The organism is Devosia sp. MC532 (assembly GCF_016461625.1).
Classification (GTDB): domain Bacteria; phylum Pseudomonadota; class Alphaproteobacteria; order Rhizobiales; family Devosiaceae; genus Devosia.
The window spans coordinates 1-57,671 of the sequence record NZ_JAEMNZ010000012.1 but is presented as its reverse complement, the minus strand read 5'-3'; the positions used below and the strand labels follow the sequence as shown (position 1 = coordinate 57,671).

The window sequence follows — 57,671 nt, the reverse complement described above, 5'->3', positions numbered from 1 at the left end:
TGCGCGCGCTCGTCGGCCCCGCAACGGCTGCTATTCTTATTGAGCCAGTACAGGGCGAAGGCGGCGTAACGGCCATGACTTCGGAGTTCCTGCAGGGGCTGCGTAAAATCTGTGACGAAAACGGCTTGATGCTGATCTTTGACGAGGTCCAGTGTGGCTTTGGCCGTACAGGTCGCTTCTTTGCACATGAATGGGCTGGCATTTCGCCAGACATCGTTGCGGTCGCTAAGGCAATCGGTGGTGGTTTCCCACTGGGCGCATGTTTGGCAACCGAGAAGGCTGCGGCCTCGATGGTGCCGGGCACTCACGGTTCGACCTATGGTGGCAATCCTTTGGCTTGTGCCATCGGTAACGCCGTTTTGGACCGTGTGACGGCTCCGGGCTTTATGGAAAATGTTGCGCAGATGGGCCAGCGCCTCGCTTGGCACTTGCAGCAGTTGGCTCAGAAATACCCAGAATATGTTCTGGAACTGCGCGGCAAGGGCCTACTTGCTGGTATCAAAATTACCCCGCCAGTCCGTGACTTCGTGGCGCGTCTGCGTGACGACCATCAGATGCTGACCATTGGTGCGGGTGATAATGTTTTGCGCTTGTTGCCACCATTGATCCTCACCGAAGAGGATATTGTGGAAGCTATCGGCAAGCTGAGCGCGGCATTTGATGCCATTGAAGCAGAGAATGCTGCCAACGTAGCATCCGGGTCATGAATTATCTGACTTTCTATCATTTTGGGCGACGGCGAGGACGCTGACAAGCATCTGTTAGCTGCCATGACTTATCATGGCAGCGCTTCGCTCACGTACGCCTATAAGTGATATAAAGGACTCCGGCCTCATGACGACCGGCACCCAGAACCATTTTCTCTCGATCGATGATTTCGAATACTCCGAGCTGCGCAGCATGCTCGATCAGGCGCATGCTCTTAAGGCGCGCATGAAAGACGGCGATCGCCCGCAATTGCTCAAGGACAAAGTCCTGGCAATGATCTTTGAACGCCAGTCGACCCGCACGCGCGTCAGCTTTGACGTTGGCATGCGCCAGCTTGGCGGCGAGACGCTCATGCTGTCTGGCCAGGAAATGCAGCTTTCGCGGGAAGAAACCTTGGCCGACACGGCACGCGTGATGAGCCGCTATGTCGACGCGATCATGATCCGCATCCTCTCCCATGCTGATCTGCTCGAACTTGCCGAAAATGCTACCGTTCCGGTGATCAACGGTCTGACGCGTCGCGCGCATCCATGCCAGATCATGGCTGATTTGATGACCTTTGAAGAACATCGCGGTGACATCAGTGGCGCGAAAGTGGCTTGGGTTGGTGACAGCAACAACGTGCTTCACTCGTGGGTGAACGCGGCTGAAGTGTTCGGGTGCGAGTTGACCATTGCCGTTCCGGATGAATACAGCCCGGAAAAGGACCTGATGCACGACATTAAGCGTGCCGGGAGCAAGGTGCGCTTGATTGAAGATCCGCGCGAAGCTGTTGAAGGCGCTGACCTGATCATCACCGACACATGGGTGTCGATGGGCGATACCGATGCTGCCGAGCGTCGCCGGGTCTTGAAACCTTACCAAGTGAACACCAATCTAATGTCACTGGCGAATAAAGACGCCTTGTTCATGCACTGTCTTCCGGCTCACCGCGGCGATGAAGTTACCGATGAGGTAATCGATGGCCCGCAGTCGGTGGTGTTTGATGAGGCCGAAAACCGTCTCCATGCTCAGAAGGCAGTGCTCTGCTGGGCATTCGGTGTGACGACCAACTAATCTGACGCAAGTCTGAAAAGCCAATTATTGTCCCCCGCGCGGTGCGGGCTTATCGCGATGTTTCGCGAGGGCTCAGCAGTGTGCGGGGCGATTGTTTCAAGGGCCGTCGGGACGAAAATCCTAAAAGTCCTAGCCTTAGGAAAGACCAAGATCATGACGAACGACCCCAAGCAGAACGAGAACCTTCTGGCCGCCATGGGCCTGGATCGCCCTGAAACTGGCGATGATGCTGTTGTGCCGTTCACACTGGAAAATCTGGATACGCGCGGCCGCGCCGTGCGTCTGGGCGAGGCGATCGATATGATCTTGTCGCGCCATAACTATCCGCTGCCAGTGGCGCGCCTTCTCGGCGAAGCGGTGGTTTTGTCTGCCCTCATCGGCTCGTCTTTGAAGTTTGAGGGGCGCTTTATTTTGCAGACCCAAACCGATGGTCCAGTCAATCTGATCGTCGTCGACTTTGATGCGCCTGATGGCATGCGTGGCTATGCGCGCTTTGACCAAGAGATGCTGGTCAAGGCGGCTGAAGAAGGCAGGACCAGCGCCGCTGAGCTGTTGGGCAAGGGTCATTTGGCGATGACTATTGATCAGGGCCAGCACACCGAGCGCTATCAGGGCATTGTTGCCCTCGACGGCAGCTCGCTCGAAGAGGTGGCGCACACCTATTTCATGCAGTCCGAACAGATCCCGACGCGCGTTCGTTTGGCGGTTTCCCAGATCACCACCAAAGGCGATGTGCGCACGCGTTGGCGCGCTGGTGGCATGCTGATCCAGCACCTTCCCGAGCATGGCCTTGGCGTCAAGGATCTGCCCGGCGACGGCGCATTCGACGAAGTTGAAATCGAACGCGAAGCCGGTGACGGCTGGAATGAAGCGCAGGTTATGCTCAAGAGCGTCAGCGATCTGGAGCTGACCGATCCTGACGTGTCGCCAGAACGTCTGCTGTTCCGTCTCTATCACGAGACCGGCGTGCGTGTATTTCCGGCGATGCCACTGGTTGAACGCTGCTCATGCTCGGTGGAACGGATCGAGGACATGTTGACGACTTCGTTTACCAACGAAGATCGTGAGGAAATGGCCGTCGATGGCGAGATCGAAGTTGTTTGCGAGTTCTGCTCGACGGCCTATCGATTTAATCCTCACCAATTTCAGAACTAAATAAATTTGCGGCGTACACAATATTACATCTGTCGTGTACGCCGTGATACTCTTGCAAAGCGGTAAAAATACTGAATAAGTGGGCGTGTGTTCAACGGCGGGGGCTGCCGTAGATGACTAAACACGTCTTGGTATCTATAGACGATCTAAAGCAGAAAGAGACGCTTGAAGAGCTTTCTCTTTCTGTTTCTCAGGCAATAGAACGATTTGAACTGACGAGCTTCATGTTTGCAGGAGTGCCTGCACCCGGACATGATTTTCAGCCGTATGTTCTGATCAGCAACTGGCCCGAGACATGGCTGAGCCGATATGTGTCGGAACGCTATGTTCATATCGATCCTGTGGTCCAACACTGTTTTTCGACAAACCTGCCGTTTGATTGGCGCGAGGCCCCGTTAGACCGTTCGCCTGAGAGCGGACAGGTTCTCTATGATTTCAAGGTGCATGGCATCGCCTACGGCTATTGTGTTCCTATCCAATTGGCCAATGGTGTGCAGGGCTTTGCCAGCTTTGGCGGGCCGAAGGATAGCGTCGATAGCGCCGGGCAAATCCAGCTGCATCTTCTAGCGCTTCATGTTTACGCGCAAATCCGCAAGCTAAATGTGTCACGTCACCAACTGCCCAAGCGTCGGGCTATCACCCAGCGCGAAGCCGAAGTGCTCAAATGGGCGGCCTTAGGGAAAACAGCGGCGGAAATTGCTGATATTACTGCGCTTTCGGTGCGCACGGTGAACCAGCATTGCGAGAATGCGCAGCGGCGCTTGGGGACGCATAACCGCATTCACACTGTGGTCGAGGCGATACGCCACAAGCTCATTACACTTTAGTCTACTATTTTTGTTGCATTTTGGGAGTTCTCCCAATACCCCAACGGACGCAACGTGATTTACTGAGACCTTCGCGGAGACGGGGGCGTTTTCAGTGGATAGTCACGTTCTAGCCCGAACCACACGCGGCACCTGTCGGACCTCAAGTGCGCAGCACTGCCTTGAAGTTTGGCACCAGAATAACGACTACGGACTAGAGGCGCGCTCACTCGGCGCCGACCAAATAGAAATTACAGCGTGGGGCAGTGATGCCCATGCGCATAACGCGAATTCCGTTGGGATCGCTGAGGGCAGCTTTTTGAGCCCGGGCGAGACCAGCACACAGAACTTGCTGCAGACTGGTTTTTACGGTCTGGCTTTGGGAGCAATCCTGATGCGAACCTCGCTTGGGGCCGATTGGGCGCGATTTATCGTGTTTCTGAATCGATGCGAGGGGCTGTATCGCCTGACCGAGTCTGCAGTCCTTTTATTCTTCCCCTTTTGGCGCCGCCGTATAGGACGTGCGCGAAGGGAGACGCATGGCGAGAGTGGGCTGAGGCAGCGCGTGCGGTGCTTTTTGTCTGCATCGCCTCTCGGGCGCAGATCGAGGCTTTCTCGTCGCCGGTGCTCCTCTCTCTACATAGCTAGAGTGTGAACGAGCGCAATGAGTGTAGCACTTGAGCTCATGGCTGCGCTGATCGGAACCAAGCAAACGCATTACACGCCCAAAGCGGCACTCGAGGCGGCTCTGATGACAGAGGTCGACCCGATGCATTGGTGCGCGGTTCACCTCGATATCGCCCCAGCGGAAATCATGAGCCGCGCTGCGCACTGGGTTGGCTTAGCCTTCTTTGATGTTGTGCCGCGTGTCGCCCATGTCGTTCACGACCAGCCGCGCGTTGAGATGTTCGCGAGCCTGCGCATGGTGCGGTTCAAAATGCTCGATAGGGAGTTTGGCGTTGCAGCCCCGGACTTTTTCGCCTTTCTTCATCTGGCCCGGGTGGTGGAGGCTGACCCGGGCATAAAGGGGCAACTGCTTATCGTCCCCAGTGCAGCCCTAAGGGATGCGCTGGTGGGGATGCATGAAGAGCACTTGCTTGATGACGCGCGGCAAAGGCTGACGCGGAAGTGGCCATACGCGGCAGCGCAGCTCGATCTCACCCGCAAAATCCGCGAAGGCGTTGTGATCACGGTCACAATTCTGGTGTTGGCACTGACTATTGCGCCCTGGACAGGGATCGTTTGGGCCCTGCCGGTCTGGCTGTGGTTGATCATCCTGCCCAGTTGCATTCGGCTCGCAGCGATTTTTACGCCTATCCCTCATGGCGTTACGGCTGAGCCCATATTGGGGCCGGATGACTTGCCCATCTATACGGTGATGGTGCCGCTGCGCGACGAGGCGGGCATGGTGGATCAGCTGTGCGCAAATCTGCTGCGGCTCGATTACCCGCGCGAGAAACTGCAGATCATGTTTCTCGTTGAAAGCCGCTCTCCTGAGACGGTGGATGCGGTGCGCAAATATCTCGGTGATGCGCGGTTTTCGCTGATTGTCGTGCCCGACGCAGCACCGCGCACAAAGCCTAAGGCCTTGGATTTCGGATTGCCGTTTTGCACGGGTGAATATGTGGTGGTTTATGACGCCGAGGATCGTCCCGATCCTGATCAATTGCGGCGCGTCGTGGCCCAGTTTCGGCGGCAAACGGACGTTGTGTGCATTCAGGCCCGGCTGGTCATCAGCAATGGCAATGGACGGTTTTTGCCGAGCCTGTTTGCGGGGGATTATGCCGGTCTATTTGCGGTGCTTCTGCCCGCATTTGCCAAGTGGAATATGGTGATGCCCTTAGGGGGCACATCGAACCACTTCCGCATGAATGTGCTGCGCGAGATTGGCGGGTGGGACCCCTATAATGTCACCGAGGACGCCGATTTGGGCGTGCGGTTGGCACGGCGAGGCCTGCTCACAGCAACCAGCAATAGCCGGACATTTGAGGATGCGCCAACCAGTTTTAGGCCGTGGCTAGGACAGCGTACGCGTTGGCTCAAAGGCTGGATTCAGACCTTTGTTGTGCACAATCGACGACCCAACTTGCTCCTGCGCGACTTGGGGCTGGTGCGCATGCTGATCTTTGAAGCCGTGCTGCTCGGCATGTTGATTTCGCCCCTGCTGCATCTCACCTTCGTGATGGCGGTCTTCGCGCTGTTGATTTCAGGACAGGGTGCTGCGCCGCTGGGGGAGGGGTGGTTTTTCGCGTGTGTTGTCGTCTTGGTGCTGGGGCAGGCCGTGGCCGTCGGCACCAATATTTTGGGGCTCTGGCGGACTGGCCAAATGCAGCTCATGCTGCCGCAACTGCTTTTACCGTTCTATTGGCTGTTGGTTGGGCTCGCGACGATCTTCGCTTTTCTGGAGTTCGCTCAAAAACCATTTCACTGGTTTAAAACCCCGCATTTGGCGAGCAAGCGCAGAACGAAGCGCTCGCGTTAGGAGGAGGGGCCAGTATAGGTCCGGCCCCTCACGCCTATCTCTTAGTTCAAAGCGACCTGACGGGTTTCGCTGTCGATCAGAGAGCCGGCGAGAGCGGCCAGCAACAGCAGCGCGGCGAACAGTCCAATGGCAACGCCAAAGCCTTGTGCAATGACAAGTGCGACCGCCGAGGGTGCCAAGAGCCCACCGAGGCGGGCCATCGCGCCAGCTGCACCCATGCCGGTCGCGCGCGAGGCTGTCGGGTAAAGCTCGGGGGTGAAGGCGTAAAGCGCACCCCATGTTCCCAAGAGGGCAAAGCTCATGAGCAAAATGGACGCGCCAATAAGCCAAGCTTCTCCGGCAACGACAAACATCAGGCAGCCAAAAGCGGAGAGCAGCAGGAAGCTGATCAGCGTTGGTTTGCGGCCATGCGCTTCAACGCCCCATGCGGCCAGTGCGTAGCCAGGAATTTGCGCCAAGGCGACGAGAACAAGGAAGCCATAGCCGCGCACATAGCCAAAGCCTTCTTCAGCAAGGCGCGCTGGCATCCACGTAAAGACGCCGTAATAGGAAACTGAGACCAAGAACCAGCAGACGAGGATCATGACGGTGCGGCGGCGGAACTCGGGAGAGAAAAGCCCCGGTGCCTTGGTCTTGGGCGGAAGATGAAGCTGCTCCTCGGCAGCCATGACCGGTTTCCCATTGGCGGTAAGGACTTGGTTCAAAACTGTTTTCGCGCTCTCACGATCGCCGCTGTTGAGCAGATACATTGGCGAATCCGGAAGCCAGAACCGCAAGCCCAGCCCAACAAGGGCGGGAAGTGCGGTGACGGCGAAAATCCAGCGCCAAGCGTCTTGTGGGAAATAGATGCTGGTGATCCAAGCGGCGAGGGCGACGACGACAGTGCCGACCGCCCAAAAGCCTTCAAGCATGACAAGCCAACGCCCGCGATTTTTAGCCGGCAGGAACTCGGCCATCATTGCGTAGTCGACCGGTAGCGTGCCGCCGACGGCGATGCCGGTGAGAAAGCGCAGGCCCAGCAAGATCGCAAAGTTCGGTGCGAAAACCGACAAGAGCCCGAAGATCGCGTCGCAGGCGACGGTGATGATGAGGATGCGGCGGCGGCCATAGCGGTCCGCAAGCTTACCAAAGACGGCTGCACCAATCAGCATGCCGAGGAAGAACAGCGTGCCGGTTTGCAGGGCTTCTGGAACGGATAGTCCGAAGGTGGCTGCGATGGAGGCAGCGGTGAAGCCCACGGCCATCACTTGCATGGCATCTGCGGCCCAGACGAGCCCGAAAATGCCCAAAAGCTTACGTTGGAAAGGCCCGGTACCAGCCCGGCTCAAAATGTCTTCGACAGTGCGTTCCATGGTGGTCCCTCCAAGCGTGCAGATGCGGCCTATTGAACAGCTACTGATCGATAGACAAGCGTGGAAACACAAAATCCGTCCAGTTCTGTCGCCGGTCGGCTGAGGCACGTTCAGCCGAGAGGAAATAGAATTCCAATCGTCCGATCCTTGCAACAAATCAGAAAAGCATTCCGAGAGTTTTTTATTATTTTCGTGACGCTCGGAGCGCTTTTGGGGCGCAGAGTGTTGGTGCCCGTCGTTCCTTCTTGAGTCTAACCAATGATCAATTGTTGCAACGGCAGATGGTTATGCCGATTGATCTGCACGTTTGGAAAATCTTTCGAATGCTTGAGCGCTAGAGGCGGGAGTAGAGATTGATGCCGCGGTCGGTCGCACTGGGCGTCACTCTGTGATCTGCCGGTGGGTGGGCGCGCTGACCGCAATCCATACGCGGACAAATTCTGCAGCCGGTGCCGACGGGGACCGCCTTGCTCTCATCATGCAGATCCATGCCGTCGGCATAAACCATTTCCTTGGCGTGATGGATTGAGCAGCCAAGGCCAATGGAGAGATAGCTGCGCGGCGCATTATAGCGGAACCCGCCTTTGGCGACGGAGCGTGCAATGCAGAAATAGCGCGCTCCGTCGGGCATTTGGCTGATCTGAACATTGATCCGGTCAGGCGCTAGGAAGGCCGCGTAAATGTTCCAGCGGGGGCAGGCGCCAGAGTGGCGTGGAATGTGGATGCCCGAAAGCGAGAAGCGCTTCGAGATATTGCCAGCAATGTCGGTGCGGACAAGGTGAAGCGGAATGCCGCTAGCGCCACGGCGTTGCAGGCTGGTCATGCGCTGACACACCTGCTCGAAGCTGGCGGAAAACCGGCGGGCGATCCGGTCCACGTCGTAGCGATACATTTTGCAGGCGGCTAGAAAAGCTTCGTACGGCATAATGAGCGCGGCAGCGAAATAGGCCGCGAGGACGTTCCGCGCCAGAGTGGGGGCGTCGCCTTCCGGTAAGTTCGCGCGGGCGATAATGCTTTCGATTTCCGGCGCACCAACGTCTTCGCCCAAGTGATGGGCCGTCAGAAACAGCGACGTTTCAGCGGGAAGGAGGTCGGATAGGAACAGTGTCCGTCCGTCAAAACGGCGTGCCACCCCCGCAGGAAGCGAGGAGAGGCGCGTCTCCCGGCCCATAACGTTAAAGAGATAGGCCTTCAATCCGGCGGCGAAATCGTCGTCCATCGCATCAATATCAGCGCGAACGCGTTCAGCAGCATCCTCCAAATCTGGGAAGTGATTGGCGGCCTCTTGGAGGAAATCTGAGATTGCCTCCGTTGCGGCGTGGAAGGGTATGCCCTCCGCTTGCGGCATGGGGGAGGGATGCTGCCTGAGATCGCGGAAACGGTCGTAGAGCTGCAGCATGGCTCGCGCGGCTGCGGGGTTGGATTGGGCGAAGTCGCGGATTTCGAGATTGGTGACATCGCTATCGGCGAAAAACTCGTCGCCAAAGGCCTCCATCAGGTCGCCGACCAAGCGGCCCTCGTCATTGTCGACCAGCTCACCAGGTTCAACGCCAAGATGCCCGGCAATCGAGAACAGCAGCGGGACGGTAATTTTGCGGCGATTGTGCTCGATGAGGTTGAGATAGCTTGAGGAAATGCCCAGCGTGTCGGCCAGATCGCTCTGGCTAATTTTCTTGCTGCGCCGGAGGCGTTTTATCCGAGCGCCGACTTGTTGGCCTATATCCATATTCTGCTCCTCGATTTACAGAATTTACAAAACAGACGCCCGGATTTGACAAGGTTTTACAGCTTAACAGCGCTGAATTGCTATATTTCTTGCATACTGATCGATGTTGTCAAATATTTACATCAACACGAGGAGAGATAAATGCAGCCGCAGCAAAATGACCGCGATGAGTATGTCACCATCTTCGCTAACAGCGCCGCAGATGCCATGGCCCAATATTGGGCGCGGGGGATGGACCGGCAGGGATTTCTCATCGCCGGACGGATAGGCCCCCACGAGATCCGCTCGTCGGATGGGTGTGAAATGTTCTCAACCCAGGGCCTGGTCGCCGCCACTTTTAGCCGGCGCGTCGCCAGCTAACGCCTGCCAAACCCAACATTTGAAATCGGCCACACCGTTGCTTGCGCAACGCTCGCCCCGTCACGTCTTGAGGAGGACAAACCATGCTCGATAAGCCCCATAAGCCTGAACAATTCCCGGCCCCAGATTACGCGCCAAACCGGTGGGATAATATTGCGCGCAGCTACACTCGTTCCGATGTTGCCCGATTGTCTGGCTCGCTGCCGATCCGGCATACGCTGGCAGAAAATGGGGCCAAGCGCCTTTGGGAACTGCTGCAGAAGGAAGACTATGTGCCAACCCTGGGCACGTTTACCGGTAATCAGGCGGTGCAGCAGGTGAAGGCGGGGATCAAGGCGATCTACCTGTCGGGCTGGCAGGTCGCGGCTGACGCCAATTCGTCGGGCCATATGTATCCGGACCAGAGCCTTTATCCCGTCGATAGTGTTCCGAGTGTCGTGCGCCGTATCAACAAGGCTTTGCAGCGCGCCGATCAGATCCAGACCATGGAGCAATCTGACGGCATCTCGACCACCGATTTGGATTTCTTCGTGCCGATCATTGCGGACGCAGAAGCCGGGTTTGGCGGCCCACTCAATGTTTTCGAACTGATGAAGGCGATGATCGAGGCGGGTGCTGCGGCGGTTCATTTTGAGGACCAACTGGCCTCCGAAAAGAAGTGCGGGCACTTGGGTGGCAAAGTTTTGGTGCCGACCAGCCAATTCATTCGCACGCTCAACGCGGCGCGCCTCGCGGCTGACGTGATGGATGTGCCCACGCTCATCATGGCTCGCACGGACGCGGAAGCGGCGCGCCTGATCACATCCAATATCGATGAATATGACGCGCCATTCGTGAGTGATGAGCGGACCGCAGAAGGCTTCTATGTGCTGAAGGGGGGCATTGACGCGGCGATTGCACGGGGTATCGCTTATGCGCCCTTTGCGGATCTGATCTGGTGCGAAACCTCAACGCCGAGCCTTGATGAGGCCCGCAAGTTTGCTGAGTCTGTGCGCAAGGTGCATCCCAACCAGATGCTGGCCTATAATTGTTCGCCGAGCTTTAACTGGGCCAAGCACATGGGTGAGAGTGCTATGGCGAGCTTCCAGCGGGAGATCGCGGCCATGGGGTATAAGTATCAATTCATCACGCTGGCCGGTTTCCACAACCTCAGCCTGACGACGTTCAATCTCACACGGGACTATTTGGCCGACGGCATGGCGGGATACTCGCGCTTGCAGCAGGCCGAATTTGCCGCCGAGAAGCATGGGTTTTCCGCCGTGCGGCATCAGCGCGAAGTGGGCACGGGGTATTTTGATGCCGTTTCGATGGCGGTGAGCGGCGGCAAGAGCGCAACCACGGCGATGGCGGCATCAACAGAGACTGCGCAGTTCCATTAAGCTGCGGAATTCAGAGCACATTTCCAAACGCACGGCGGCGACGCTGTGCGTTTTTGTTTGGTCATGTTGCTGGGGAGTTTGGAGCGGGTGAAGGGAATCGAACCCTCGTATTCAGCTTGGGAAGCTGCTGCTCTACCATTGAGCTACACCCGCATAACGGCACTAAATGCGGGAAAACGTGGGCCCCGTCAAGGCACGGATACAGACGATTAACTGAGTTCGTTGCTATTGCTCCCAAATGCCTGTGGCATGAAGTATCCCGCACTTGCTCATGCGTTTTTAAGAGTGCAAGAACCCTAACACTGCTTCATGTCCGGCAGACTGCCGCGCAGAAAACCTGCGTGGTATCAGTCTCTTGTGTGTTTCTCGCACAAAGATTTCAGTTTGCTTTGAATAAAGCTTCGATTTGTAATGGCGTATGCCTCGCTGCACTGTCTGCGAAGCGTCTGCCACTAGCCAAGGCCGGTCATATGGCAATTGTGGACTTCTTTTTCCATCAGCATGAGCCCGGACTGATCGTCCTTGCGGCCGTGGTGTGCTTGATTTCGGCCTATACCTGTATGGGCCTGCTCCGGCATGCCAAGCGTGCGGCCGACAAAAAGCGTCCGATTTGGATCGCTATCGCTGCGCTCACAGTGGGGTTTGGCATTTGGACCACCCATTTCGTCGCGATGGTCGCGTTCAAGCCGGGCTTTGAGATCGTCTATGACATTGCGCTGACGCTGATCTCGCTACTGATTGCGATCGTTGTGTGCGGGGCGGGAATCTACGTCACGACGCGCGGCAATACGCGTTGGGATCACGCTCTCGGCGGTGCTGTCGTGGGCTTGGCCATATCCGTCATGCACTACACCGGCATCAGTGCTTCCTTGATGGAAGGAAGCCTGCTCTGGGATCACCAACTGGTCGGATTGTCGATATTGGCGGGCCTCGTGCTGAGCGCGGTGGCGTTTGTGGTGGCAAGCTCCGGGGGCAGTTTATCGGTTCCGCTTGGGGCTATTGTGCTGACGCTGGCCATTTGCGCCGTGCATTTCACGGGCATGGCTGCGGCTGACTTTTCGCTCTGCGGGCCGGTCGAAGGCGCCGGCGAGCTTGATGGCTTTATGCTCTCGCTCATCATTGCCTTGATCTCGGCAGTGTTGGTCGGCGTGGCGGTGGCGAGCATGTTTTTGGAAGACGCCCATTTTCGACGCGTAGCACGCGAGGCCGAGAGGGAGCGCAGGGACGCCGACCGGATCGGGGAGGTTTCTAAGACGCTGCATTTGGCCATGACGAATATGGCGCAAGGTCTTGGGTTTTTTGACGCGAATGGCGCCTTGCAGCTCTACAATGAGCGGCTCAAGGAAATGCTGATGATCGACCCGCGCTACGATTTGACCGGGGCCGATCTGCGTGAGCTGTGCCGCCTGTCCTTGGTGAGCAATAACGAGCCTGAAGAAAATATTGAGGCCCGGGTCCAGACGTTCCACGCTGAGCATAGCAGATTGGTCAAAGAAGGTGGCCAGATCGAACACCAGCTTGGGGCGGGCCGTGTGCTGCGGGTTTCTCATAGCCCGGTTGGAGATGGATCTTGGGTCAGCACCATTGACGACGTGACCGAGCGCTATAATTCCGAGCGGGCGATAGCACATATGGCTCGCCATGACGTGTTAACGGGCTTGCCCAATCGAAGCCGTTTCGACGAGCAGTTCGAAACCATGATGGCGACGGCCGACGAGAAGAAAACCAAGCTTGCCGTCGTCGCCATCGATCTCGACCGCTTCAAGGAGGTCAACGATATTCATGGCCATGCCGCGGGCGATATGGTGCTCAAGCAACTGGCCAAGCGGCTGAACGACGTGCTCCGCGACGGAGAAGTGGTCGCCAGAATTGGTGGCGATGAATTCTCGGCCCTCAAACTCTTTAGCACGATGGAAGGGTTGCGCGAGTTCCTTGGGCGTCTGGACGGGGCATTGCACACGCGTATTGAGGCGGATGATCTCAACCTGAGCACAGGCGCGAGTATTGGCGTCGCCATCTACCCCGTCGACGGTGAAGATCGCTCAAAACTGCTGAGCAATGCGGACCTTGCCATGTATCGTGCCAAGGGCGAGTTCGATCACCGCATTTGCTATTATGAGCGCGAGATGGATGAGCTGGCGCGCGAGCGCCGCGAGATGGGGCGCGACATCTGGACGGCGCTGGAATCCAACGCCTTCTACCTCGCCTATCAGGTGCAAAAGTCGGTGCTGACGGGCGAAATAACCGGCTATGAAGTTCTGCTGCGTTGGGTTCGTCCCGGCCATGGGCAGGTGGCTCCGGCCGATTTCATTCCCGTTGCCGAGGAATGTGGGGCGATCAATGGGATCGGGGCCTGGGTGCTGCGCGCTGCCTGCGCCGATGCTGCCGCTTGGCCGCAGCCGCACAAAATTGCCGTCAATATTTCAGCTATTCAGTTGGGCAGTTTTGATCTCATCGATACGGTCAAGCAAGCCTTGGACGACACCGGCCTCGACCCCAAGCGGTTGGAGTTGGAGGTGACCGAAACGGCAATTATCGCCGACAAGTCTCGCGCCCTCCATATCCTGACCGCGATCCGCGCTATGGGCGTTTCGATTGCAATCGATGATTTTGGGACCGGCTATTCGTCCTTGGATACGCTGCGCTCGTTCCCGTTCGATAAGATCAAACTCGATCGGTCATTTATGAATGAGGTCGAGCAGAACGAGCAGTCCAAGGCCATCGTGCGAGCCATTCTCGCCCTCGGTCGCAGCCTTTCCGTGCCTGTTTTGGCAGAAGGCGTGGAGACCCCGGCGCAGCTCGAGGTGCTGCGCCTGGAAGGCTGCAATGAAGCTCAAGGCTTCTTCCTTGGCCGCCCCGGTTTTATCGCCTGGGAAGACGAAGTCGGAGCGGCAGCTCAATAATCAGACTTCCGGATAGGGCCGGAAATGCTTTGAAAGCTTGAGGGTCTGGGCTTGGTAATTCGAGCCCAGATCGCGGCCATATAGGCGCTCCGGCTTTTCGGCCAGTTCCTCATAAATCAACCGGCCAATGATTTGGCCGTGGTTGAGAAGGAATGGCACTTCGCGGCTACGGACTTCCAGAACAGCGCGGCTGCCTGTGCCACCCGCAATGGAATTGCCAAAGCCGGGATCAAAAAAGCCTGCGTAGTGGACGCGGAATTCGCCAACGAGCGGGTCAAATGGCACCATTTCGGCCGCGTGCGTGGGCGGCACATGCACCGCCTCGTGACTGACGAGGATGTAGAACTCTTCAGGATCGAGAATGAGCTCGTCGCGCTGGCGCGAATACAGCGGCTCCCAGAAATCGAGCACGTCGAGCGCGCCCTTTTTATCCACGTCGATCACTGCCGTGTGACGCTTGGAGCGGAAGCCGATAAGCCCGTTTCGGCCTTCGCCCAGGAGGTCAATGGACAGCGCCACACCGTCGCCAACTGGCAATTGCTCGTCGATCACCAAAGTGTGCTCGGCGTGGAGTTTGCGGTGCTGCTCTACGTTGAGGCGGCTGTCGCCACAGCGGAACCGCATTTGGCTCAGGCGCGAGCCACTGCGGACCAATACCGGGAAGGTGCGCGGACTGATTTCGAGATAAAGCGGGCCGGTATAGCCAGCGGGCACTTGATCAAAGCCTTGCGCATAATTGGCGATGACGCGCGTGAAGATATCGAGCCGACCGGTCGAGCTTTTCGGATTGGCCGAGGCGCTGACGGTGTCAGGCAAATCAAGCGTTTCATCGAGAGGCACGAGATAGACGCAGCCGCGCTCCAGCACAGCGCCATCGCTCAAGTCGATCTGGTGAAGTTTTAGCGCTTCGATGCGCTCGGCCACAGTGTGCAGCGGACCCGGCAAGAAGCTTGATCGCACGCGATAGGCTGTTTTGCCTAAGCGCAGATCGAGACTGGCGGGCTGAACCTGATCGGCGTCAAATGGGCTCGAAACACTAATCGCACCTTCGGCGTGCAGCTTTTCGATCAGTCGGGCCGGAAAGACCCCGGTGGGCCAAGGTTCGCTCATTCGCACGCTCATTTTGTTTTCTGTGTTCTCCTAGCAAACCCGAGGAATTGACGCCACAGCGCTGATGCCGTTTAATCTCGGCGGTGGTGATTTGGCCGGTCGCTTGCAGCCACATGAAACAAATCGCTAAGGACCGTTTGGGATCCGGCCGCCCTATGCGAGCCGGTTTTTCTGTTTAAAGGCGCTGAAATGTCTAGAGACCACAATCCCCTCCTCGATCCAAGCAAGCAGTCGGCAGCGACGCGGCTGGTCCATGGTGGCGGTAAGCGCACAGATTTCAACGAAACCAGTGAAGCGCTGTTTCTGAACTCCGGCTATTCCTACCCCAACTCCCAGCACGCCGAAGATTTGTTCCTCAACAAATTCCCGGGCCATAATTACTCGCGTTTCGCTAACCCGACCGTCGACATGTTCCAAGAGCGCATGGCGCTGTTGGAAGGCGCGGAAGCGGGTCGTGCTTTTGCGTCAGGCATGGCCGCTGTGACCAATGCGGTGATGAGTCAGGTGCGCGCTGGCGATCATATCGTTGCCGCGCAAGCGCTTTTTGGCGGCTGCCGTTTCGTTGTTGAAGATTACGCCCCACGTTTTGGCGTGGAATCGACGCTGGTCGATGGTCGCGATCCGGAAAACTTTGCGCGTGCAATGCGCCCGAACACCAAGGTGGTGTTTATCGAGACGCCAACCAATCCAACTTTGGAACTGGTTGATATCAAGGCTGTCGCTGAAATCGCGCACGCGCATGGCGCTAAGCTGATTGTGGACAATGTTTTTGCGACGGCGCTTTACCAGAACCCGCTGACCCTTGGCGCAGATCTCGTCACCTATTCGGCGACCAAGCACATCGATGGGCAGGGCCGCGTTCTGGGTGGCATCGTGTTGGGCAGCAAGGAAATCATTGAAGGTGACGTGCACACCTTCTTGCGCCAGACAGGCGCAACGCTGAGCGCGTTCAACGCTTGGGTTATGCTCAAAGGTCTTGAAACTTATGCGCTGCGCGTCGAACGCATGACCGACAGTGCGGAAAAGATTGCGGCAGCGCTTGCAGACCATCCTAAGGTCAATCGCGTGATCTATCCGCATCACCCAAGCCACCCGCAATATGAGCTGGGCAAGAGCCAGATGAAGCGCGGGTCTTCGCTGCTTGCGATCGACGTCAAGAACGGTCAGGACGGCGCATTTGCCTTCTGCGACAGTCTCGCTGTGGCGCTGATTTCCAACAATCTGGGCGACGCCAAATCGCTCATTACCCACCCGCGCACGACCACCCATGCGCGACTGACCGAAGAGGTTCGCCTCTCGACTGGTGTGACGCCGGGTCTGGTGCGGTTGTCGGTTGGCCTTGAGGATCCTGATGATCTGATTGCCGACCTTATGTATGGCCTAGACCAGGTTTAAGTGATCATGCCGAGGCGGGGGATGCGCAGCAGAGTAGGGCAATGGGTTGGGTGTTTCGCGCTCGGCCTGTTCGCCGCTTTTTTGGTAAGCCCCGCCTCGGCGCAATTATTGCCCAATCACGCCGATGCCGATGCGCGTGAAATCTTGCCCGATTTGCAGCCGGTTCCGGCTATACGGTTTCTAACAACGACAGATTTTCCCCCCTTCAACTTCCGCGACAGCGCGGGGGAGGTCGTTGGGTACAATATTGATCTGGCGCGACGGATCTGTACCGAGATCGACATCGCCTGCACCATACAGGCTTGGCCTTGGGATCAGGTGGTGTCGGCCTTGGAGGACAATCAGGGTGATGCCGTTATCGCTGGTGTTGCGATGACGCCAGAGACCGCGAACGCGATTGATTTTTCAGCGATCTATCTGGCTTTGCCGGGACGGTTCGTCACGCGTGCCGAAGACGTCGACGGCTTTGACCCAGATGCTTTGGCAACGCTCAAAGTTGGTGTGCGTGACGGTAGCGCCCATGACGCGTTTTTGCAGCACTATTTTCCAACAGCCGCACGCGTCGCTTTTGCCTCGGAAGGGGAGGCGCTTGCAGCTCTTGAGGCAAGCGAGGTCAAAGCCTATTTCGGCGACGCCATGCGCGCGGCCTTCTGGCTCAACGATAACCCCGCGTGCTGTAATTTCGCCAGCGAGCCGTATTTCCGTCCCAACCAGTTTGGCGAAGGGCTCGCCGTGGGCGTGCGCGCCGGACAGGACAAAATCCGACATGCCATTGATTGGGCGCTGGTGCGCCTCAAGGACAATGGCACGCTTGATGAGCTCTATCTGCGCTGGTTCCCCGTTGGATTCTATTAATCAGGCAGTCTGCGGTGCCGGGCGCGGGCGGCCACTTCGATGGCAGCGGTGGTGAGGCGATCCAGCGTCAGGCGATCGCGCAGCATTTCCAAGAACCGCAGCTCTTCCTGTTCCAACTGAAGATCGACAGCGGTTACCTCAACGGCGAGGGCGTAAGCTGTGTCCTGCAGTTTTGTAGGGATCGCCAAGAGCGCCTTGTCGAGCGCGAGGTCTAGTCCATCGTCGCTGTTCAGCACATCTGCGCAGTCATTGGCGACGTCGGTGAGGCGGGTGCGATCAAAACCAGCAAATACCGGCAAGCGACCGACAAGGGCTTCGATCCGGTTCAATTCCCGCTCAGTGATTGTGGCATCCGAGGATGCAGCAATGATCATAATGTGAATAAGCGCATCCTGAATGGGCGACGGCATAAATGGCCTCCTGAGATCGTTGCGCACAAAACTAGGTGCGGTTCGGTCGATCTGCAACCACCTGCGTCATTGACGCGGCGCAGATAGAGTGCAACACACCAAACCTTATCGTTTCCTGTGTTTCGAAAGGCCACAATCCCTGTGTCGCCCGCCGCTTTACCTCCACTTGACCCCGATTTCTTCGAGCCCGCACAGACGGCTCGCGCTTGGCCCTTTGAAGAGGCCCGTAAACTGGTCAAACGGTTGGAAAAATCGGGCAAAGGGGAAGCCCTTTTTGAGACCGGTTATGGCCCCTCGGGCCTGCCGCATATCGGCACATTTGGCGAAGTCGCGCGTACCACCATGGTGCGTACTGCGTTCCGCCTGCTGACCCGTGACCAAATCCCAACCCGTCTGCTGTGCTTCTCCGACGACATGGACGGCATGCGCAAGATTCCGGACACCGTGCCTTCCAAGGAAGCCATGGAGCCGCATCTGCAAAAGCCGCTCACGGCGGTGCCTGATCCGTGGACCAACGAATACAACAGCTTTGGCGAGCACAATAACGCCATGCTGCGTCGTTTCCTCGATACCTTCGGGTTCGACTACGAGTTCGCCAGCGCCACCGATTATTATAAGTCCGGCAAGTTCGACGAGGTGTTGCTGCGCGCCGCTGAACGCTATGATGATATCATGGGCGTTATGCTGCCGAGCCTAGGCGCTGAACGTCAGGCAACCTATTCGCCATTCCTGCCGATCTCGCCAATTTCGGGCCGCGTGCTTTATGTGCCGATGAAGGAAGTCGATGCCAAGAATGGCACCGTGACCTTCACCGACGAAGATGGCCGCGACACCACCGTTTCGGTGACCGGCGGCAATGTGAAGCTCCAGTGGAAGCCGGACTTCGGAATGCGCTGGGCCGCCTTGGGCGTCGACTTTGAAATGTTCGGCAAGGACCACCAGACCAATCAGCATATCTACGACAAGATTTGCGCGATCCTCGGTGGCACGCCTCCAGAACACTATGTGTACGAGCTGTTCCTGGATTCCGAAGGCCAGAAAATCTCGAAGTCAAAGGGCAATGGCCTGAGCATCGACGAATGGCTGACCTATGCGCCGACCGAGAGCCTCGGGCTCTACATGTTCCAGAAGCCGCGCGTCGCTAAGCGTCTGCACTTTGATGTCATCCCGCGCGCCGTGGATGAATATGCGCAATTCGTTGCTGCCTTTGAAAAGCAAGATGCGGCCGCACGCGTTGAAAATCCGGCGTTCCATGTCCACTACGGCAATGTGCCGAAGATCGACATGCCGATCACTTTCGCGCTGCTGCTCAATCTGGCAACGGCTTCCAATCCAGAAACGCCAGAAGTTATGTGGGGCTATATCTCGGCCTATGCACCGGGCGTTTCGGCAGCAACCCATCCGCATCTCGATGCGCTGGTTGGCTACGCCATGGCCTACTTCCGCGACTTCGTGAAGAAGAACTATCGCGCGCCAGACGATGTCGAACGCGCAGCGCTCGAAGCTGTTTCGGCAGCTTTCGCCGAGCTTCCTGCGGACTCTTCCAACGAAGACATCCAGAACGCAGCTCTCGACGTTGCTCGCAACATTGAGCGTTATCAGGATCATACGAAGAAGGGGCCAACTGGCGGTCCCGGCGTATCGGGCGACTTCTTCCAGATGCTCTATCAGGTGCTGATCGGCCAGGAACGCGGTCCGCGCTTCGGCTCGTTCGCAGCGCTCTATGGCATTGAGAACACCCGCAAGCTGATCGGCCGCGCTCTCGCAGGCGAACTGCAGAGCTAGGCCCTCGACTTGCAACACCAATCAACGCGCTCGGGTCAAACGATCCGGGCGCGTTTTTTATTGGCTGGCCCAGATGATGCGGGCGATCCAGTCGATGTCTTTGAGTTCAAACACGCGGGGCGGATAGTTTGGATTGGCTGAATGCAGCTCCAACTGTTTGGCGGACTGCCGGTGGAGGATTTTTGCCATGACCTCTCCATCATGGGTGCGCACGACGACGCGGTCCCCACGACGCACTTGCTCGGTCGGCGAGACCACAACCCGGTCTCCCTCACGATAGACGGGCTCCATGCTATCGCCATGAATTTCAAGGGCATAGATGCCGCGCTCGGTGGAGACAGGAAGCTCGACTTCGTCCCAGTTTCGGCCCGCAGGGAAACCAGCGCTATCGAAGAAACCGCCTGTTCCCGCTTGCGCTAGGCCGAGCAGGGGGATGACGGCTGGGGGCGGTTCGGCAAAACCGGCATGCTGGCTGTACGAGCCGGAGCCGTTCTCAAAACTGTCGAGCGTTTCGCCAGTCGCCTCAAGGATTTTGGCAATGCTTTCAGTGGATGGCCAGCGTTCGCGACCGTCTTTGCTGACCCGTTTCGAGACGTTGAAAGCGGTCGCATCAAGTCCGGCCATTTTCGCAAGGGCAGACACGGAAAGACCATGACGCCGCGCCAGCGAGTCGATCCCATCCCAGATAGTGCGATGTGTGACCATCAGCGTGCCCTCACAGGACATTGGTCTTATGCCAAGAATTGTGTCCTAGGCTAATCCTGCTCTGAGGCCTTGTAAAGTGGGCGTTTCCCCGCTACCCCGGCACCAACTCCCCCGCGTAAGAGCCCCCAAATGTCCCAAGTCAGTCCGAACCCCGAGTTCATTTATAAAGTCGCGACGGAGCAATCTTATGCTCCTTCCAGAGCGACGGGTTCCTATGCCGGGATGCCGATTGATGCGAGCGATGGCTATATGCATTTTTCGACAATTGATCAGCTCAAAGAAACGCTTAGCCGCCATTTTCGAGGGCAATCAGGTTTGGTGCTTTTGGCCATTCGGACTGCCGATCTCGCCGGGCCGGACCTTGTCTGGGAGCCTTCTCGTGGCGGTGCTCTATTCCCCCATCTCTACAATCGCCCGCTGCCGCTCAGTGCCGTCGCTTGGGAAGCGACCATCAGCGTTGATAGCGAAGGCAATACCGAACTGCCGGAGGCTGCACAGTGATCCTTTCTGCTTTTTCTCCCTTGTTGCGCAGTAAGTTACTCTCGAATTTGACGCTCGATGCGCTGATGAAGATGGATCCGGAAACGGCCCATGGCGCGACGATCACCGCGCTGCGCATGGGACTTTCGCCCCAGCAGCAGGGGCCCGACGCGCCAGAGTTGGCGACGGAATTGTGTGGCCTCAAGCTCACGAACCCGATCGGCATGGCCGCTGGTTTTGACAAGAATGCCGAGGTGCCACGGCAGTTGGCGCTGTTGGGTTTTGGCATGACGGAGATCGGTACGGTGACGCCGCGTCCACAGGCGGGCAACCCAAAGCCACGCCTTTTCCGCGTGACCGAAGCGCAGGGCGTGATCAACCGTATGGGCTTTAATAACGAGGGGCACGATGTAGCCTTTGAGAGGCTCAGGAGTGTCCAAGTGCCGGCATCTTTGGGCGTCAACATTGGCGCGAACAAGGATAGCGAGGACTTCGTTGCCGATTATGTGCTCGGGGTGAACCGCTTCGCCGAACTGGCTGACTATCTCACCGTCAACATCTCCTCGCCCAACACACCGGGTCTGAGAAACTTGCAAACGGACGAAGCGCTGACCCGTCTTTTGGGTGAAGTGCTCGATGCGCGCGCTAAGGCTAAAAAGCGCGTGCCGGTCTTGCTCAAAATTGCCCCCGATCTGGATGAGGCGGCGATGGACGCGATTGCCCGGGTTATTCTGGCGACCGATCTCGATGGCGTTATTGTCTCCAATACAACCATCGGTCGTGATCCAGTGGCGGGCATGAGCAATGCCACAGAGATGGGTGGGCTTTCGGGCAAGCCGCTCTTCCCACTGGCAACGCAGCGCCTGGCGCAGATGCGTCAGCGCGTTGGCGATCTGCCTCTCGTGGGTGTTGGCGGGATCCATGACGCGCAGACCGCGCTGGCCAAGTTTGAAGCCGGTGCCAATGCGATCCAGCTCTATTCGGCGTTGGTCTTTGGCGGGCTTGATCTGCTCGACCGGATCAAGGCGGGCTTGGTGAGCGAAGTCCGGAAAGCTGGAAAGAAGAACATTTCCGAGTTCGTCGGCACTAAGACGAGTGATTGGGCGGCTGGTCGCCTTTAAGCGACCAGCTCCAGATTTGCGATTTTACGAGGCGGGGCTGAAAAGCTCCGCCTTTCGCTTTTCGATGGCGAAGAAATAGATGAGGCCACGGGCAACGAACCAGAGGTGCAAAGCGCCCCACAGGCCCCAGTTGCCGATGAGCGGCTGCAAGATCACTGCGGCAGCGCCAAAGACCACCAGAGAGGCCAGCATGCCGTTGCGCATGACGACGTTCTGGGTCGTGCCCACCAGAATGCCGTCATAAACGAAGGCGGGCATAAAGGTGATGGTGCAAGCAGCGGCTATCGGCAGATAGTGCAGCGCATAGGCCTGAACATCGGGGTTGGTGGTCATAAAGCCGATGACCCATGGCCCCGATAGGTACCACGCCAGGCCCAGCACCAGAGAAATGCTAAAACCCCAGAGCATGGAGAGCTTGTAGGCGCTGTCAAAAGCTGGACGCCAATTGGCCCCCACGGCTTTGCCTGCAAGCTGTTCGGCCGACTGGGCAATGCCATCGAGGAAATAGGCGATGACCATGAGCAGGTTGAGAAGGACCGCATTGGCCGCGAGGGGGATTTCGCCCATGCGAGTGCCTTGGGCCGCAAACCACCCATAAGCACTCATCAAGGCAACGGAGCGGATGGTGATGTCGCGGCTGAGGCCAAACATGCGTTTGACCGCAACGCCATCGCTCAACTCGCCCGGCGCAATGCGGCTAATGAGGGCGCCGATCCCGCCATAATATTTGACCAGAATGGAGAGACCAACCGTGGCGGCAATCGCCTGACCGATAACCGTGCCAAAGGCCGCACCGGGCACGCCCCAGCCGAAGCCGTGAACGAAGAGGACGGAAAGCGTGATGTCGATCAGATGCAGCAGCAGTTGCAGCATCATGCCGGTCTTGGCTGAGGCGCGGCCATAGAACCAACCAAGAAGCGCGTAGTTGATCAGCGAAAAGGGTGCAGACCAGATGCGCCAGTAGAAATAGTCAGACAGCGCTGCAGCGACCGGGGCCTCAGGCGCCAGGCTGGTCATCCCGACCCACAAAATGGCCGGTGATACCACGATCATGAAAAGGCCTATGCCGACGCCCAAAATCAGCGAACGCGACACATGTAAAAGTCCGTCTCGCGGGTCTTTGGCGCCGATGGACTGAGCGACCAGGCCCGCTGTGCCGATGCGCAGGAAATAGGCCAGGGAAAACAGGAAGTCGAAGAGCAGTGCGCCCAACACGAGACCGCCCAGCATGGCCGCATCGCCCAAGCGACCGATTACGGCAATGTCGACGAGACCTACGAGTGGTTCGGTGATGAAGGCAATACAGGCGGGCAGGGCAATCGCCCACACGTCGCGGTGGCGAACGGTGAACGGATGTTGGGGGCGGGCAGACATTGTAGAACTCAATAGTTGAGCGTCTGCCCTATCAGGCCGAAGTGGGCCCTGTCACCCTACTGCGACACGTTGAGCTCGATTACGAGATCCGCGCGGTCACGCGTTTTATCGACGAGGTCAAAGTTTGGCAGATCATTGCGCTCAATGTGGGCGCGATTGCGCTCTTCGGTGAAGAGCCCTTCTTCGCCGTGGCGTCTGAGGAGGCGCGCTTTAACCAGCTCGCGATCGACGTGGATGAAGACCGCATAATCGAGAAGATCGCGCACTGCCGACCACGGCGCATCGCCGAGCAGCAAATAATTGCCCTCGATGATGAGGGTGTGAACCTCCGGTGGCACTGTGAATGCCTTGTCCACCGTGTCTTCAATCTTGCGACTATAGCCGGGGACGTCGACACATTCCGTTGCCGTTTTGAGATCGGACAGGAATGAGACGAAGGCTGCGCCTTCGAATGTATGGGGCGCGCCTTTGCGGTCTTCTAGTCCCAGCGAAACGATCTTGGCGTGTTTCATATGGAAGCCATCCATAGGAACAAGCGCTGACGTGCCCGGTTGGGTCGCATTGAGCGCGGCTACGACTTGAGCCGCGATCGTTGATTTGCCTGCGCCGGGACCGCCAACAAAGCCGACGGCGATCCGCTTGCCCTGGGCCTCACCCTGCATATTATGGATATGCTGAACCAACCGCTCTATTGTTAGCTGCGGCGTGAGGTGGAGCGTATCGACCATATTTAGCGCGCTTTCGTGAGCCTGATGATGAGCCAGATCGGGACGACGACCGCCGCACCGGTGATAATGTAGGCGACAACCTGTCGCACTAACCCGCCACTATCGCGCAGCGCATCTTCAATCAAGCCCACAATGCTGTTGAACAGATCGGCAGCGTTAAAACCGAACATGGTCATGAAGAAGCCAGCCAGCGCGGACAGGAGCACAAGCTTGATCGCAACAGATAGCGGCCGACCACCAAGCAAGCGCTCCAGACCGGAACGCGCGTAGGGGGAAGAGTCTTCTGTCATAATGCCACTCCGTTTGGCTTGGATGTCGGCATCATATAGGGTTTTCTTTGCTTTGCAGTAGGTGCTCTTTGCCAAGTTTTGCGACATTTGCCATGCAGTGGTCACAGTTCTGGGAATTCACCGGAACCCGTTTCGGGGGCGGAGAGGCTGATAGTGACTAAAACGCAGCTCCCCTCGATCATTGAAAATTGGTTCACCACACGAGGTTGGTCCCCGCGCCAGCACCAAATGGATGTGTTGGAAAGCTATCAATCCGGCGCGTCGCAATTGCTTATTGCGCCTACCGGTGCCGGTAAAACTTTAGCGGGTTTTTTGCCGAGCCTCGTCGAATTGGTCGATGGGCGGTTTGACGGGCTGCATACGCTCTACATTTCGCCCCTCAAAGCGCTGGCTGTGGACGTGCAGCGCAACCTCTCGACGCCCATTGCCGAGATGGGGCTGCCCATCACAGTGGAAGCGCGCACCGGCGATACATCGGCCGCCAAACGCGCGCGGCAGAGGGCGAAACCGCCCCACATCATGCTCACCACCCCCGAGCAATTGGCGCTGCTGATTTCTCATCCGCATGCGGACTTGATGTTCGGGTCCCTCAAGCGCGTGGTGCTCGATGAATTGCATGCTCTGGTGACGAGCAAGCGCGGGGAGCTTTTATCCCTCGGCCTATCGCGGCTGGCCAAGCTCTCGCCCGATCTGCGCATCACCGCACTCAGCGCGACGGTGGCGCGCCCTGATTTGCTGCGTGATTGGATTGCGCAACCAACGCAGGGGCGGCGGACGGACCTTTTGCATATGAAAGGCGGAGCCGCACCCGAGCTTAGAATTTTGGAGACCGAAGAGCGCCTGCCGTGGGCGGGACACTCGGCGGCCTATGCGCGAGGTGAGCTTTACGAGATCATCAAGCGACACAAGACGACGCTTCTCTTCGTCAATACGCGCTCGCAAGCCGAAATGCTGTTTCAAGGCATGTGGGACATTAACGAGGAGATGTTGCCCATTGCCCTGCACCACGGGTCGCTGTCTGTGGAGCAGCGCCGCAAGGTGGAAGCGGCCATGGCCGAAGGCAAGCTCAAGGCGGTGGTGTGTACCTCAACGCTCGATCTGGGCATCGACTGGGGCGATGTCGATCTGGTGGTGCAAGTCGGTGCGCCCAAGGGGTCTTCGCGTATGCTCCAGCGGATTGGCCGCGCCAATCATAGGCTCGATGATCCGTCCAAAGCCTTGCTGGTGCCGTCCAACCGTTTTGAAGTGTTGGAATGCGAGGCGGCGGTGGAGGCTGTCAGTGAAGGGCAGCAAGACAGCGAGGACCCGCACCCCGGTGGCTATGATGTGTTGGCCCAGCATGTGTTGGGCATGGCCTGTGCAGAGCCGTTTTTGGCGGATGATCTTTATGCAGAAATACTGACCGCTTGGCCCTATCGCGAGCTGACGCGTGTTCTGTTTGATCGCATTCTCGATTTCGTCGCGACGGGTGGCTATGCCCTGCGTGCCTATGAGCGCTATGCGCGGCTGCGGCAAGCGGAGGATGGACGCTGGCGCATTTCTCATCCTCAGATCGCTCAACAATACCGCCTCAATATCGGCACCATCATTGAAGAGCCGATGGTGCGCGTCAGGCTGATCCGCGCGCGCGGATTGAAAAAGGGAAAATCTACCGGACCGATTGGAGCAGGGGGCCGCGTGCTGGGGGAAATGGAGGAGTATTTCTTCGGCACGCTACTGCCGGGGGACACGTTCATATTCTCGGGCGAAGTGCTGGCCTTTGAGGGCATGAAGGACAATGAGGCCTTCGTTTCTCGGTCCTTTGATAAAGACCCCAAGGTGCCAAGCTATAATGGGGGACGGTTTCCGCTGACCACCTATCTGGCGTCTCGTGTCCGTCGCATCATGGATAGTCCGGAAGAGTGGCATAAGCTGCCCGCGCAAGTGGGCGAGTGGCTGACCCTGCAGAAGGAGGTGTCGGTCCTGCCCAAACGAGACAGCCTGCTGGTGGAGACGTTTCCGCGCGGGGCGCAGAACTATCTGGTGTGTTATCCCTTTGAGGGACGATTGGCCCATCAAACCTTGGGCATGCTCCTAACCCGACGCCTCGAACGCATGCGGGCGCGGCCTTTGGGGTTTGTGGCGTCAGAATATTCGTTGGCGATTTGGGGACTGGGTGATCTTTCGGCGTTGATCCGCACGGGACGGCTTTCGCTTGATGAGCTGTTCGACGAGGACATGCTGGGGGATGACCTCGAATCCTGGCTCGATGAAAGCGCGCTGATGAAGCGGACGTTCCGCAACTGCGCCATTATCGCGGGGCTGATCGAGCGGCGGCATCCGGGCAAGGAAAAGACCGGCCGGCAGATCACCATGAGCGCGGATCTGATTTACGACGTGCTCTATCAGCACGAGCCGGACCACATTCTTATTCAAGCGACGCGCCACGACGCAGCGCGGGGGCTTTTGGACATTGAGCGTCTGGGGCAGATGCTGACGCGTGTACGCTCGCACATCGTGCATAAGCCGCTTGAGCGGGTTTCGCCGCTGGCAGTGCCGATCCTTTTGGACATTGGCAAGGAGCCAATTTTTGGGGAGGGGCGTGAAAGTGCTATGGCGGAGGCGGCCAACGAGCTGCTCGAGGAGGCGCTGGGCGTAATCAAAGATTAGGGCGAGGGAACTTTGTTCTCCCTCGCCCTTGGTGTTTAGGCGCCGAGATCGGCCAGAATGGTTTGGGCAGCGCGTAGGCTCAGTGCGGCGATGGTCAGCGTTGGATTGGCCGTTGCAGAGGTTGGGAAGACCGCAGAACCTGCAATAAAGAGGTTCTTGTGGTCGTGGCTACGCAGGTGCTGGTCGACGACCGAGGTCGTTGGATCGGTCCCCATGCGGCAGGTGCCGATGATGTGGCCTGAGCCATTAAAATCGTCGGCGTGATGCACTTCCGTGGTGCCCAAAGCATCGAAGATGTCTTGGTGCGCCTTGGCGGCAGCTTCGAGCCCGGCCTTCACATAGCTATCAACCGAATAGGTGATTTGCGGCAGGGGGACGCCGTATTTGTCCTTTTCGGTCGGGTGCAGCGTGATGCGGTTTTCTGGATCGGGCAATTGCTCAACCAGCGAGGCGAGGCGCACATGGCGCGCCGCTTCGGCCTTGAGAGCCTTATCGAGTTCGGCGCCGCGCAGGCCTTTTTCAACGAGCGCTGAAACCGTGCTGATCGGCGCGCCTGTGGGCCACGAGTGGCCGTCATTGCCAATTTCGATGCGGAAGGCACCACGATCGGACCGGAATTCGCCAACGCCGAGGTTCTCAATGCCGGAGGTGGAGAGCGGACCGCGATAAGGCCAGACGGGATCATTGGAGCGAGCCCAACTCAATTGGCTGGGGTGATCCATGAGGTTGCGGCCAACCTGATCGGAGCTATTAGCAACGCCGTTCGGCGTGTGAGCGCTGACCGAATTAAGCAGCAGACGCGGGGTTTCCATGGCGTGAGCGGCGATAACATAGAGCCTGCCAGTGGCTTTGCCGGTGGTGCCATCGCGCAGCATGAAGTGAACGGCGACAACATTGCCATCCGCATCGGTTTCAACCGAGGTTGCGGTGGTCGCTGGGTGAACGGTCGCGCCTTTGGTGACGGCTTTTTGCACATGGACCGTGGCATCATATTTCGCCTGTACCGGGCAGACGGGAATGCAGCTGGCCGAGCCGCAGCAACCGGGACGATCATCACGATCAACCGAATTGCGGGCCTGTGGCGTGGGTGTTACGTCGTAGATTGAGCCTGCGAGCTTTTCCTTGAAGACCTTGTCGAGATAGGTCGGGGGAATGGCGGGCATGGGGAAGTCGGTGGAGCGGTGTGCCGAGGGCGGGGAAGCCGCCGCGCCGGACACGCCAAGCTCGTCTTCAGCGCGGGCATAGTAGCTTTCGAGTTCGTCATAGCTGACGGGCCAGTCAACGCCCTTGCCGTGCTTGGTGGCGAGCTGGAAGTCATCTGGCGCCATGCGAATGGCGGTGCCGAGCCAGTGCCACGTCGTGCCGCCCACGGCTTTGATATAGGTGCTCTTGAACTTATCTGAGCCGTTCTGGCGGTAGTAATAGTCCATGTTCCACGAGAGGGGATGATCGGCATCGGGGCCAACCGGATAGGCGGACTCTGGAGTTTTAATGGCGGCGGCCTGGAAGGTGTCGACGGCGGTGGCGCGATCAACCTCGTCGCCCGCTTCGAGGATAGCAACGCTCACGCCCTTGCCAGCAAGCTGATCGGCGATGAGGGCCCCAGCAACGCCCGAACCAACGATGATGACGTCTGCGGAAATATCGGCCATGGCTTATGCCTCCCCTTCTGGCACTTGCGACCAATACCCAGTTTCCCCGCCGCACCAGCCCATTGGCTTGGTGAAGTCGAGGGCTTCCCACATCAGAGCGTCGGTGTAGGTAACAACCGCTTCGCCATCAGCGGTTTGATGGAAGCCGGAATACCAACCGGTGATGATGCGGTTTTCGAGGGTTTTGTCGGCGGTGCCGGAGATCAGCTGCGCAAGCGCTGCGTCCTGACCATCGGCCACGAGGGCATCGAGATAGCTCTGCCCATATTCGCCGACGAGGCTTGCGCCGTCTCGATCCAAAAGCTTACCCGACAGGGTCATGAACTGATCGAGCGTAATGGGTTCTGCTGCCAAGATTGCTTGGCTGAAGAGGAGGGCGAGCGCTGTCCCACCAGTCCAAGCAAGCATGTGTCGGCGGGTGATCCCACCGGGTGTAATTGTCTTAGTCATGGCACACCTCAACTGGCCAAAATTTACAAATCATATGCACGTCAATGTGTTAACCGAGGACTGAGACCTCACGTCAATTTGCATAGATAGCGGCGGGGCGCGACATTTGCCGAACTTCGGTGACGCCATCGAATCTGCTACATTGAGACAACGCTTAGACATCGAACAATTTCCCTTGGTCTGTTGAATTACGCTGCCCCCACGATTGCGATGACGGAGACGCCGATTTTGCGTTTCGCTGGCCACACTTTTGAGCCGCTTCCTTCGGGTGGGCTCTATTGGCATGCGCGCAAGACTTTGCTGGTGGCGGACCTGCATTTCGAGAAGATGGCGAGCTTTGCGCGGCGCGGGCAGATGCTGCCGCCCTATGATACCGGCATGACGCTCACCCGGTTAGAGGCCGATATTGCGCGTATGGGGGCGCAGCGGCTGGTGTCGCTTGGCGATAGCTTCCATCGTGCCGACTCGGCGCAGTTGCTATTGGTCGCTGACCGGGCGCGGCTCGACGCTATTGCCCAGACCGTTGAGTGTTTCTGGCTCTCCGGCAATCACGATCCTGAGCCGCACGGGATCGGCGGGGTTTCGCTTGAGGAGCTGGAAATGGATGGTTTGGTGTTCACCCACCATCCGAGCAAAGGACGACCCGGGATGATTGCTGGGCACTTGCATCCGGCGGCACGGGTAGCGATGGCCGGGCGGACGCAACGAAAACCCTGTTTCGTGCATGATAATCGTCTGATGATCCTGCCCGCCTATGGCAGTTCAACCGGCGCCATCAACATCCTATCTTCGGCGTTTACCGGGCTGTTTCATTGGCCCTCGTTAGAAGTGACCATGCTTGGACGCGACCGTACGTATCCGGTACCGACAAAGCGTCTTGTCGCCGGTTAACGGCGGAACAGCACGCCACCCAGCCAGCCGGTAAAGAGGGCGAGGAAAACGCAGGCGATGCCGTAGAGCAGTGGGTATTGCACGGCCGAGAGCGCGACGAACCGTTCAAAGTCGATCTTGCGGACGGCAAAGCCTTCTGACTTGCGGGCGACCACTTGGCCGTCCTTGAAGACATAGGTCTGGGCGATGTAGGGACCGGGCGGGGCGCTGCTGGGCAGCTGGAGCTGGGCCGAATAGAAATTATCCGACATGAAGACGACGCCGTTCTCCTGCACGCCGAAGAGCCCTTCTTCGGACATGAGCCGGATCAATTCGCGACCGAAATTGAGGGTTTTTAGAAAACCCGCGCGGTTCGGCACCAGAGCGTAGGACTCAGGCAGAATGGCATTTTGGTTGAGGGTGACGATGTCGGTAATATCGAGCAAGCGCTTGCTGGAGAGCACGTGGAAATAGCTCGGGAAGTTTTTGAACTCGACCTGTTCGGTGTTGATCCAGAACCCAAAATTATTGGTCATCTTGCGCGAGACGCGATCCTGAGTTGGCCCCAGAATAACGATGGCGACTTGATAGGAGCCACTCACATTGTTGGTGGGCGCGCCAATGTCGGGAGCGATGGTCCCATAAAAGGTGAGACGTTCGCCCGAAAAGCTCGACGTGATCTGAATGGTGTCGTTGGAAATGCCCGAGATGAGGCGTTCAGCCTGCGCTGGGACAACCATCAACACCGCAAGGACAAGCGCGAGGAGCCTGATCATCGGATCGTGCTCGTTACGGCCATGGAATAGGGGTCGCCCGGCGTCAGGATGAGCGCCAGGCCAAAGCGGATCGCGACGGCGAGGATGAGGAGCGCGAGGAGCCCGCGCAATTGTTCTCCGCGCAAATGCTTGCCTGCTGCTGCGCCAAACTGTGCGCCAGCTGTGCCGCCGACCATGAGGCAAAAGGCGAGAAGGATATCAACGCTCTGACTTTGTACGGCATGCATGATGGTGGTCGCACCCATCATGGCCACAACCTGCGCAAGCGATGTGCCGATGACAACATTGCCCGGAACGCGCAGCAGATAGACCAGCGCAGGAACCATAATGAAGCCGCCACCGATGCCCAGAAGCGAGCCGACAAAGCCAACGAAGACGCCGATGACAAGGACTGGGATGACGCTGATGTAGAGGCGGCTCTTCTTGAAGCGCACGCGCCAGGGCAGACCGTGCATCCATGTGTGCTGGTGGGCCTGACGTTGTCCAACGACAACGCCCTTTCGCCGCTTGAGAATGGCGCGCACGCTTTCTTGCAGCATCAAGGTGCCGACAAAGCCCAAGAGGATTAAAAAGCCGAGAGAGAGGACCAGATCAAGCTGGCCACTGGCCCGCAGCACCGAGAAGACCGCTACGCCACCAAAGGCCCCCAAGATACTCGAACAGATGAGGTAGAAGGCGAGATGGAGGTCGATGCCGCCGCGTCGATAATGGCTGAGTGCGCCCGAAGTCGAGGCCGCGACCACCTGTCCGGTCACGGAAGCAACGGCGACTGCGGACGGAACACCGGAAAAGATCAGCAGGGGCGTGAGAAGGAAACCGCCGCCAACGCCGAACAATCCAGACAAAAAGCCAACGGCCCCTCCGATCCCGACAAGAAAGAAGAGGCTCACGGAAAGCTCTGCGATCGGCAGATAGATCTGCAAGATCTGGTCCCGTCATGTTGTGTTCGGGACTATCCTAAGGGGACGTCTGTCAACAGAAAGGTAAGAGCCAGTAAAATCGAGCATAAAAACTTACAGCCTCATCCGGTGAGGACGAGGCTGTGATCAAATCGACACAGGGTCGGCGTTGATTAAACGGGCTGGCTGCCCAAAACAGCGAGCAATCGTGGATTGACCTCGCCACTTTCGCTCATTCCGGTTGCCCGTTCGAACGCGCGGATCGCCTCGACAGTTTGCGGCCCAGACTTGCCGTCCGGCGTTCCGACATCAAAACCGAGCTTGGTCAACGCGACTTGGACGCGTTTGACCGTTTCCTCCGCAGTGATCGCATCGCCAACTTCAAACGCGGTAGACCACGTGCCAATTGGCGCAAAGTTCGCGGCCAAAACCAGCGGTGCGGGCTTCCATGTGAGCAGCTCAGCATCGACGCGCTGAACCGCATCTGCGGACAGGGAGCGTACGATGTCGGTCTTGGCTAGGCCTGCGTCCTTGTCGCCCGAGAGAGCGGCGAGGGAGAAGTATTTGTAGGACTGTTCGAAATTCTGTTCGACGCCCAAGCCGCGTGCATAGAGCATGCCGAGATTGAACTGGCTATCGACCATGCCGCGATTGGCGGCGCGTTCGAACCATTCTGCAGCAAGCTCAAACTGCTGGCCGCCCATATGGCCGCCAGCATAGAGCGCGGCAAGATTGTGCATCGCCATGCGGTGACCGCCATCGGCGGCGCGCTGATACCAGAGCTTGGCCTGTTCGAGGCTCTTTTCGACGCCAGTTCCCATCTCGTAGAGATTGCCGAGACGATACTGCGCGGGAACGAAGCCTTGGGCTGCCGAGCGTTCGTACCACTTGATGGCTTCAGCGGCATTGCTCGGGACACCGCGCCCTTCGCCGTAGATGGCAGCGACTTCGTATTGCGCTTGAGCATTGCCCGAGGCAGCGGCTTGGCGCAGCTCAAGTGGGCCAACGCCTTCGGCTGGTAGCGCGAAAGCATCGCGTACGGTTTCGGCAGGATAGAGAGCTGCCGTCAAAATCGGATCGGGTGCTGCGGTCGAAACCGGAGCTTCCGCCAGCGGCGGCGGCATGGTGATGTCTGGCAGGACGCTCGGCCGAGAGAAGCTCATGGGAGCGCCTGGATTGATCGAGCCGGTCGATGTCGGGTCGATCATCTCGCTCATATTCGGCGCCGTTAGCGTGTCGGAGAGACCTGCTGCAGGGGTCGGATCGGTGAGGACCGTGACGGGGGCCGCATTTTCAGGGGCAGCCACAGCGGGCGCGGGAGTTTGCGCGACCGAGGTTGGCTCGGCACGCTGCAAGACCAGATTGATCGCGAGCAACGATACGGCTGTCAAAGCGGTGGCCAGCAGAATTGGCCGACGATAGCGCCGCAGAACATTCTGATGCGTGACGGTTTCGTCCGCGCTTTCGGCTTCGTCCAGCGCGACTGGTGCGTCTTCAGTTTTGTCCTTGAGGCGGGCGCGGAAGATCGCGCGCTTTGGCGCTGCGGGTCCTGGTGGCGCTGTGTCGATAACAGTCGGGGGCACGACGCGATCTGGGAGCTCGGCATCCCGACGCGGGAGCACAAAGGCCAGAGCTTTGCCGATAATGCTATCCGCATCCTCTGGCGTTTCGTCCTGACGGGCGCGCTGGGCGCGGCGTGCTGCCGCCACGAATGTGCTGGTGCTCGACACTGACGGAGCCGCTTCAAGTTCCTTGGCGACTGACGCGCGCGTCTCACCGGCAAAGGCGGGCTTTGGGTCACTGGCCAGACTAGATTGTGGGCGCGGTGGTGGGGTGACCGTCGACGGATCAAACTTAGGCGCTTCGGCGGCAACCGTTTCGGCGCGCATCCGCGACTGTGTCATCCGCTTCTGCGGGACTTCCGCCAGTTTCAGGCTCTGATCGAGCAGTGGCGCGTCTTCTGCCGGATTGATCGGCATTGCGTCATTCTTGGTGGCGCCGAGGCTGGTGAGAATGGCTTCCAGCTTCGAGCTGGTGGCGTTAGCCTTGTCTGAAACCGCCTGCTCAAAGGCGTCGTCGGCGTCAAAATCCCGCGCGCTGGGCGCAGGGGTTTTTACGAAGGCTACCGGAGCCGGAGCCGGAGCAGGAGCAGGAGCAACAGCTGGTGCAAACTGGCGGTTTGACAGAGTGACTTCCAACCGCGCGAGGCGTTCGGCTGTTTCTTTGCCTGCGGTGTTGAGCAGCGCCGTCATGCGCTTTTCGAGCGCGGACAGATTGGCGTCCTGCGCAGCCGTCGCCGCGGGGCCAGCTTTTGCAATGGCCTGAGACGTCCGTTCGGCCACCAAATCGGCCAGCGAGGTATAGTCGATGGAGACGTCCTGCTGCTCATAAGCGCGGCTGAGCGCGTCAATCTGAGCGCTGGCCTCGTCCATGCGATCCATCAGGGCACGCAGCTGGGTTTCGACAGCAGAGGTGTCGACCGGAGTGATGCGGCTATTGAGAGCGTCGATCTGGTCTTCGATGCGCGAGAAGCGCGGTTCAAGCCCGGACAGCACCGCATTGCGAAGGCCGACGATTTCAACCTTGAGGGCTTCGACCTCGCCGTTTGAGGTGTCAACGGCTTCCAAACGCTGCGCCAGAAGCTCCACACGCTCTACTAAAACCTGGGGCGAGCCTGCGCCGGTTTGAAGGGCATTGGTGAAGGATGCCATCTCGCTGGTGAGACGGTCAAAATCGGTTGATGAGAGCGCAACATTGCGCTCGATCGTATCAATCCGATCGTAGACGTTGCGCACGCTCTGCTCGATGGCGTGCATGGAAGGCAGTAGGCTTTCTGCGCCCAGCGTGGATTGCGCTTCCACAGCCCGGCGCTCTTCGCGGATGAGCTCGCGCTCCATCTGCTCGGCCTGCAACTCAGCCAGCTTGCCGACGGTGACCGACACATCATCCATGCGGCGGCTCAAAACCGACATGTCCGCGCGCGGGCCACGTTCGATCATCACGCCGAGCGCGGCAATCTGCGCTTCTAGGCGTTTGACCTGACCGGTTTCGCCGACAGCGCCCGCGATCAACTCCACGACTTGGGTGAGTTGTTCAACTTGGCTGGCAACCTCGTTCACCTGCGCACCATTGTGGCGCTGGCTCTTGAGCTCGCTTTCCAGACGTTCGAGACGTTGGCTCATACCGCCAACGAGCGAACCCAATTCGCGCAGTTCGGGGAATTCAGGCGCGCGGCGCGCTTGCGGCGCTGCGGTCGCAGGACCCTGGCGATGGCGGATTTCGGCGATGGCTGCGGTCAGATCATCGTCAAACAGAGCGTTGGATTGGGTTTCGCGTTCGTTGAAACGTTCGACGGTGCGCTGTACGGAGCGCAAGGCTTCTTCGCGACGCGAGACTGGTTCGGGGCGCGAGACTTGGTCGTGCAGGTCCTGTACGCGGCGCGCCAGGCCCTGAAGTGTGGAGACTGCGGGCTCGGGTTCAGGCGGCACGTAGTGGCTCTCAACCTTGTCGAGCAGGGCGAGAAGCTCACCGCGAAGTGCTTGTAGGTCCCCTGCACCGGGGTCGTTCACCAGATTGGCGAAGTCCGAGTTTGTGTATGCACGGGGCATCGCAGGTCCTGTTACAACGAAACGCACATCGCGCGAGTCGCACGAAGGTATAAAGGCCACTCTTGAGAAAACATGGTAAAGAAGCCGTTAAGGATTCATGGAATAACCATCCCCGCAGATATGAAAACCGTGTACTTACGGGACATTGTCCAGCAGGGCAGGAGCTGACTATATGACTCGCCGTCGCATCATAATCGTCGATGATCACCCGCTATTTCGGGCCGCATTGCGGCAGACATTGGCTGGTGGCGACGCTACAGTGACCGTGGAAGAAGCCGGTGACCTCAATGGGTTAAGTTCGGCGCTCGATGCTGATCGCGATTGCGATCTGGTGCTGCTCGATCTCAATATGCCGGGCGTTCGGGGCTTTTCCGGACTGCTGCTGCTGCGCGCACAATACCCAGATATTCCGGTGATGATCATTTCCGCTGTGGAAGATTCGACCGTCGTGCGTCGGGCCTTTGAGCTGGGCGCTTCGGGCTATTTGCACAAGTCTGTTGGCCCCACGGAAATTCGACGGGCCATTGAAACCGTGCTGTCCGGCGAAGTCTTCGTCCCTGCCGGTACCGAACTTGGCGGCGACGACGATCACTCAGCTTTGATGAAGCGTCTCTCAACGCTCACCCCACAGCAGGTCCGCGTTCTGATGATGCTCAGCGATGGATTGATGAACAAGCAAATCGCCTACGAGCTGACGATTTCTGAGGCGACGGTTAAGGCCCACGTCTCGGCCATTTTGCAAAAGCTCGACGTCGATAGCCGCACTCAGGCTGTTATCGCCGCAGCGCGGATTGAAGAGGGCCAGTTCGAGGCGCTCTTCACCATCACAGACAAGGCATAAGCCCTATGAAGCCTTCTATTTCGATCATCACCATTGGCGTTGATGATCTTGAGCGTGCCTTCGCCTTCTATCGCGCCCTGTTCGACCTGCCGGACGATCAGATTGGCGCTGGCGAAGACAATGTTGCGTTCTTCTTCGACGACAAGTTCACCTTCGCGCTCTATCCGCGCAAGGAGATCGCCGAGACTGCGGGCAAGGGTGACTATGTAGCGGGAACGCCAAGCTTCGTGCTCAGCCATCGTGCCGAAAACGCTGCTGAAATCGACACAATTCTCGACCGTGTTTTGGTCGCGGGCGGGACGATTATCGTCGGCAATACCGAGTCTGAATGGGGCAATTCGGCCTATTTCGAAGACACGGAAGGCAATGTTTGGGAGCTGATGGCAACGCCACCAGCCAACTGATCATAATTCCGGGGGCGGCTAGAACCTGCCCCCGGTTTTAAATCCGCTGCTGGATTTGCGGTTGCCCGATGAGAGACCGCCGCCAGCGCTGCCGCCGCCAGCGCTGCCGCCGCCACGAGGCCGCGAAAAACCGCCCCCATTAGAGCTGCCGCCAAGGCCGCCACCCCAAGCGCCACCAAAACCACCGGGCGTGGGCTTGCGCGGGGCTGCGCCGCCGCCAAAGCTACTATCTGGCCAGCCACCGCCATTGCCCCAAGGGCTTTTGTTGGTGCCAGCGCGACGGGTGCTTTTGTAGCCCGAACCCCATTCGCTGCCCGGCGCCCAGTTTTGGCTTTTCCGCCACTGGTCCCAATAGGCCGCGGCCGAAATTCCGCCCTTGAGGAACTCGGTGAGCATATCGCCGACCAACCGGTCTTGGCTAAAGCTCGAGCCGGGATCGTCAAAATGCTGCTTCTTGAATTCCCATTGAATATCTTCAAGCTCGCGACGGCGCTCTGCCAGGGTCTTGAGCCGTGCGCGCTGTTCTTTGCTCTCGGTTTCTTCTTCGCCGAGGCGGGTGCGGGTTTCGTCGATCTGACCGACGATCGTGTCGTCTTGAGCGGTGCGAGTGCGACGCGCTTCGGCCAGGAGCGTGCGGATGTCTTCGCGCGCGAGAGCGGCGGCAAGATCGGTTGCTGCCCGGACGAACTCAGGGTCTTCCCCTTCAGCCAGACTGCGCAGGGCGTTGGCTGCAGCGTCGCGCTGATCTTCGAGGGCAACAATCTGCTCGTCGAGTTTGGTGATCTCGGCTTGCGTGGTTTCGACAGCATCGCGTAACGGCGCGCCGCCAGCCGCATCGATGGCTGCAATTTCAAGCGCGGCCAGTTCGGCCTCGGCGGCCCGCACATTTTCCTCTTGCAGTTCAGCGTGCTCACGCAAACGCAAGGGGAGTTCATTGAGCATGTGGTAGTTCGGGCGGGCCTTGGTAAAGCCGATGAGCCGAGCGACAAGCCCATCAAGATAGCGGATGAGGCCGCTGGCCTTATATGTCGAAGTGCCGTAGCCGGCGTCCCACAGATAGATGAACAGCGGGTCGTCGCGGTAAGGCTTGCCCTTGGCTTCGCGGTCCGCTTCGGCCTGCTCGGTCTTTTTGAGCGCCTCTTCGGCGATATGATCGAGCTCTTCGGTTTCCTGACGCTTGGCGATAAATTTCGGATCGCTGGCAATTTGCTGCGCGAGCTTGGCTGTGAGCGCGGTCAGGTTTTGTTGTTTGTCTTCAAGCAGTCGGAGTGCTGCTGATCGGTGTTCGAGCAGTTTGGAGCGATTGTCTTCTATGGCCTTGAGCGACGACTCTGCCTTGGTGACGTCGCGGGCATGGCCCTTGAGCACATCGCGCGCCTTGCGTTCGGCGGCGGTGATCTCGCCATCGAGTTCGGCCTGAATTTTGGGATCAAGGCGAAGCTTGGCGAGCTGGCGAAAATATTCTGCCTCGGCCTCGCGCAGTTTGGTGATGCGTTCAGACGTGCGGGCGACGCGCCGGGAGATCTCGTCTTCCTCGCGGCGAATGTCGCGCATTGCCTCTTCGAGGCTGGCCAGAGCTTGTGGGCCGCGAATGCTCATGCGCCTACCACCGAGTTACCGTGCCGCCCAGAACGGGCATTGTATATTCAACATCGAGAAAGCCGCTGGATTTGCGGCCAACCGTGTTGGCTTGGATGAGGCCGTCGTCGCGCTTATCGGCAACCACGGCAGAATAAACCGTTGAAGGCACGCGCACGCCCCACATCGAGACCTGTTCGATCTCGCCATTTTCTTCGTTCTCAATGGGTAGGGTCAGAGGATTGCCGTCGATGTCGATGGCTTCGACCACCACATACCAATTGGTCGCGTCGCTGGTATTGTTGGGGGTCGTCCAGAACCCAGAGTCCGCGTCAGCGCGATTGACGATGCGCAGAGTGTAAGCTTGGCGCAGCTGATCGCGCAGTGCGGTCAAGCGTTCAACAGCATCTTCGGCCCCTTCGCGATTGCCTTCCTCGGCAAACGCCTGCCCCCGAGCGAGAAGGTCATCTGCGCGAACGACGGCCTGCTGAACCTTGGTTTCTTCAAAGATCGTCTGGCGCAGAGCTTCCATCTGCGCAGGCAAGCCTTGGGCCAGCTCAAGGCGCGCTTGTTCAGCCTGGCCGTGCTGGAGCGGCTGGCAGATGCCAAAATATCCAATAGCTGCAACGATCGCTGCAACGAGGAGGGCCGCCACGGGGCGACCCCATTTTTTGCGAGACACATAAAGCCGCGCCAGCGTGGTTTTAAAACTTGGCGCAGGTGGCTCGTAAGTGAAGCGGCTTTCGGCGAGAGCCGAAACGCCTTCCTTGAGAATGCGATCGGGAACTTCAATGCCCTGTGCATGATAGAGGGAACGCAAGCGTTCGATGAGCTGCCGTTCGCGGGCGGCTCCATCCAGTTCACGTGTCACCAAATCCTGCCGGTGACGGAGCGTGTCGACCACGTCCATCGCCAGCATGACTTCATCCAGTTGCACAGCCGATTTGGCCGTTCCCTCACTCATTGGCGAGCCTTGCCCGTTCTATTTTAGTTGCGGGTTTCCAAAAGCAATGCGTTGCCTTCGGTTGCCAAGGTGGCCAGACGACGCTTGCCATCTTCAACGGCGTCGCGAATTTCTGCCGAATTCTTGGTCGAAGCTACACGCATCTCATTGATAATGGTGCGGCTTTTTTCCTGGAAGTTCACGACAGAGTCGACGAGCTTCTGAACGGCATCGGCGCGGATGGTAGGACCGTAACCGGCGCGGACAGCTTCTTCCTGAACCTTGTCACCGATTTCCGAGAGCGCTTCGAGGCTCTTGGACATGCCTTCCTTCATCGCGTTCAGCGTTGCAGTGGATTCGTGCAGGCCGAACATGCCGGTGAACGAAGCCGAGAGCGCGGTGAGCACGGTTTCATTGGTCGAGAAGAACGAGATCGACTGCTGATAGACACGTTCCTTGGCGTTGGTCGTCTGCATGAGACGGGCCATCACCACTTCGGACGTGTTGTAAGAAATCGTCAGATTGTCCGAGAGGTCCTTGGCAATCTGATAGCGCTTTTCTTCGTTCTGCATTTCACGCAGGCGCTCGTCGCGCGCCATTTCGAGGCGGGCGCGATCAGCAGGGGTTGCGCCGGCATAAGCGGCAAGCTCTTCAGCCGCCTTCTGCAGGATGTTTTTCTTTTCTTCCAGGCGCTGTTCAGCGGTGTGCAGCACTTCGAGCGCCATAACTTCGGACTGTTTCAGCGCGCCGCGGAAATCGCGGTAGGCTTCCAAAATGGTCTGCTCGCGGTCGATCTGATCCTTGGTGTCCTTCGACACGGTCAGATAAGTGTCGCGGATCTTGTCAAAGCGGGAGGCGATGTCGCCGCGGCTAACCTTCATCCACACATTGGAGGCGCGTTCGAGCAGGTCGATCTTATTGTCCTGCAACTGATCGACCATTTTCTTGGCGTCGTCGCGGATAGAATCGAAACCCTTGGTAATGTCTTCGTAGCGCTCACCGATCTGCATTGCTGCGACCTGCTGGCGAACAACTTCGTTGAATGCGGAGGCCTGGCTCAGAGTGCGGCCAATCAGAATGACGCGCGTTTCGTCGAGCTCGGTAATCTGAGCGAGCAGCGAGGTGATTGGCTGTTCGCCTTGCTGCTCGGGCCAAATGCCCAGATCGCGGATCGCGTTCACTGCTTTATCAAGATACTGCAAAGGCTTCTCGGTGAGCGCAGTCATCGCATTCGCCTGGGTCGCAGTGGCAGTGGTGGCTGGGTCAGTCATATCTGGCATTCCTCGCTAAGCGGGCTCGTAGGCATACCGCCGTTCACTCCTGATGGGACTCTCATACGGCAACATCAAAGCAAGACAATTGCAACGTGCGCTGGTCCCAACTATTTACCCGATATTGGTGCGAAAAAGACGCACGTAAAGAGTGCGGTTGCGGACAATTTTATCCGTGCGCCTGCCAAGCCAGCAAAAGGACGCGATTGAGATGGATTTTGGTGGTCGATATCGTATCGAAGCGTCGCGCGCGGCAGTGTGGACAGCGCTCAACAATCCAGAAGTGCTGAAGGCGGCGATTCCGGGCTGCAGCTTTATCGAATGGTCTGGTCCGTCCACGTTGGACATGGCCATCACTGTCAATCTTGGCGTGATGAAGCCCAGCTTTAAAGGCGAGCTGTCGCTGTCCAACGTCGAGGCTGCGCGCAATTACACGCTCACTGGCAAGGGTAAGGGCGGGTTCATGGGCCTAGCGGAAGGCGCCGCGGACATTTCGCTGGCCGATGATGGCGACGCCACGATCCTGCAATTTACCGCGCAAGGCGGCGCTTCAGGGCAGATTATGAAGCTTGGCAAAGCTTTGATCGGTAATTCCGCTCAAAAGATTATTGATGGATTTTTCGAGCGCTTCGCAACGGCGATGGGTGCCGAAATTGCCGCCCTCACGCCCCCAACAGAAGCGCGTTAACGCGTTCTTAACCCTGCGGAAATCGAGCGGGTTTTGGACATGATTTCGCCCCGCGGTAGCAAGTAGGGGTAAAGCCCCGAGCTTCTATTGTAGATTCTGTCATGTCCACACACTCCCGCGATAGTCTCGCGCTCTATGCAATCGCCGCTTTGGCTGTGGTGGTAACGCTTTATGGCGACCTAGGACTAGGCGCGCTGTTCGAGGCAATATTGGCGCGCTGGTAATTGACGGTAGAGAATTTAAGCATTTTCAGCAATTTGCGTGAGCAAATGCCTTAAATTTGACCAGCTGGAAAAGATTCTACGAGTTTCCTATTGCTTGGAACTGGATTGCACGATTTTATCCCCTCTTAGCGCATCCATACCTGTGGCGAAGGGGCCCAGTTGGTATGCTGCACAGGGAGAAAGAACTCGATGAAAATCTCGACCCTCACCAAAGCTATCGCTGGCGGCGTTGCAATGAGCGCTCTGCTGGCCGGTGCAGCCTTCGCTGACGGCGCTCTCGTCTATGACGGCGGCGGTAAGTTCGATAAGTCGTTCAACGAAGCAGCCTATAACGGCGCTGAAAAGTTCAAGGCTGAAGGCGGCGCTTATCAGGACTTGGAAATTTCGGGCGACGCGCAGCGTGAGCAGGCCGTGCGCCAGTTCGCTTCGCGCGGTAACAACCCGATCGTGCTTCCGGGCTTCTCGTGGGAAACTGCACTGCGTGCGGTGGCTCCAGACTTCCCAGACACCAAGTTCACCATCATCGACACCGTCGTTGACCTGCCGAACGTTCAGTCTGTTGTCTTTGAAGAGCCACAGGGTTCGTACCTCGTCGGTATCTTGGCTGCGATGCAGTCCAAGAGCGGCAAGGTTGGCGTGATCCCAGCGTTCAACTTCGACCTGCTTGACGCATTTGCTTGCGGCTACGCACAGGGCGCTAAGTCGGTTAACCCAGATATCGAAGTCATCAAGACTTATGTCGGCACCGGCTTTGAAGCCTTCAACGATCCGGGCAAGGCAACCGAAGTTGCAAAGTCCCAGCTTGATCAGGGCGTAGACGTTGTCTTCCAGGTTGCTGGTGGCGCAGGCGCAGGCGTGCTGCAGGCAGCAGCTGACGCTGGCAAGTGGTCCATCGGCGTGGACAGCAACCAGAACCACCTGCATCCAGGTTCGGTTCTGACCTCGATGCTCAAGCGCGTTGACGTTGCTGCTTACAATGCCATGAAGGGCGTTGAAGACGGCACCTGGGCTCCAGGTCTGATCACTCTTGGTCTGGCTGAAGAAGGTGTTGGTGCAGCATTTGACGATAACAATGCTTCGCTGATCACTCCGGAAATGAAGGCAGCTGTCGAAAAGGCCACTGCTGACATCATCTCTGGCGCTGTTGTTGTTCACGACAGCCGTACCGACAAGACCTGCCCAGCCCTTTAAGACCTACAAGTGAGGTCAGGGCTGAGCCATGACTAATCTGAACTCTCATAATGCTCAGCGGCCCGAAAGGGCCGCTGACACCTCGCTCGCAATTGAGCTGAGCAAGATCAACAAACACTTCGGTGCGGTTCACGCGAACCGAGACATCGACTTGGCCATCAGGCGCGGTACGGTGCACGGCATCGTTGGCGAGAATGGCGCTGGCAAGTCGACACTGATGTCGATCCTATATGGCTTTTACACTGCCGACAGCGGAGATATCCGCGTTAACGGGGTGGCCCATTCCATCACCGATAGTCGCCACGCTTTGGCGCTCGGGATTGGCATGGTGCACCAGCACTTCATGCTGGTCGATAATTTTACAGTTTTAGAGAACATCGTATTGGGGGCCGAAGACTCGGCGTTCCTCAAACCTTCGCTCAACAAGGCGCGTGACCAGCTTAAGGCGCTGGCACGCGACTATGGGCTCGAAGTTGACCCCGATGCGATTGTCGAAAATCTCTCGGTTGGGCAGCAGCAGCGCGTCGAAATTTTGAAGGCGCTGTATCGCGGCGCCGAAACGCTCATTCTCGACGAGCCGACGGGCGTGCTGACGCCAGCCGAAGCGGACCATCTGTTCCGCATTCTCGAAAAGCTCCGTGCCGAAGGCAAAACCATCATTTTGATCACGCACAAGCTGCGCGAGATCATGGCCATTACCGACGAAGTCTCGGTTATGCGCCAAGGATCGATGGTCCAGACCCTCAAGACCGCTGATACCTCGCCCGAACAGCTCGCCGAGCTGATGGTGGGGCGTCGCGTCTTGCTGCGTGTTGAAAAGGGCCCGGCCAATCCGGGCAAGGTTATGCTTGAAGTGCAGAACCTCATCGTCACCGACGATTTCAAGGTTCCACGTGTCAAGAACGTCTCCTTCCAAATCCGTGCGGGCGAAATCGTCGGCATCGCGGGTGTGGCGGGTAATGGGCAATCGGAATTGCTCGAATCTATCGCCGGCATGCGTGACCAACTCGGCGGTCAGGTGCTGGTCAACGGCAAGCCGCTCTCGCTTGAAGGCGATGACGGCGCAGCGCGGGCGCGTCTGGCTGGCCTAGCGCACGTTCCGGAAGACCGTCTGCGCATGGGGCTCGTGACCCAGTTCTCCGCCTGGGAGAACGCCATTTTGGGCTATCAGAACACCTATGGTTCTGGCCTCAGCCTCGACATCAAAAAAGCACGCGAGACCGCAGAAGCTTACGTCAAGAAATTTGACGTGCGCCCGGCCGATCTTGATCTCAAGACAGCCAATTTCTCCGGCGGCAATCAGCAGAAGATTGTCCTCGCCCGTGAAATGGAGCGCGATCCGGACGTGTTGATCGTTGGTCAGCCGACGCGCGGCGTCGACATCGGCGCGATCGAGTTTATCCATAACCAGATCATCAAAATGCGCGACGCGGGTAAGGCTATCCTGCTCGTCTCGGTGGAACTGGACGAAATCCGGTCGCTGGCCGACCGTATTCTCGTGATGTTCGACGGCCATATTGTTGGCGAAGCCGATCCCGCAACAGCGGATGAAACTGAGCTTGGCTTGTTGATGACCGGTTCGCACGCCGACCAAGTGGTTAGCGAAGCGGGCAGCTTGCCCGCGCATGAGACGCCGATCCAGCAGACGCTGGTGCAGATGTCGCCAAAGAATAATACCGGTAGGGAGACCAACTGATGAACGCCTTGCCACGTTGGGCAGACGTTATGCTGCTCCCTGTTCTCAACGTCGTACTCGCCTTCCTTGTGGGCGGGCTGATCGTGCTGGCTGTGGGGCAAAATCCGCTCGAAGCCGTGCGCATCATGCTATACGGCGCTTTTGGCTACGGCTCGGGCTTTGGCTATACGCTCTACTACACGACCGACTTTATCTTTGCCGGGCTAGCGGTTTCGCTGGCCTATCACGCGGGCCTCTTTAACATCGGGCCTGAAGGGCAGGCCTATGTGGGCGGTCTCGGGGTTATCCTGATTGGTCTGGCGTTCAACGGAACGCATTGGGCGATCATGTTCCCGATGATGATCATCGCGGGGGCTATGTTTGGTGCGACTTGGGCCTTTGTTCCGGGTTATCTGCAAGCCAAACGCGGCAGTCACATCGTTATCACGACCATCCTCTTTAACTTCATTGCTACCTCGATGATGAGCTACATCATCTCCAAGCAGTTGAAGCCTGAAGGTGTGAACTCGGACGAAAGCGCGCCGCTTGAGGCGATCACGCGCGTGCCGCAGCTGCGCACCTTCATCGAACTCTTCAAGAACTCCCCGGTCAACCTGACGTTCTTCCTCGCGCTGATCGCGCTGGTCTTCGTCTATTGGCTGATCTGGCGCACCAAGTTTGGCTATGCCGTCCGCTCGCTCGGTGCCAATCCGGTGGCTGCGTCGTACGCCGGGATTTCCAACCAGAAGCTGATCATGATCGTCATGGCCATGGCTGGCGCTTTGGCGGCAATGGTTGCGGTCAACAATGTTGGGGGTGTGCAGGGGCGTCTGATCCTCAACTTCGTCAACGGCGCGGGCTTTGTGGGTGTGGCTGTGGCCTTTATGGGGCGCGCGCATCCGATCGGGGTTGGGCTTTCGGCGCTATTGTTCGGCATTTTGTATCAGGGCGGCCAGGAGCTGGCGTTCACCATGCCGGGGATTACCCGCGAGATGATCGTCACCATTCAGGCGCTCGTTATTCTGTTTACCGGCGCGATGGGCGATATGCTACGCGCGCCACTGGCGCGATTGTTGACGCGATCAGCGGCTCCGGCGGGAGGTAAGTGATGGATCAGTTTATCGTCGATCTAACACTCGTCCTCGACTCCACCACCCGACTTGCCGTGCCCCTGATCCTAGCCTGTTTGGCTGGGCTCTATTCAGAGCGTGCGGGCATTGTTGATATTGGCCTTGAAGGCAAATTGCTGGCGGGTGCTTTTGCTGCGGCTGCCACAGCTGCGGTCACTGGCTCTGCTTGGCTCGGCCTGCTCGCCGGCATCGGCGCTGCGCTGGTGTTTTCGGGCATTCACGGCCTCGCCTCGATCAACTTTAAGGGTAATCAGGCGATTTCGGGCGTGGCGCTCAACTTCCTCGCTGCAGGCCTCACCACGTTCTTGGGCCAATCCTGGTTTAAGCGCGGTGGGTACACGCCTCAGCTTTCGGGCGATCAGCGTTTTAACCCCATCACCCTGCCTTTTGCGGAAGAGTTAAAGGGTGTCCCTGTTATCGGCCAGATCTACAATGAGCTGATTTCGGGCCACAACATCATCACCTATTTCGCCTTCATCGCCGTTCCGGTGACGGCTTGGGTGTTGTTCCGAACGCGATTTGGCCTGCGCCTTCGCGCTGTGGGCGAAAACCCCAAGGCGATTGATACGGCCGGGATTTCGGTGACGCGTCTGCGCTATCAGGCGCTGATCATCACGGCCGTTCTGGTGGGTATTGGCGGCGCTTATCTCTCGATTGCGCAGTCGGCTGGGTTCAACAACAATATGTCGGCGGGCCGAGGCTATATCGCTCTGGCAGCACTGATCTTTGCCAAGTGGCGTCCGGGCCCAGCTCTGCTGGTGTGCTTGATGTTCGGCTTCCTTGATGCGGTACAGTTCCGTATTCAGGGGCAGGTCTTCCCGATCATTGGCGAGGTGCCGGTGCAGGCCATTCAGGCTCTGCCCTATATCCTCACCGTCATTCTGCTTGCCGGTTTTGTCGGTCGCGCCGTGGCTCCAAAGGCTTCGGGCATTCCCTACACCAAGGAGCGCTAAGTATGGGTGCGTCGCGTCAGTCTGGTGAGCTATCTCAAACCTTGCTGGCGTGGATAAGGGCCGAGTTGGAGCTAAGCGGCAAGTCTCAAGCTGGACTTGCCGCAGCGCTAGGGCAAGATCGCTCGATGGTAACTAAGCTGCTCGCAGGCCATAGGGGCCTGAAGTTAGATGAACTGCCAATCATCGCAGAGTACCTAGAAGCCGAGTTATCACCCCCGAAGATGACAAAATTACACCCGAATATGCCAAAGAATGAAAACGATAAGGCCCTGTTCGCGGCAGCCGAAGCGGTTCGCGGCAAGGCCTATGCGCCCTATTCGAACTTTCACGTTGGTGCGGCCATTCTGGCCGATGACGGCAAGATTTATGCGGGCTGCAATATCGAGAATGCCTCCTATCCGGTCGGCAATTGCGCTGAGCCCAGCGCTATTGCGGCGATGATTGCGGGCGGCGGCAAACGTATTCAGCGCATCTATGTGACGGGCCCGGGCGTTACGCCCGTGACACCCTGCGGCGCTTGCCGCCAGCGTATTCGCGAGTTCGCCGATCTCGATGTGGAAGTAATTTCACACGGCGTTCACGGTACGCCACTGGTACAGACGCTGGAACAGCTGTTGCCGCATAGTTTTGGCCCGGAGTTTCTGGGCCGCTAACGCATACGGACGCGTTTTGTCCGAACCAGTAGGGGGACTGCCCCTTAAGGAGGAGCTATGAGCCTCAAAGTTGTCGACGCTTCGACGTCGCATCCGGCCCACAAGCGCAACCCCGGCTTTGCTCTCGACCTCGATTGGGTCGAACGCGTTCGCATGAACCGTTCGGCACTCGAACGCCGCGCCAACTCCATCGGCGCGCGACGGACGGTGAAGAAGGATTATCAGCTCGCTTGGTTGCTCAAGGCGATCACCATGATCGACCTGACAACGCTCAACTCTGACGATACGCCAGCGCGCGTCGAGCGCCTCTGCGCTAAGGCTCGTAAGCCACTGCGCGCGGATATCGTCGAAAAGCTGGGCGTGCAAGATTTGCGTATTCTGCCCGGCGCAGTTTGCGTCTACCACACCTTTGTCAAAACCGCCGTCGAAGCGCTGGAAGGCACGGGCATTCCTGTGGCGGCGGTGTCGACCGGCTTTCCGCATGGTCTGGCTCCGGTCCACACCAAGATTGCCGAGATTGAGGCGTCGGTTAAAGACGGTGCTGAGGAAATCGACATTGTCATCGAGCGCGGCATGGTTCTGCGCGGCGATTGGCAGGCGCTTTATGATCAGGTCCGCGCTTTCCGCAAGACCTGTGGCGATGCGCATATCAAAACCATTTTGGGCACGGGTGAGCTGGCAACGCAGACCAATGTCGCGAAGGCTTCGCTCGTTTGTATGCTGGCAGGGGCCGATTTCATCAAAACCTCGACCGGCAAGGAAAAGGTCAATGCTGACCTTGTCACTTCGCTCTCAATGATCCGCATGATCCGCTGGTTTGCCGAAGAGACCGGTATCGAGATTGGCTATAAGCCTGCGGGCGGGATTTCGACCGCTGGCGATGCGCTCAAATATATGGCGCTGATGAAGGAGGAGTTGGGCAATCAATGGTTGCAACCGCACCTCTTCCGCTTTGGGGCGTCGAGCCTGCTCACCGACATTGAACGGCAGCTGGAACATGGCCTCACCGGCCATTACGCCGCCGACTACCGCCAGCCTTTGGTTTGAGGATTTTTGCACCCATGAACAAGATCGCTCAAATCTTTGAAAGCCTTGAATATGGTCCAGCGCCAGAAGGGGCGGATCAGGCCAATGCTTGGCTCGACGCCAAGGGGCGCAAATTTGGCCATTTCATCAATGGCGAATGGACTGCGCCGGGCAAAGTTTTTGCCTCGACCAATCCGGCCAATGGGCAAAAGCTCGCGGATATTACTGACGGTACGGCTGAGGATGTTGATGCGGCGGTGAAAGCTGCACGCAAGGCGTTCGGCGGCTGGGGCAAACTTTCGGGCTACAAGCGCGGCAAATATCTTTATGCCATCGCGCGCATGATCCAAAAGCACAGCCGCCTCTTTGCCGTGCTCGAAACCATGGACAATGGTAAGCCGATCCGTGAAAGCCGCGACGCGGATATTCCGCTGGTGGCGCGCCATTTCTATCACCACGCCGGTTGGGCCACTCACCTGGACCGCGAGTTCCCCGATCACGCGCCTTATGGTGTGTGTGGGCAGATCATTCCTTGGAATTTCCCGCTGCTGATGCTGGCGTGGAAAGTGGCCCCGGCGCTGGCGGCGGGCAATACCGTGGTCCTCAAACCAGCTGAGTTCACCTCGCTGACGGCGCTGCTCTTTGCCGATATTTGCGACCGCGTTGGCCTGCCCAAGGGTGTGGTCAATATCGTCACCGGCGAAGGCGACACGGGTGCCGCTATCGTCAATCACCCGGACGTTGATAAGATCGCCTTCACCGGCTCGACCGAAGTGGGCAAGATCATCCGCGAGGCAACGGCGGGTTCGGGCAAGGGCCTGTCGCTCGAGCTCGGCGGAAAATCGCCTTACATCGTATTTGAGGATGCTGATCTCGACAGTGCTGTCGAGGGTCTGGTGGAAGCCATTTGGTTCAACCAAGGCCAAGTGTGTTGCGCTGGCTCGCGCCTTCTCGTGCAGGAGAGCATTGAAGAGCGCTTCATCGCCAAGGTGAAGGCGCGCATGGCAAAGCTGCGGGTCGGTGACCCGCTGGATAAGTCCATCGACATTGGCGCGCTGGTTGCGCCGGTGCAGGTAGAGCGCATCCGCGATTTGATGAAGCGCGGCGTGGCTGAAGGCGCAGTTGTGTACGAAGCTGATGGGGCTTTGCCGGACAATGGTTGCTTCCTAAAACCGGCTCTGGTGACGAATGTGTCGCCTGCTAACACACTTGTTGCCGAAGAAATCTTTGGCCCAGTGCTGGTGGCGATGAGCTTCCGCACGCCGGACGAGGCAATCGCGCTGGCGAACAACACGCGCTACGGGCTGGCGGCGACGGTGTGGACCGAGAACGTTAACCTGGCGCTCGATATTGCGCCGAAAATCAAGGCCGGTGTGGTCTGGATCAATGGCACCAACCAGTTCGATGCGGCGGTTGGCTTTGGCGGCTATAAGGAATCTGGCTTTGGCCGCGAAGGCGGACGCGAAGGCATGGGGGCATACCTCAAGCCAAACTGGGAAAAAGATCTCAAAAAAGCTGAGGCTGTGCCCGCCATTGCGGCGACAGGCACGAAGAACCCGCTTGATGGCGGGATCGACCAGACGGCCAAAATGTATATCGGCGGCAAGCAGGCGCGGCCCGATAGCGCCTACAACCGTCCGGTGCTTGGGTCGAAGGGCGAGTTGGTGGGTGAGGTCGGCGACGGCAATCGCAAGGATATTCGCAACGCGGTCGAAAAGGCCCGCGGTACTCTGAGCTGGGGCACAACAGCGGCCCATACCCGCGCGCAAATCCTCTATTTCCTTGCTGAAAATCTCGAATACCGTCGCGATGAATTTGCGGCGCGGATCAAGGCGCAGACAGGCGTTGATGGTGGCGAAGAGGTCGATCTCTCGATCGAACGTCTTTTTGCCTTTGCAGGCTGGGCGGACAAATACGATGGGGCGGTGCACAATCCGCCGATGCGGGCTGTGGCTGCGGCCATGGTTGAGCCATTGGGCGTGATGGGCATTATCGCGCCGCCGTCGCGTCCACTGCTTGGCTCTATCGCGCTGATTGCGCCGGCTCTTGCCATGGGCAATAGCGTGGTTCTGGTGCCCTCGGAACGCTCGCCGCTCTCGATGACGGACTTCTATCAAGTTCTCGAAACCTCGGACGTGCCAGCAGGCGTCATCAACATCGTCACGGGCGATAGCGTGGCATTGGCCAAGACTTTGGCTGAGCACGACGGCGTTGATGGGGTGTGGTTCGCTGGCCCTGCCGAAGGCTCGGCCATGGTCGAAAAAGCCTCGGCGGGCAATGTGAAGCAAACATGGACGACGCGGGGCTTTGAATTTGATTTGGCTCATCCTCGCTTTGCAGGCGAGTATTTCCTAGGCAAAGCCACCCAGATCAAAAACGTCTGGATCCCTTACGGAGCGTAACACTCATGGCCGACAAGATCGAAATCGAGAATGTCGGCCAACCCGGCAAGACCTATCGGGTGGATGCCACAAAGTTCGCAGCTGTGCGTGAGGTGGTCTTGGCTGTTTTGCCGAGCCAAGCGCCGGGCATATCGGTGAGCGAACTGATCGCGGCTGTTAAGCCAAAACTGCCCCAAGACCTATTTCCCGGTGGCGAAAAGGCCGGGTGGTGGGTGAAGGCCGTGCAGCTCGATCTTGAAGCCAAAGGGATTATCGCACGGGCAGCAAAACCGCCCGTGCGTTTGTATTTATTAGACTAGGCAGGACGCAGCTCGGACGGCAGTTCTTCGTCCGGATCGAGCAAGAGTGCTTCGAGCAGAGCCAATATAAGAATGGCCGCTAGCATCGCGCCGCCAGTCATCACGATACGCTGCAACACCGCTTCGAGTGCGTCGACACCGCCGGTGGTCGACTGCAGGATCATCACTAGCGCTGCCGAACAGGTGTACTGATAGATCAGCGGGCGCTGCTTACCGGTCGTCATCTTATCAACGAGGTAATAGGTGATGATTGTGCAGAGCAGTACGAGCACCGGCATTTCCGGGATCATGCTGTAAATCATCAGGACGCCAGCGGCGATGCCTGCGCCAACCACAGTGCCACCACCACGGTCGATGACCTGGTTCATCTGCGTGCCGCGCCGGGGTTCGCCACAAACGAAGAGCATCATTATGACGATGGTCATCATCGTCATATCGCCGGTCGAGAACAGCCAGATCATGGCCGGAACATAGATGATCGAGCGGATCAGCAGATGTTTGCCAGCCTGGGTGCTGGCCAGCGGGGCAACCATTTCCACGTGCACGGTTTTGGTCGTGGGCGGGAACAAGAGGTTCAATCCGACCACGGCGATGCCTAGGGCGAGGCCTCCCATAACCATGCTGTCGCGCATGACGACGAGCACATAGTCACTCATGATCGCCGACATGGCCATCATCAGCGGGAAGACGGTGAGCATCATGCCGCCACGCGAACCGCGCATGACCATCAAAGCCAAGCCGCCAACGGCAAGGATGATGTTGACGATGGTGAAAACCATCGGCTCGTTGACGGTGACAGCGGCGATCCAGCTGAACACGATGCCAACGATCGGCAGAACAATAGGGGTCGCAAAGGTGCGCGGGTTCAGCGCGCCGCGCTGGTTGGACATAATGCTCATCGCCATCACTACCGGCAGCATGGGCATGGTAATGCCCAATGGCTCGGCGAGCAGCAAACAGATCATGACCGTCAGCGCGGTGCGCAGCGCCAAATAGGGATCGTCTAGCGCACTGACGCGGGGCAACTCTTCCATGGATCGAGGCTCTTAGTTGAGGCCAGAAATGAAGCCATTGATGGTCAGGAGAGCCTGCGAGATGGCGGGGATAAAGCCACCGTTAGGATCAATCAGCACGCTGGCTTCCGAGCCGATACGGATATTGGCGGGGAGTTCGGAAAGATCGTCGAGCGCAATACGCACTGGGATCTTGCGGGCAGGAGGGAACCAACGAGTGTCGGTGGTCGGCTGTGCTAGGCCATTGGCGGTGGCGCGGCCCGAATTGATACCCCAAGCGATGCTTTCCACCGTGGCAGAAAACTTCTTGCCCGGCGCCGCTTCAAAAACGACAGTCGCCTTATCGCCTGGCTCGACATTGATCAGCTGATTTTCGCGGAAGTCCGCGATAACCATCTGGGTCGCCGGGTTGATGAAGGTGAGGGCACCTGCGCCTGCGCCAACAAACTGACCTTCGGTGAGGCTGACATTGGTCACATAGCCATGGGCTGGCGCGACAACTTTGGTATTGGCGAGAGCGAATTCAGCTTTTTCCAGGTTTGCGCGGGCGGTACGGATATTGGGATTGGTCGCATCAGCAGCGCCGCTCGCGGTCGTTGTGCGTTCCAAATCCGCACGTGCGGCCTGAACGGTCAGCTCAGCATTGGACTTTGCCAGTTCTGCCTGTGCCAGCTTGCTGGGCGATACCAGACCCTTAGCATGCAGCTGTTGCTGACGATCCAGCTCATCGACAGCATTGGCGAGCGCCAACTGCGCCTGATCAAGCTTTGCCTGCGAAGCGGGAATAGCGGCGGCGTTCGACGAGACCGAATTGAGCGCTTGTTCGAGCTGAGCCTTCGCCAGCTCGACATCCATGCGATAGGTGGTGTCGTCGATGGTGAACAGCGTGTCGCCTGCGCTCACCGATGCATTGTCCCGAATGGTGACTTTGGTCACTGGACCCGCAACACGCGCCGCGATTTGGGTGACGTCTGCGGTGATCGAACCAGCGCTTGCAAACGGTGCGTGACGATCGCTCAGCGGATACCACGCAAAGATGCCGACGAGCACCAGCACCAAGACGAGCGCGATGCGTCCAGCCTTTTTGCGTTTCGCTTTGGCGGCAGCGACGAGTTCAGGAGAGGGTTCTTCCGTGGCGACGGCCGCAGTCTCATCGGTAGAGGCTGGCGTGATGACCGAGAGGTGCGCCTTGCTATCCGCAGCAGGGGTCGAGGACGATTTCGCGGTTTCGCTGGGTGTCACAGCCTGTGCCATGGTGTAGATGTCTCCTTAACAGAGCCCGTTACATAGTGAACCTGATTTAGCTTTGCAACAAAGATACTTTGGTGCATAGCTAGAATGATGAGCGCGCATATGACAGAACCCGTCCAACTACCGATCGATGATTTGATCCGCGAACTGTCGTCGGAGATCATGCAAATCCACCGTTGGATGGCCGAACAGGCGGGTCTGAACACCACAGATCTCTTGGCGCTCTATTATATCCGTAATGCAGAAGGGCAGGCGGCTCCCAAGCAATTGGCGGAAAACCTGGGGCTGACGTCCGGGGCGACGGCCATCCTTCTCAATCGATTGGAGCAGCGGGGCCTCATCCAGCGGTCACCGCATCCGAGTGATCGACGTGCTGTACTTTTGTCGCTCGGGCCAGCGGCGACAGCTGAGGGCATTTTGCACGTGCGCCAATATCTGCGTGAGGCGAATGCAGATGTTTTCGATACGCTAGGGGAACAAGAGCGGGGCATCGTTGTGAAATTTCTTGGCGATATGCTCGAGAACACCCGAAAAGCCTTGCACGACCTGCGGACAAGCTCCGCGTCAAAGTAGCGTCAGCACTTCGTATCCATCTGGAATACAAGAGTGCTTTGTCATAGGCTCGCCCCATGACCCTTATGCCGCAAGAAATCATTGCGCTGAAGCGCGATGGACATGAACTCGATAGTGTCGAGATCGCCGCCTTCGTTTCCGGATTTACGGGCGGGTCGGTCTCACATGCACAAGCCGCAGCTTTTGCTATGGCGGTGTATTTCCAAGGCATGACCATGGCCGAACGTGTGGCCCTCACCGTAGCGATGCGCGACAGTGGCTCTGTGCTCGACTGGTCCGATCTTGATGGCCCGGTTGCCGATAAGCATTCAACCGGCGGCGTCGGGGACAATGTTTCGCTCATGCTCGCACCCATTCTGGCGGCACTCGACATTTATGTACCGATGATCTCTGGCCGAGGCCTTGGGCATACGGGCGGTACCCTCGATAAGTTCGACGCAATTCCCGGCTATCAGACTAGCCCGGACAACGCCTTGTTTCGCAAGGTCGTGAAGAGCGTCGGTTGCGCTATTATCGGGCAGACGGCCGATCTCGCCCCTGCCGATAAGACGCTCTATTCAATTCGCGACGTGACCGGGACTGTGGAATCCATCCCCCTCATCACCGCGTCCATTCTTTCGAAAAAGCTCGCCGCAGGGCTCGGCGCCTTGGTGCTCGACGTGAAAACAGGGACGGGGGCATTTATGCCCACCCGCGAAAAATCACGCGAGCTAGCGGAAAGCCTTGTGGCGGTGGCCAATGGGGCAGGGCTGCGCACCAGTGCACTGATCACCGATATGAATGAGCCGCTGGCCAGCGCTGCCGGCAATGGGCTGGAAGTGCGCAACGCCGTCGAGTTTCTCACAAAGAGCCATGTTGATTTCCGTCTACGTGACGTGACATTGGCGCTCAGCGCTGAACTGGTGCTGATGAGTGGCAAGGCGGATACCCCTGATGCTGCAATGGCGGCCGTACACCGCGTTTGGGACAGTGGTGCTGCCGCCGAAAAGTTTGGCCAGATGGTGGCAGCCCTTGGTGGGCCGATCAATTTTATTGAGAATATGGACCAGCATCTGGCGGCGGCCCCCATTGTTCGCGACGTGTTCGCGGAGAGTGAGGGCGCTATCGCGGCCATCGATACCAAGGGCGTGGGCATGGCGGTAGTGGCGCTCAAGGGCGGACGCTCGACGCCAGCCGATGTGATTGATTATCGCGTCGGTTTTGATCGTCTCGCGGGCTTGGGGCAAAGTTTGGGGCCGTCAGCCCCGATTGCCCGTATTCACGCTGCCGATGAGAAGAGCGCCGCCGAAGCCGAAGGTCGATTACGCGCAGCCTATCAGCTTGGGAACGCAAACACGGTTCACCCCCTTATTGCAGAGCGGATCAATCCCTCTTAAAGCCAAGAAATTGGGTCGCCGTTGAGGAGCAGTTTATGCCCCGTGCCATAGTGTGTGTTCTGGATAGTGTTGGTATCGGTGGAGCGCCCGATGCGGCGGACTATGGTGACTTAGGAGCCAATACTCTGGGGCACATCGCGCAGTGGGCGGCTGAAGGACGAGCAGACCAGCAGGGTCTACGTTCAGGGCCTCTGCGCCTACCAAACCTTGAGGCGATGGGAATTGGCGCAGCGGTGGCTCTGTCCACCGGTGTCGCCCCACCCGGACTATCCGCACAGCCTAAAGGCGGGCGATTTGGTGTGGGGCGCGAAACCTCGAAGGGTAAAGATACCCCGTCCGGTCACTGGGAAATCACTGGCGTCCCTGTGTCCTTTGATTGGGGATACTTTCCCCAAACTATCCCAGCCTTCCCCGATGATCTCATTGCCGAGCTTTGCGCGCGGACCGGCGTTCCCGGCATTCTGGGCAATAAGCACGCCTCTGGCACCGATGTGCTAATGGAATTGGGTGAAGAACACATCCGCACCGGCATGCCGATTTGTTACACCTCTGTCGACAGCGTCTTCCAGATCGCGGCGCACGAAAGCCATTTTGGTCTTAATCGGCTTTATGATTTCTGTAAGGTAGCGTTCGAGCTAACAGAGCCGCTGCGCATAGGGCGCGTCATCGCTCGTCCATTTTTGGGCGAGAACGCTGCCGATTTTAAGCGCACGGGCAATCGTCGTGACTTTGCCTTGCAGCCCCCTGAGCCCACGCTTTTGGATCGCAATCAAGCGGCGGGCAATCACGTCTACGCTATCGGTAAGATCTCCGATATCTATGCAGGGTCTGGTGTGACCCATAAACTAAAAGGGACGGGCATCCCTGATCTCTTGAATAAAACGCTTGATGCCATGGAGATGGCGGCAGATCGGGCGTTGATCATGACCAATTTTGTCGATTTCGACAGCGAATATGGTCACCGTCGGGACGTTGCTGGATATGCTGGGGCATTAGAACTCTTTGATAGCCTGCTGCCGGAGATAATCTCTCGGATGCGGCAAGACGATCTCTTGGTCATTACTGCAGACCACGGTAATGATCCGACGTGGCCGGGCACAGATCACACGCGTGAACAGGTCCCCATCCTCGTTTTTTCCCCAATCCTGCCTCCAGGTGAGATTGGAATCCGCTCCAGCTTCGCCGATATTGGCGAAACCATCGCCGCGTGGCTCGGTTTATCACCGGGAGCGCATGGCAAATCCTTTTTGTGACCGCAGAGGTGATCGATAATGAGTGAAGTCGTGGGCAATGTTACCGTGATTGATCACCCGATGATCCAGCATAAGCTGACGATCATGCGGAACAAGGAAACCTCTATTGCCGGCTTCCGCCGCCTCTTGCGCGAAATCGCGCATCTCATGTGCTATGAGGTGACCCGCGACCTGCAGCTGGAAATGGTCGATATCGAGACCCCGATGACCGCGATGCAATCGCCAATGATCAAGGGCAAGAAGCTGGTTTTCGCTTCGATCCTGCGCGCTGGCAACGGTCTACTCGACGGCATGCTCGACCTGGTGCCTGCGGCACGCGTCGCCCATATCGGCATGTACCGTGACCACGAGACCCTTGAGCCGGTCGAATACTATTTTAAGGCGCCATCCAACCTTGAAGATCGTCTGATTATCGTTGTTGACCCGATGCTGGCAACGGCCAACTCGGCCACGGTTGCGATCGATAAGCTCAAAGCGCTCGGCGCCAACAATATCCGCTTCCTGTGCCTCCTGGCCGCGCCAGAAGGCATTAAGCGCTTTACCGAACACCACCCAGATGTTCCGGTCTATACCGCGTCCATCGACAGTCATCTTAACGAGCAGGGCTATATCATCCCCGGTCTCGGTGATGCGGGTGACCGCATGTACGGCACACGATAAGGACGACCACTTATGGCAAAGCTCGTTCACTCGATGATCCGTGTCGTCGAAGAAGCGCGTTCACTCGCGTTCTACGACAAGGCATTTGGTCTCAAGCTTATTGAGCGTATCGACTTCGCCGATTTCACGCTGGTTTATCTGGCGACGGCCACGGGCGAATTCGAACTGGAGCTGACCGTCAACAAGGGTCGGGCCGAACCATACGAACTCGGCACTGGCTACGGGCACTTGGCTGTGGTTGTCGACAATCTGGACGCCGAATATGCGCGCTTCATTGCTGAAGGCCTGACTGTCGGTAAGCTTGTCGACTTTAAGAACGGCGACACACCGGTTGGTCGCTTCTTCTTCGCCACCGACCCTGATGGGTATAAAATCGAAGTTATCGAAAAGGGCGGGCGCTTTAAGTAAGCGCTGCCCGACTGAGATAAGAAAGCCCCGAACCACAGTTCGGGGCTTTTTGCGTTTAAGGGCCGACAGACGGTGCGGGAAATGAAGCGATTTCCGTCCCCGCGAGACGATTTTCGACCAAGGGTCTTCCATACAATGGCGATCTCTCGCTGACTGTCCCATTCGGCTAAAAATCTTCCCCCAGGTGGATAACTCGGGACAGCGTTGCAAACGCTACTGACTCAGTCGGCTTTTTCACAAAGCGACGTAGGCCAAAAAGCTGAATCATATCGATTTTTGTCGAGGGCTCTGGACAGCAAACAGGGCTGCCCCTATAACCCGGTCATCGCTGCAGAGCACAGCGCCTACCGGCACTGAGCGACGCGGCAAACGACTGAAATCAAATGTAAATTTGAAATTGGTTTAGTGGATTTCGAAAGATTTCGGAATTCACGAAAATGGGTGTTGACGAAGCAAAAGCTTCTGACTAAAACCCACGAACGCTAACGACGCCGAGCACTTGCTGCTCCCACTGTTAGCAGTTTCTGACAGGGCAGACGATCTGCCGGGCAACCGGATAGATAGTTTTGTCTCTAAGAACTCCGGAAGCTTTGCTTCCAAAATGACGTGTCCGGTTTGTAGCCGATGGGTCAGCTCTTTGACATTGTGAAGACAAGAAGAAAGAGAAACGTGGACGGCGAGGTTCTTGCGAACGGAAGCTGGGGTTTACTCCAGTGGAAGTTATACAAGACTTCGATGGGTGCACGTTTCTAGAGGTACACTCTTTTAGCGCTTT

At 58.1% G+C, this 57,671-nt stretch carries 49 protein-coding genes, 1 tRNA gene, 1 pseudogene and 1 riboswitch (1 of these 52 running past the window's edge); of the genes and pseudogenes, 32 read left to right on the top strand and 19 right to left on the bottom strand.

The window, feature by feature from the left end:
• From JHC09_RS14535 to JHC09_RS14515, 5 genes are all read left to right on the top strand, one after another.
• Nucleotides 1-707 carry the 3' portion of an aspartate aminotransferase family protein gene (locus JHC09_RS14535; RefSeq protein WP_349236558.1) on the top strand. Its footprint begins 505 nt before the window's first position, so only the last 707 of its 1,212 coding nucleotides appear in the window; the start codon falls outside the window, past its left edge; the stop codon is at nucleotides 705-707.
• A gap of 127 nt (nucleotides 708-834) precedes the next feature.
• The gene (gene argF / locus JHC09_RS14530) at nucleotides 835-1,764 is read left to right on the top strand and encodes an ornithine carbamoyltransferase (protein WP_199532552.1); all 930 of its coding nucleotides are present in this window, start codon (nucleotides 835-837) and stop codon (nucleotides 1,762-1,764) included.
• Between the two features lie 195 nt (nucleotides 1,765-1,959).
• Nucleotides 1,960-2,919, top strand: coding sequence for an Hsp33 family molecular chaperone (locus tag JHC09_RS14525; RefSeq protein ID WP_199532589.1), 960 nt, complete (start codon nucleotides 1,960-1,962; stop codon nucleotides 2,917-2,919).
• Between the two features lie 113 nt (nucleotides 2,920-3,032).
• Nucleotides 3,033-3,746 (top strand): LuxR family transcriptional regulator, encoded by a 714-nt coding sequence (locus JHC09_RS14520; RefSeq protein ID WP_169196185.1) that lies wholly within the window; start codon nucleotides 3,033-3,035, stop codon nucleotides 3,744-3,746.
• A gap of 643 nt (nucleotides 3,747-4,389) precedes the next feature.
• The gene (locus JHC09_RS14515) at nucleotides 4,390-6,207 is read left to right on the top strand and encodes a glycosyltransferase family 2 protein (protein WP_199532550.1); all 1,818 of its coding nucleotides are present in this window, start codon (nucleotides 4,390-4,392) and stop codon (nucleotides 6,205-6,207) included.
• 41 nt (nucleotides 6,208-6,248) lie between these two features.
• On the opposite strand, the gene JHC09_RS14510 is transcribed toward JHC09_RS14515, so the two are convergent.
• Together JHC09_RS14510 and JHC09_RS14505 are read right to left on the bottom strand one after the other, a co-directional pair.
• Complete coding sequence (locus tag JHC09_RS14510) at nucleotides 6,249-7,559, bottom strand: MFS transporter (RefSeq protein ID WP_199532548.1); 1,311 nt, start codon at nucleotides 7,557-7,559, stop codon at nucleotides 6,249-6,251.
• Nucleotides 7,560-7,893: 334 nt separating this feature from the next.
• Nucleotides 7,894-9,285 (bottom strand): helix-turn-helix transcriptional regulator, encoded by a 1,392-nt coding sequence (locus JHC09_RS14505; RefSeq protein ID WP_199532546.1) that lies wholly within the window; start codon nucleotides 9,283-9,285, stop codon nucleotides 7,894-7,896.
• A 141-nt stretch (nucleotides 9,286-9,426) separates the two neighbouring features.
• On the opposite strand from JHC09_RS14505, the gene JHC09_RS14500 reads away from it, so the two are divergent.
• Nucleotides 9,427-9,645, top strand: coding sequence for a hypothetical protein (locus JHC09_RS14500; protein ID WP_199532544.1), 219 nt, complete (start codon nucleotides 9,427-9,429; stop codon nucleotides 9,643-9,645).
• An 83-nt stretch (nucleotides 9,646-9,728) separates the two neighbouring features.
• A complete protein-coding gene (gene aceA, locus JHC09_RS14495; RefSeq protein WP_199532542.1) occupies nucleotides 9,729-11,024 on the top strand; it encodes an isocitrate lyase in 1,296 nt (431 codons plus the stop codon).
• A gap of 79 nt (nucleotides 11,025-11,103) precedes the next feature.
• Here aceA and JHC09_RS14490 read toward each other — a convergent pair.
• A tRNA-Gly gene (locus JHC09_RS14490) sits at nucleotides 11,104-11,177 on the bottom strand.
• Between the two features lie 236 nt (nucleotides 11,178-11,413).
• Between JHC09_RS14490 and JHC09_RS14485 the strand changes: the two genes are divergently transcribed.
• Nucleotides 11,414-13,927, top strand: a complete 2,514-nt coding sequence (locus JHC09_RS14485; protein ID WP_199532540.1) for an EAL domain-containing protein — start codon at nucleotides 11,414-11,416, stop codon at nucleotides 13,925-13,927.
• Here JHC09_RS14485 and JHC09_RS14480 read toward each other — a convergent pair whose 3' ends face one another.
• Nucleotides 13,928-15,037, bottom strand: a complete 1,110-nt coding sequence (locus JHC09_RS14480; protein WP_199532538.1) for a 2'-deoxycytidine 5'-triphosphate deaminase — start codon at nucleotides 15,035-15,037, stop codon at nucleotides 13,928-13,930. It abuts the gene before it with no gap.
• 73 nt (nucleotides 15,038-15,110) lie between these two features.
• Nucleotides 15,111-15,185: riboswitch (SAM riboswitch) on the top strand.
• 41 nt (nucleotides 15,186-15,226) lie between these two features.
• On the opposite strand from JHC09_RS14480, the gene metZ reads away from it, so the two are divergent.
• On the top strand, nucleotides 15,227-16,432 hold the full coding sequence (gene metZ / locus JHC09_RS14475) for an O-succinylhomoserine sulfhydrylase (RefSeq protein ID WP_199532536.1): 1,206 nt from the start codon (nucleotides 15,227-15,229) through the stop codon (nucleotides 16,430-16,432).
• A 108-nt stretch (nucleotides 16,433-16,540) separates the two neighbouring features.
• On the top strand, nucleotides 16,541-17,287 hold the full coding sequence (locus JHC09_RS14470) for a transporter substrate-binding domain-containing protein (RefSeq protein ID WP_210338172.1): 747 nt from the start codon (nucleotides 16,541-16,543) through the stop codon (nucleotides 17,285-17,287).
• On the opposite strand, the gene JHC09_RS14465 is transcribed toward JHC09_RS14470, so the two are convergent.
• Nucleotides 17,284-17,697 (bottom strand): tellurite resistance TerB family protein, encoded by a 414-nt coding sequence (locus tag JHC09_RS14465; protein ID WP_169196175.1) that lies wholly within the window; start codon nucleotides 17,695-17,697, stop codon nucleotides 17,284-17,286. The two genes, JHC09_RS14470 and JHC09_RS14465, sit on opposite strands and share 4 nt — an antisense overlap.
• A 141-nt stretch (nucleotides 17,698-17,838) precedes the next feature.
• Here JHC09_RS14465 and JHC09_RS14460 point away from each other — a divergent pair, with 141 nt between their 5' ends.
• Entirely contained in the window at nucleotides 17,839-19,482 is a 1,644-nt protein-coding gene (locus JHC09_RS14460; protein WP_199532532.1) for a lysine--tRNA ligase, read from the top strand.
• 57 nt (nucleotides 19,483-19,539) lie between these two features.
• Here the strand turns inward: JHC09_RS14460 and JHC09_RS14455 are convergent, their stop codons facing one another.
• A complete protein-coding gene (locus JHC09_RS14455; RefSeq protein ID WP_169196173.1) occupies nucleotides 19,540-20,187 on the bottom strand; it encodes a helix-turn-helix transcriptional regulator in 648 nt (215 codons plus the stop codon).
• Between the two features lie 129 nt (nucleotides 20,188-20,316).
• On the opposite strand from JHC09_RS14455, the gene JHC09_RS14450 reads away from it, so the two are divergent.
• Both JHC09_RS14450 and JHC09_RS14445 read left to right on the top strand, forming a co-directional pair.
• Complete coding sequence (locus tag JHC09_RS14450) at nucleotides 20,317-20,688, top strand: DUF952 domain-containing protein (protein WP_199532530.1); 372 nt, start codon at nucleotides 20,317-20,319, stop codon at nucleotides 20,686-20,688.
• Entirely contained in the window at nucleotides 20,685-21,788 is a 1,104-nt protein-coding gene (locus JHC09_RS14445; protein ID WP_349236556.1) for a quinone-dependent dihydroorotate dehydrogenase, read from the top strand. The genes JHC09_RS14450 and JHC09_RS14445 overlap by 4 nt, the downstream gene beginning before the upstream one ends.
• 24 nt (nucleotides 21,789-21,812) lie before the next feature.
• Here the strand turns inward: JHC09_RS14445 and JHC09_RS14440 are convergent, their stop codons facing one another.
• From JHC09_RS14440 to JHC09_RS14430, 3 genes are read right to left on the bottom strand one after another with little or no spacing between them, the layout of a single operon-like run.
• Complete coding sequence (locus JHC09_RS14440) at nucleotides 21,813-23,162, bottom strand: MATE family efflux transporter (RefSeq protein WP_169196170.1); 1,350 nt, start codon at nucleotides 23,160-23,162, stop codon at nucleotides 21,813-21,815.
• A 56-nt stretch (nucleotides 23,163-23,218) separates the two neighbouring features.
• A complete protein-coding gene (locus JHC09_RS14435; RefSeq protein ID WP_199532528.1) occupies nucleotides 23,219-23,890 on the bottom strand; it encodes a nucleoside/nucleotide kinase family protein in 672 nt (223 codons plus the stop codon).
• 2 nt (nucleotides 23,891-23,892) lie between these two features.
• A complete protein-coding gene (locus tag JHC09_RS14430) occupies nucleotides 23,893-24,180 on the bottom strand; it encodes a DUF6460 domain-containing protein (RefSeq protein WP_169196168.1) in 288 nt (95 codons plus the stop codon).
• Between the two features lie 153 nt (nucleotides 24,181-24,333).
• Between JHC09_RS14430 and JHC09_RS14425 the strand changes: the two genes are divergently transcribed.
• Entirely contained in the window at nucleotides 24,334-26,829 is a 2,496-nt protein-coding gene (locus JHC09_RS14425; protein ID WP_349236555.1) for a ligase-associated DNA damage response DEXH box helicase, read from the top strand.
• A gap of 35 nt (nucleotides 26,830-26,864) precedes the next feature.
• Here JHC09_RS14425 and JHC09_RS14420 read toward each other — a convergent pair whose 3' ends face one another.
• Together JHC09_RS14420 and JHC09_RS14415 are read right to left on the bottom strand one after the other, a co-directional pair.
• Complete coding sequence (locus JHC09_RS14420; protein WP_199532526.1) at nucleotides 26,865-28,481, bottom strand: GMC family oxidoreductase; 1,617 nt, start codon at nucleotides 28,479-28,481, stop codon at nucleotides 26,865-26,867.
• Nucleotides 28,482-28,484: 3 nt separating this feature from the next.
• Entirely contained in the window at nucleotides 28,485-28,931 is a 447-nt protein-coding gene (locus JHC09_RS14415) for a sugar dehydrogenase complex small subunit (protein ID WP_199532525.1), read from the bottom strand.
• Between the two features lie 210 nt (nucleotides 28,932-29,141).
• On the opposite strand from JHC09_RS14415, the gene pdeM reads away from it, so the two are divergent.
• Nucleotides 29,142-29,822, top strand: coding sequence for a ligase-associated DNA damage response endonuclease PdeM (pdeM, locus tag JHC09_RS14410; RefSeq protein WP_210338171.1), 681 nt, complete (start codon nucleotides 29,142-29,144; stop codon nucleotides 29,820-29,822).
• Here pdeM and JHC09_RS14405 read toward each other — a convergent pair.
• From JHC09_RS14405 to JHC09_RS14395, 3 genes are all read right to left on the bottom strand, one after another.
• Entirely contained in the window at nucleotides 29,819-30,577 is a 759-nt protein-coding gene (locus tag JHC09_RS14405) for a TIGR02186 family protein (protein ID WP_199532522.1), read from the bottom strand. The two genes, pdeM and JHC09_RS14405, sit on opposite strands and share 4 nt — an antisense overlap.
• On the bottom strand, nucleotides 30,574-31,500 hold the full coding sequence (locus JHC09_RS14400) for a sulfite exporter TauE/SafE family protein (RefSeq protein WP_199532521.1): 927 nt from the start codon (nucleotides 31,498-31,500) through the stop codon (nucleotides 30,574-30,576). The genes JHC09_RS14405 and JHC09_RS14400 overlap by 4 nt, the downstream gene beginning before the upstream one ends.
• A gap of 149 nt (nucleotides 31,501-31,649) precedes the next feature.
• On the bottom strand, nucleotides 31,650-35,084 hold the full coding sequence (locus JHC09_RS14395; protein ID WP_199532520.1) for a peptidoglycan-binding protein: 3,435 nt from the start codon (nucleotides 35,082-35,084) through the stop codon (nucleotides 31,650-31,652).
• Between the two features lie 172 nt (nucleotides 35,085-35,256).
• Between JHC09_RS14395 and JHC09_RS14390 the strand changes: the two genes are divergently transcribed.
• Together JHC09_RS14390 and JHC09_RS14385 are read left to right on the top strand one after the other, a co-directional pair.
• On the top strand, nucleotides 35,257-35,925 hold the full coding sequence (locus JHC09_RS14390; protein ID WP_169196161.1) for a response regulator transcription factor: 669 nt from the start codon (nucleotides 35,257-35,259) through the stop codon (nucleotides 35,923-35,925).
• A gap of 5 nt (nucleotides 35,926-35,930) precedes the next feature.
• Complete coding sequence (locus tag JHC09_RS14385; protein ID WP_169196160.1) at nucleotides 35,931-36,329, top strand: VOC family protein; 399 nt, start codon at nucleotides 35,931-35,933, stop codon at nucleotides 36,327-36,329.
• Nucleotides 36,330-36,347: 18 nt separating this feature from the next.
• On the opposite strand, the gene JHC09_RS14380 is transcribed toward JHC09_RS14385, so the two are convergent.
• From JHC09_RS14380 to JHC09_RS14370, 3 genes are read right to left on the bottom strand one after another with little or no spacing between them, the layout of a single operon-like run.
• Nucleotides 36,348-37,928, bottom strand: a complete 1,581-nt coding sequence (locus tag JHC09_RS14380) for a hypothetical protein (RefSeq protein WP_199532519.1) — start codon at nucleotides 37,926-37,928, stop codon at nucleotides 36,348-36,350.
• Nucleotides 37,929-37,932: 4 nt separating this feature from the next.
• Nucleotides 37,933-38,871, bottom strand: coding sequence for a DUF6384 family protein (locus JHC09_RS14375; RefSeq protein WP_199532518.1), 939 nt, complete (start codon nucleotides 38,869-38,871; stop codon nucleotides 37,933-37,935).
• A 23-nt stretch (nucleotides 38,872-38,894) separates the two neighbouring features.
• Nucleotides 38,895-40,076, bottom strand: coding sequence for a cell surface protein (locus JHC09_RS14370; protein ID WP_199532586.1), 1,182 nt, complete (start codon nucleotides 40,074-40,076; stop codon nucleotides 38,895-38,897).
• Between the two features lie 202 nt (nucleotides 40,077-40,278).
• Here JHC09_RS14370 and JHC09_RS14365 point away from each other — a divergent pair, with 202 nt between their 5' ends.
• The 10 genes and pseudogenes from JHC09_RS14365 to JHC09_RS14325 all read left to right on the top strand — a co-directional run bounded on the left by JHC09_RS14365 (nucleotide 40,279) and on the right by JHC09_RS14325 (nucleotide 50,362).
• Nucleotides 40,279-40,809, top strand: coding sequence for a carbon monoxide dehydrogenase subunit G (locus JHC09_RS14365; RefSeq protein ID WP_199532517.1), 531 nt, complete (start codon nucleotides 40,279-40,281; stop codon nucleotides 40,807-40,809).
• 101 nt (nucleotides 40,810-40,910) lie between these two features.
• The gene (locus tag JHC09_RS17090; protein ID WP_282567613.1) at nucleotides 40,911-41,033 is read left to right on the top strand and encodes a hypothetical protein; all 123 of its coding nucleotides are present in this window, start codon (nucleotides 40,911-40,913) and stop codon (nucleotides 41,031-41,033) included.
• Nucleotides 41,034-41,267: 234 nt separating this feature from the next.
• Nucleotides 41,268-42,224: a BMP family ABC transporter substrate-binding protein gene (locus JHC09_RS14360; protein ID WP_248306058.1), complete on the top strand. Its 957-nt coding sequence runs from the start codon at nucleotides 41,268-41,270 to the stop codon at nucleotides 42,222-42,224.
• A gap of 28 nt (nucleotides 42,225-42,252) precedes the next feature.
• Nucleotides 42,253-43,803, top strand: a pseudogene (locus tag JHC09_RS14355) (ABC transporter ATP-binding protein); the annotation flags it as partial.
• 116 nt (nucleotides 43,804-43,919) lie between these two features.
• Nucleotides 43,920-45,008: an ABC transporter permease gene (locus JHC09_RS14350; RefSeq protein WP_169196154.1), complete on the top strand. Its 1,089-nt coding sequence runs from the start codon at nucleotides 43,920-43,922 to the stop codon at nucleotides 45,006-45,008.
• Nucleotides 45,008-45,982 (top strand): ABC transporter permease, encoded by a 975-nt coding sequence (locus JHC09_RS14345; RefSeq protein WP_169196153.1) that lies wholly within the window; start codon nucleotides 45,008-45,010, stop codon nucleotides 45,980-45,982. The genes JHC09_RS14350 and JHC09_RS14345 overlap by 1 nt, the downstream gene beginning before the upstream one ends.
• Before the next feature lie 242 nt (nucleotides 45,983-46,224).
• Entirely contained in the window at nucleotides 46,225-46,635 is a 411-nt protein-coding gene (locus JHC09_RS16980) for a cytidine deaminase (RefSeq protein WP_248309038.1), read from the top strand.
• Between the two features lie 57 nt (nucleotides 46,636-46,692).
• The gene (deoC, locus tag JHC09_RS14335; RefSeq protein ID WP_199532511.1) at nucleotides 46,693-47,682 is read left to right on the top strand and encodes a deoxyribose-phosphate aldolase; all 990 of its coding nucleotides are present in this window, start codon (nucleotides 46,693-46,695) and stop codon (nucleotides 47,680-47,682) included.
• Nucleotides 47,683-47,696: 14 nt separating this feature from the next.
• Nucleotides 47,697-50,063: an aldehyde dehydrogenase family protein gene (locus JHC09_RS14330; protein ID WP_199532509.1), complete on the top strand. Its 2,367-nt coding sequence runs from the start codon at nucleotides 47,697-47,699 to the stop codon at nucleotides 50,061-50,063.
• A gap of 5 nt (nucleotides 50,064-50,068) precedes the next feature.
• The gene (locus JHC09_RS14325; protein WP_169196150.1) at nucleotides 50,069-50,362 is read left to right on the top strand and encodes a hypothetical protein; all 294 of its coding nucleotides are present in this window, start codon (nucleotides 50,069-50,071) and stop codon (nucleotides 50,360-50,362) included.
• On the opposite strand, the gene JHC09_RS14320 is transcribed toward JHC09_RS14325, so the two are convergent.
• Together JHC09_RS14320 and JHC09_RS14315 are read right to left on the bottom strand one after the other, a co-directional pair.
• Nucleotides 50,359-51,396: an FUSC family protein gene (locus JHC09_RS14320; protein WP_169196149.1), complete on the bottom strand. Its 1,038-nt coding sequence runs from the start codon at nucleotides 51,394-51,396 to the stop codon at nucleotides 50,359-50,361. The two genes, JHC09_RS14325 and JHC09_RS14320, sit on opposite strands and share 4 nt — an antisense overlap.
• A gap of 12 nt (nucleotides 51,397-51,408) precedes the next feature.
• Complete coding sequence (locus JHC09_RS14315) at nucleotides 51,409-52,629, bottom strand: HlyD family secretion protein (RefSeq protein WP_169196148.1); 1,221 nt, start codon at nucleotides 52,627-52,629, stop codon at nucleotides 51,409-51,411.
• A 99-nt stretch (nucleotides 52,630-52,728) separates the two neighbouring features.
• Between JHC09_RS14315 and JHC09_RS14310 the strand changes: the two genes are divergently transcribed.
• From JHC09_RS14310 to JHC09_RS14290, 5 genes are read left to right on the top strand one after another with little or no spacing between them, the layout of a single operon-like run.
• A complete protein-coding gene (locus tag JHC09_RS14310) occupies nucleotides 52,729-53,199 on the top strand; it encodes a MarR family transcriptional regulator (RefSeq protein ID WP_199532507.1) in 471 nt (156 codons plus the stop codon).
• Between the two features lie 56 nt (nucleotides 53,200-53,255).
• Nucleotides 53,256-54,575: a thymidine phosphorylase gene (gene deoA / locus JHC09_RS14305; protein WP_199532504.1), complete on the top strand. Its 1,320-nt coding sequence runs from the start codon at nucleotides 53,256-53,258 to the stop codon at nucleotides 54,573-54,575.
• A gap of 35 nt (nucleotides 54,576-54,610) precedes the next feature.
• Entirely contained in the window at nucleotides 54,611-55,828 is a 1,218-nt protein-coding gene (locus tag JHC09_RS14300) for a phosphopentomutase (protein ID WP_199532502.1), read from the top strand.
• Between the two features lie 30 nt (nucleotides 55,829-55,858).
• On the top strand, nucleotides 55,859-56,488 hold the full coding sequence (upp, locus tag JHC09_RS14295) for a uracil phosphoribosyltransferase (protein ID WP_169196223.1): 630 nt from the start codon (nucleotides 55,859-55,861) through the stop codon (nucleotides 56,486-56,488).
• Between the two features lie 12 nt (nucleotides 56,489-56,500).
• A complete protein-coding gene (locus JHC09_RS14290; RefSeq protein WP_169196144.1) occupies nucleotides 56,501-56,896 on the top strand; it encodes a VOC family protein in 396 nt (131 codons plus the stop codon).
• The last annotated feature ends 775 nt before the right edge of the window (nucleotides 56,897-57,671 follow it).

Coding starts and splice junctions, on each gene's coding strand:
- JHC09_RS14370 (WP_199532586.1), bottom strand. CDS start 40,076: ATGACTGCGCTCACCGAGAAGCCTTTGCAGTATCTTGATAAAGCAGTG.
- JHC09_RS14325 (WP_169196150.1), top strand. CDS start 50,069: ATGGCCGACAAGATCGAAATCGAGAATGTCGGCCAACCCGGCAAGACC.
- JHC09_RS16980 (WP_248309038.1), top strand. CDS start 46,225: ATGCCAAAGAATGAAAACGATAAGGCCCTGTTCGCGGCAGCCGAAGCG.
- JHC09_RS14455 (WP_169196173.1), bottom strand. CDS start 20,187: ATGGTCACACATCGCACTATCTGGGATGGGATCGACTCGCTGGCGCGG.
- JHC09_RS14405 (WP_199532522.1), bottom strand. CDS start 30,577: ATGATCAGGCTCCTCGCGCTTGTCCTTGCGGTGTTGATGGTTGTCCCA.
- JHC09_RS14505 (WP_199532546.1), bottom strand. CDS start 9,285: ATGGATATAGGCCAACAAGTCGGCGCTCGGATAAAACGCCTCCGGCGC.
- JHC09_RS14450 (WP_199532530.1), top strand. CDS start 20,317: ATGTCCCAAGTCAGTCCGAACCCCGAGTTCATTTATAAAGTCGCGACG.
- metZ (WP_199532536.1), top strand. CDS start 15,227: ATGTCTAGAGACCACAATCCCCTCCTCGATCCAAGCAAGCAGTCGGCA.
- JHC09_RS14290 (WP_169196144.1), top strand. CDS start 56,501: ATGGCAAAGCTCGTTCACTCGATGATCCGTGTCGTCGAAGAAGCGCGT.
- JHC09_RS14300 (WP_199532502.1), top strand. CDS start 54,611: ATGCCCCGTGCCATAGTGTGTGTTCTGGATAGTGTTGGTATCGGTGGA.
- JHC09_RS14375 (WP_199532518.1), bottom strand. CDS start 38,871: ATGAGTGAGGGAACGGCCAAATCGGCTGTGCAACTGGATGAAGTCATG.
- JHC09_RS14440 (WP_169196170.1), bottom strand. CDS start 23,162: ATGTCTGCCCGCCCCCAACATCCGTTCACCGTTCGCCACCGCGACGTG.
- JHC09_RS17090 (WP_282567613.1), top strand. CDS start 40,911: ATGTCCACACACTCCCGCGATAGTCTCGCGCTCTATGCAATCGCCGCT.
- JHC09_RS14480 (WP_199532538.1), bottom strand. CDS start 15,037: ATGAGCGAACCTTGGCCCACCGGGGTCTTTCCGGCCCGACTGATCGAA.
- JHC09_RS14465 (WP_169196175.1), bottom strand. CDS start 17,697: ATGCCGTCGCCCATTCAGGATGCGCTTATTCACATTATGATCATTGCT.
- JHC09_RS14430 (WP_169196168.1), bottom strand. CDS start 24,180: ATGACAGAAGACTCTTCCCCCTACGCGCGTTCCGGTCTGGAGCGCTTG.
- JHC09_RS14510 (WP_199532548.1), bottom strand. CDS start 7,559: ATGGAACGCACTGTCGAAGACATTTTGAGCCGGGCTGGTACCGGGCCT.
- JHC09_RS14330 (WP_199532509.1), top strand. CDS start 47,697: ATGAACAAGATCGCTCAAATCTTTGAAAGCCTTGAATATGGTCCAGCG.
- JHC09_RS14385 (WP_169196160.1), top strand. CDS start 35,931: ATGAAGCCTTCTATTTCGATCATCACCATTGGCGTTGATGATCTTGAG.
- JHC09_RS14320 (WP_169196149.1), bottom strand. CDS start 51,396: ATGGAAGAGTTGCCCCGCGTCAGTGCGCTAGACGATCCCTATTTGGCG.
- JHC09_RS14360 (WP_248306058.1), top strand. CDS start 41,268: ATGAGCGCTCTGCTGGCCGGTGCAGCCTTCGCTGACGGCGCTCTCGTC.
- JHC09_RS14500 (WP_199532544.1), top strand. CDS start 9,427: ATGCAGCCGCAGCAAAATGACCGCGATGAGTATGTCACCATCTTCGCT.
- JHC09_RS14415 (WP_199532525.1), bottom strand. CDS start 28,931: ATGACTAAGACAATTACACCCGGTGGGATCACCCGCCGACACATGCTT.
- JHC09_RS14390 (WP_169196161.1), top strand. CDS start 35,257: ATGACTCGCCGTCGCATCATAATCGTCGATGATCACCCGCTATTTCGG.
- JHC09_RS14310 (WP_199532507.1), top strand. CDS start 52,729: ATGACAGAACCCGTCCAACTACCGATCGATGATTTGATCCGCGAACTG.
- JHC09_RS14315 (WP_169196148.1), bottom strand. CDS start 52,629: ATGGCACAGGCTGTGACACCCAGCGAAACCGCGAAATCGTCCTCGACC.
- deoC (WP_199532511.1), top strand. CDS start 46,693: ATGAGCCTCAAAGTTGTCGACGCTTCGACGTCGCATCCGGCCCACAAG.
- deoA (WP_199532504.1), top strand. CDS start 53,256: ATGACCCTTATGCCGCAAGAAATCATTGCGCTGAAGCGCGATGGACAT.
- pdeM (WP_210338171.1), top strand. CDS start 29,142: ATGACGGAGACGCCGATTTTGCGTTTCGCTGGCCACACTTTTGAGCCG.
- JHC09_RS14350 (WP_169196154.1), top strand. CDS start 43,920: ATGAACGCCTTGCCACGTTGGGCAGACGTTATGCTGCTCCCTGTTCTC.
- JHC09_RS14520 (WP_169196185.1), top strand. CDS start 3,033: ATGACTAAACACGTCTTGGTATCTATAGACGATCTAAAGCAGAAAGAG.
- JHC09_RS14525 (WP_199532589.1), top strand. CDS start 1,960: ATGGGCCTGGATCGCCCTGAAACTGGCGATGATGCTGTTGTGCCGTTC.
- aceA (WP_199532542.1), top strand. CDS start 9,729: ATGCTCGATAAGCCCCATAAGCCTGAACAATTCCCGGCCCCAGATTAC.
- JHC09_RS14380 (WP_199532519.1), bottom strand. CDS start 37,928: ATGAGCATTCGCGGCCCACAAGCTCTGGCCAGCCTCGAAGAGGCAATG.
- JHC09_RS14395 (WP_199532520.1), bottom strand. CDS start 35,084: ATGCCCCGTGCATACACAAACTCGGACTTCGCCAATCTGGTGAACGAC.
- JHC09_RS14515 (WP_199532550.1), top strand. CDS start 4,390: ATGAGTGTAGCACTTGAGCTCATGGCTGCGCTGATCGGAACCAAGCAA.
- JHC09_RS14435 (WP_199532528.1), bottom strand. CDS start 23,890: ATGGTCGATACGCTCCACCTCACGCCGCAGCTAACAATAGAGCGGTTG.
- argF (WP_199532552.1), top strand. CDS start 835: ATGACGACCGGCACCCAGAACCATTTTCTCTCGATCGATGATTTCGAA.
- JHC09_RS14345 (WP_169196153.1), top strand. CDS start 45,008: ATGGATCAGTTTATCGTCGATCTAACACTCGTCCTCGACTCCACCACC.
- JHC09_RS14420 (WP_199532526.1), bottom strand. CDS start 28,481: ATGGCCGATATTTCCGCAGACGTCATCATCGTTGGTTCGGGCGTTGCT.